Source organism: Thermomonas sp. LB-4 (genome assembly GCF_036409385.1).
Classification (GTDB): Bacteria; Pseudomonadota; Gammaproteobacteria; order Xanthomonadales; family Xanthomonadaceae; genus Thermomonas.
Genome location: NZ_JAXOFT010000016.1, coordinates 1 through 46,147, shown reverse-complemented (window position 1 = coordinate 46,147; position 46,147 = coordinate 1). Strand labels below are relative to the sequence as shown.

Here is a 46,147-nt window from a genome sequence, read left to right as displayed (position 1 = left end):
CAGCAAGTCTGCCCGGTCGGCCGTGCGCCTTTCCCCTCAGTTGGGAGAAGAACCTATTTTTCTCGACAACGAGCCGCGACAGGGAGGGTTGACGCCCCGTGCCGCGGCCGCGCATCAGAAGCGCCAGTTGAGGCTGAGCCAGAGATTCCGCGACTTGTCCTTGTTGTTGTAGTCGTCGAGGTAGCTGGGGCTGTAGCTGCTGTCGCCGGCCTGCGTCCACACGGTCTGGAACGAGGTGAAATCCTGGTCCAGCAGATTGTTGATGCGCGCGCCCAGCTCGAGGTTCTCGTTGATCCGGTACTGCGCGCCCAGGTGGAAGACGGTGTAGCCCTTGTAGTCCTGGCGGACGCCGTTGGTGATGCCGCGGTAGCGCTGCGAGCGCGCCTCGCCCACCAGTTGCAGGCTGAGGGCGTCGCTGGCCTGCCAGTGGAGGTTGGCATTGGCCATGTGCCTGGCGGTATTGGTCAGCGGCAGGCCCTTCTGCGCGCCGCTGAGCTGCTCGCTGTCGGTGAAGGTGTAGTTGGCGCGCAGCGACAGCGCGCGGGTGATGCCCCAGCGGCCGGCCACTTCCACGCCCTGCACCCGCACCTTGTCGATATTGATGTTCTGCGCGTAGCTGGTGTAGCCGAGCTGCGCGTAGTCGCCAAGGTTGGCGCAGGGACGCACGCCGCCGGTCTGCGCGCAGCTCAGGCTGGTTTCGCCGCGCGCGATCTTGTCGTCGAAGTCGTTGTGGAACGCGGTGATGTTGAAGTTGTGCAGGGCATCGGCCGAGGTCCAGTACAGCGCCAGTTCGCTGTTGACGCTGGTTTCCGGGGTGAGGTCCGGATTGCCGACGAAGGGGATGGTGCCCTGGCCGCCGAAGCCGGTGATGCCGTCGTACAGGTCGGTGGTCTTGGGCGTCTTGAAGCCGGTGCTGACGCCGCCCTTCAGCGTCCACTGCGGGGCCAGTTCCCAGACCGCGTAGGCGCGCGGGCTGAGCTGGCTGCCAAACATGTTGTGCTGGTCGCGGCGCAGGCCGACGGTGAGGGTCAGCCCGTCCACCGGCGTCCAGTTGTCCTCGGCGAACAGCGACCACATGCGGTGCTCCTGCACGGCACCGCCGCTGCCGCCGCTTTCCATGCCGAACACGCCGTCCTCCAGCTCGCCGTCGATCAGCTGGCCGCCGGCCACGACGTGGTGCTTCTCGCCCGCGACGAAATCCAGCTTCGCGTCCAGCGTGTACTGGCGGCTTTCCATGCTGCGCTTGGGGCGCGGCAGGAAAGTATCGAGCATCAGCTGCTGCCGCTGCGCCCGGCTCATGCCGGCATAGGCGCCGCTGGTGCAGGTGGCGGCGTTGTTGCAGTAGATGGCACGGTGGAGCAGGCGCTCGTCCACGTTGAACGGCAGCGTGCGGCCGTGGTTGGCGGTGCCGATGTGCGAAAGCGACACCAGGCTGTCGCCGAATGCCCATTGGCCCTGGTGGGCCAGCGACCACTGGTCGCGGGTGAATTCCTGGTTGGCGGCGTAGCCCACCTGCGGCGCGGCGCGCCAGATGCCGGTAAGGCCATCCGCCGTGCCCAGCGGGTAGGTTTCCGTGCCGAGGTTGTTGCGGTAGGGCGTGTTGTCGTAGACCTGCTTCGACGTGTCGTAGTCGAAGCTCAGGCTCTGGCTGTCGGTGGGCGTCCAGCCGAGGGTGATGCCGGCGCTCTTGTTGGTGTTGTCCACGGTCTTGCCGCCGCCGCCGAAGCCCAGCGAGCGCTCGAAGCTGGTGCCGTCCGGTGCGGTGATGGTTTCGTATTCGGGCGTGGAGGCGTTGCGCCGGTACCACGAACCGCGCAGCCCCAGCCCCAGCCGGTCGGCGACCAGCGGGCCGCTCAACGCGAAGTCGACGGTGCTGTCGCTGCCGAAATCATCGTTTTCCTGCAGGTTGTGGGTGGCGGTGACCGAGCCGCTCCAGTGCAGGCCGACCTTGCGGGTGATGATGTTGATCACGCCGCCCAGCGCGTCGGCGCCGTACAGGGTGGAGGCCGGGCCGCGGATCACTTCGATGCGGTCGATCATGTCCAGCGGCGGGATGTGGTTGAACTGGTTGCCGCCGAAGCTGTTCGGGTAGATGTCGCCGTGGTTGTTCTGGCGTTTGCCGTCGATCAGCACCAGCGTGTAGTCCGGGCCCATGCCGCGCATGGAGATGGTCTTCTGCCCGGTCTTGTCCGAGGTCTCGCCGACGTCCACGCCCTCAAGGTCGCGCACCGCGTCGATCAGGGTGAGATAGGGGCGGGTGGCCAGTTCCTCGCGGGTGATCACGCTGATGCTGGCGGGGGCCTCCGTGATCTTCTGTTCGAAGCCCGTGGCGGTCACCACCACTGCATCCAGGGTTACCGCGCTCTTGTCCTTGTCCGCCGGCGTCGCGGCCAGTGCAGGAGCGCAGATCGCCATGCAGATGGCGAGGGCGAGCGGGGCGTGGGCGAGGCTGCGATGCGGGTTTCGCGATTGCGGAAGCATGGGGGCTCATGGCGGATTGGCGGCGTCCTGTGCCGCGGTGCGCGCATGTTAATGAGAACCGTTCTCTGTATCAATGAAAATCATTCTCATTAATTTGATCGAAATCAAGACGCGCCATCGCGTCGCTCGGCTGGCCCGGCGTCAGGTCTCCGCCCAGCGCCGCAGCAGGTTGTGATAGAGGCCGGTGAGCTGCAGCACGGCTTCGGCATCCGCGCCGCTGGCGCGCAGGCGCTCGATCGACGCGTCCAGTTCGAACAGCATCCGCCGGCTGGCGTCGTCGCGCACCATGCTCTGCACCCAGAAGAACGAGGCGACGCGCGCGCCGCGTGTCACCGGCGTGACCCGGTGCAGGCTGCTGGACGGATAGACGATGGCGTCGCCGGCCGGCAGCTTCACTTCGTGCTCGCCGTAGGTATCGCTGACGATCAGCTCGCCGCCGTCGTATTCGTCCGGCTCGGCCAGGAACAGCGTGCAGGACACATCGGAACGCAGCTGCTGCCCGCCGTCCGCGCGCATCACCGCGCCATCGACGTGGAAGCCGTATTCGCCGCCGCCGGCGTAGCGGTTGAAGCGCGGCGTCAGCGTCTTCAGCGGCAGCGTCGCCGCGAAATACAGCGGGTTGCGGCCCAGCGCCGCCAGCACGATGCGCGCCAGTTCCACGCGCACCGGCGACGCATCCGGCAGCTGCTGGTTGCGCTTGACCTGCGCGCCCAGCGTGCCGACGGTCTCGCGGCCGTCGGTCCAGTCCGCGGCGTCCAGCGCGGTGCGGAGGTGCACGAGTTCGTCGCGGGTCAGGACATTCGGGATATGCAGCAGCATGACGGCATCCGTGGCGTGCGCGGCGGAGGCTGGCTCCGCCGCGCGATGGAACATCAGAAGCGGAAGTCCGCGCTCAGCAGGAACGTCCGCGGCGCGCCGGGGGTATAGCGGTAGCCGCTCTTGTTGATCGACGCGACGTAGACCTTATCGAACAGGTTGTAGCCGTTCAGGCGCAGGGTGAGGTTGTCGTTGACGGCGTACGAGACCACGGCGTCGTACACGGTATACGACTTGGTGCGCGCGGGCGTGCCCACCGCGCCATCGGTACCGCGATGCAGGCCGCCGGTATAGCGCACGCCGCCGCCCACGGTCAGGCCGAACGGGAGCGTGTAGGTGGTCCAGCTGGTGAAGGCGTCGGACGGCGTGTAGGTCAGGTTCGGCGTGCCGTCGGCGGTGACGTTCGGGCCGTTCTCGACCTCCGCGTCCTGTTGCAGGTAGCCCAGCGAGATGTTCCAGCGGTCGGTGATGTTGCCGACCGCGCTGGCTTCCACGCCCTTGACCCGCTTCTCGCCGGTTTGCGAATAGCCGCCGGGTGCGCTGGCATCGGCGATGATCTCGTTGGTCACGCGGGTCTGGAACAGCGCCAGGTTCAGGGTCAACGCGCCGTTTGCCGCCCACTTCGCGCCGATCTCGTGGGTCTTGGCCTTCTGCGGGTCGTTGTTGAGGTTGTCGGCGCTGCTGGCGGTGGTGTTGAGGGCGAAGTTGCCGCCGCCCGGGGGCTGCTGCGACAGCGCGGCGTTGGCGTACAGGCTGAGCGCTTCCACCGGCTTGTAGACGAAGCCGAGCTTGTAGTTCAGCAGGGTATCGGAGTCGCGCAGGTCGGCGGTGGTGACCAGCGAGCCAATCGGCGCGCTGCCGCAGTACACGATGCCGCGGCCGCTGCCGCCGCTGGTGCCGGGCGTGTTGCAGACCGCAGTGGCGTCGTAGTTGGTGGTGTAGCGATCGGCGCGCAGGCCGGCGGTGAGCAGGAAGTGCTCGCCGAACTTCAGCGTGTCGAACAGGTACAGCGCGCGGGTGTCGGTCTGGCCGCGGGAGATGGCACCGCTGCGGCTCCAGGCCAGGGTGCCGGCATCGTTCCAGTCCGGGGCGTACAGGTTGGCGGGCGGGCGACTGCCGGTCGTGGCGATGCCGTGGCCCGTCTGCTCCTCGCGGGTCAGCTCCGCGCCGGCGCTGAGGAAGTGTTCCACCGCGCCGGTGCCGAAGTCCGCGCGCAGGTTGAACTGGTTGGTGATGATGCTGTTTTCCTGATCCTTGAAGGTCGGGAGGCTGCGCGCCAGCATGTAGGTGGACAGGTCGTCCTTGTCCGTCCACTGGATGTTGCCGCTGTTGGCGGCGGTGCCCGTGCCCATGAACGCGGTCAGCAGGTAGTCCTGCTCGGTCTTGCCCCAGCGCAGGGTGTTGCTGATCTTCAGGTGGTCATTGAGGTCATGCTCGAGGCGCAGCGTGGCCATCCGCGCGGTGACGTCGTCGTGGTCGTCGCGGCTGCCATAGAAGTTCTCCGGATCGACCGGGTGGCCGGCCAGCTGCTCCAGCCCCGGTTGCGGCGTCCAGTACGGCAGGCCGATGGTCGGCACGTAGCCATCCGGCACGTTGTCGTGCTTCACGTACAGCAGGTCCAGCCAGAGCCGGGTGGCGCCGTCCAGGCCGAAGCCCAGCGACGGTGCAAGCCCGACGCGGCTGTTGTTGACTCGGTCGCGGCCGGGCACGTCGCTGTCCTGCCACAGGGCGTTCACGCGCAGCGCGGAGGACTCGCCGAGCTTGGTGTTCCAGTCGGCGGTGGCGCGTTTCTGGCCGTCCACGCCGGCGGAGGCGCTGCCGGACACCACATCGCGCAGCTGTGCCTGCTTGCTGACCATGTTGATCGCGCCGGTGGGCGCGCTGCGGCCGGTATCGGTGCCGGCCGGGCCCTTCACCACTTCCACCTGTTCGATGTTGAACAGGTCGCGGGAGACGCTGCCGAGGTCGCGCGCGCCATCCACGAAGATGCTGGACGAGGTGTCGAAGCCGCGCATGTACAGGGTGTCGCCAGTGGTGGTGTTGCCGTTCTCGCCTGCGTAGAAGGTGCCAACGCCCGGGCTGTTGCGCAGTGCTTCGGTCAGGGTGGTGGCGCCTTGCTGCTGCAGCAGCTCCTTGCCGATCACCTCGATGGTCTGCGGCGTGTCCTGCAGGGTCTGGGTGAACTTCGGCGAGACCACGAAGCTGCGCAGGCCGCGCACTTCCACTTTGTCCAGCGTTTTTGCCTGCGGTTCGCCGCTGTTGTCCGCGTCGGCATTGCCATCGGCGGCGTGGGCCATCATCGGCAGGGCCAGCGCCAGGCTGGCGCCCAGGGCGGTGGTGGCGAGGTGGGCGTGCGCGCGGCGCACCGGATGCTTGCGGGATTTGATGTGGGTCATGGGGAAAATGGGGGCGCTCGATGGCGGGAAGGCGGGCAGCCAGGGCCAGTCCGTTCCTGGGGGAAGGGTGAAAGGTGGGATGCCGGGCACGGCACGGGCCTGTGGGGGCTCACGTCGGCTGGATGTTGGAATGATAATGAGAACAATTACCGTTCACAACAGGAAGTCTACCGGGCAGAGGGGGCGATGCCTGCCGGCAGCCGCCAAGCAGCAGGGTTCCAGGGTGGTGGCGTGCCCCGTGGGAGGGCCGCCACGCGCGGCGGGACTGGATCAGCGGTCGTCGCGCACCAGCACCTGGCCGTCTTCCACCTTCACCGGGAACTTCGCCACCGGCTCGTAGGCGGGTGCGCACAGGGCGCGGCCGTCGCGCACGTCGAAGCGGGCGCCGTGCAGCACGCATTCCACTTCACCGGTTGCCGGGTCGAAGTGCCCGGCAGACAGCTCGAAGTCCTCGTGCGTGCACTGGTCTTCCAGCGCGTACAGGTCGCCATCGATGTTGAACACCGCGATCGGCGTGCCGGTGACCTCATCGAAGGCGACCTTCATTTCCCCGGGCAGCAGCTCGGCGGTGGTGCAGACATAGGTCCAGTTCCCGCTCATGCCGCCGCCTCTGTGCGCAGGGGTTTTTCCAGCACTTCGAAACGCAGGTCGTCGCGCTTGGGCTGGCCGAAGCGGGCGTCGCCGTAGGGGAACGGCTTGAACTGGCCGGTGCGGCGGTAGCCGCGGCGCTGGTAGAAGGCGATGAGTTCGTCGCGGACGTCGATGACGGTCATGCGCATCACCGGCAGCCCCCACTCGTCGCCGACGATGCGCTCGCACTCGGCCAGCAGGCGCTTGCCCAGGCCGCCGCCCTGCAGCCCGGGACGCACTGCGAACATGCCGAAGTAGCCTGCGCCGTCCTCGTCGGCCACGTGCGCGCAGGCGTGCAGGCCGTCATCGGCTTCGACCAGCAGCACGCGGCTGCGCGGCCGCGCCAGGTCGGCACGCAGCACTTCCGGATCGATGCGGTTGCCGTCCAGCAGGTCGGCTTCGGTGGTCCAGCCCGCGCGGCTGGCATCGCCGCGGTAGGCGGAGGTGACCAGCGCGACGATGGCGTCGATGTCGGCGAGGGTGGCGCTGCGGAAGGCGGAGGTCTGCATCCGCACATGCTAGCGTGCGGGCGTGTCCTGTTCATCCGGGAAGTCCCGGTCGGGCAGGGCCAGGAAGGCCCAGAACGGGGTATTCCGAGCCTGCCAGTCCACCGCGGCCTCGTCCAGGATGTCCAGCAGGGTTTCGAAGCTGGCTTCATCGGCATCGCGGAGCGCCGCAGCATGCGGCAGCAGCAGCGCGTAGCCGGAGGCGCCCAGCCACGAGAGGTCGCGCAGCTGGTCGCTTAGCGCGTCCCAGTTGCTGCCCTGGCCGGTAGGCGTGGCCAGCCCTTCGGCCAGCCGTAGCAGCAGGCGCTGCTTGTCCTCGCAGCCCTGCAGGTCGATGCGCAGCGTGTGCAGGCCGGCCCCGCCGCAGGCGATGTCGAGCAGGGCGATGTCCTCGTCGAGGACGAAGTACACCCCGGCCTGGCGAGGGTCTTCGAGCATCTGCGCGAGGCTGGTCATGGCCCCGCCCCCACGTCGAAACGGCGGAAGCTGCGGTAGTGGTCGCTGCTGTAGTACCACTCGCGCGGGGGGTTGCCGCCGGTGACGATCCGGCGTGCGCCGCGATGGTGCAGACCCGGCGTGTCGACGGTGTACTCGCGATACCAGCCGCGCGGCTGGCGCGGCAGCAGACTTTCGCGGTTGCCGAAGACCTGGCCGTCCTGGCGGTAGGGATAGGGGCCGCCGCGCTGGATCAGGGCGACGGTGGCCTGTGCCTCCTGCGGCAGGAAGGCCGGCAGGCCAGGGGCGCCTCGAGCTGGCTCTGCGACCGGGGTGGTGCCGACCCGGGGCGCCCGTGACTGGGACCCCGCGGCCCCGGATTCGTGCGCTGCCGGGGGCGCTGCCGGTGCTTGCGCCCGCGGTTGCAACTGCTGCCAGCCGGCCGCCAGCGCAACGGCGAGCACGAGCCAGAGGATCGGATTGCGTAGCCGCATGTGCGCACGTCGCTGACGGGGGTGTGGGTGCAGAATGGCGCGGACTTCCCAGGCAGGCAAGCAGATGGCCCGCGACCCCCGCATCGACGCCTACATCGAGCGCGCCGCGCCGTTCGCGCAGCCGATCCTGCGCCATGCGCGCGCGCTGGTGCACGAAGCCTGTCCCGAGGTCGAGGAATCGATCAAATGGGGCATGCCCAGCTTCAGCCATGCCGGCGGCATCCTGTGCGGGATGGCGGCGTTCAAGCAGCACGTCTCGTTCGGGTTCTGGAGGCACGCGGATGTGGTGGGCGAGGGCGAGCCGCGCGATGGCATGGGCAGCTACGGCAAGATGACCTCGCTGGACGACCTGCCGCCGCGAACGACCCTGCTTGCACATCTGCGCAAGGCGATGCAGCTCAACGAGGCCGGGCTGAAGTCGCCCAAGCGCAAGCCGGCGCCGCGGCCCGCCCCGGATACGCCCGAGGATCTTGCCGCCGCACTGGCGCACAACAAGGCGGCAAACGCGACTTTCGACGCCTTCCCGCCGGGATGCCGGCGCGAATACATCGAGTGGATCGTCGAGGCCAAGCGCGCGGAAACCCGCACGAAGCGGCTGGCGCAGGCCATCGAGTGGATGGCCGCGGGCAAGCGCCGCAACTGGAAGTACGAAAAATGCTGAGTGTTGTCGGGGTGCTGGACAACCCGGGTGGCGGGACGGCTACCGATCGGCAGGCAGACTGTCGAGCAGCTCGCGCACGGCCTTGGCCGAAAAGCTGATGGCACGCCGGGTGCGCGGCTGGGGTGCCGGCGCATTGGCGGCGCGCAGCCTTTCGGTCAACCCGCTCTGGACCCCGTAGATGGGGGCGCTCACGAACACGGGTTCCGCAGCGGGCAGCGTTCCCAGGATCTGCCGGTATAGCAACACTGCCTGCAGCAGCGTCAGGTCCCTGCCGGGATGCACGCCATCGGTGTCGAACCAGGCGGCCCCCGGGCGTAGGGCGACCAAGCGGCCCAGTGTTTGCGATACCTCCACGTAAGCGAGACCGGCCTGCGCTGCGGCGGCGGCCTCCCGCTCGACCGTGGCGGTGGAGGCGGCCGGCAGCGACTGGTAGGTCCCCAACAGCACGATGGTGGCGACGCCATTCTGCTTCGCCAGGCCTGCGATGGCGTCGAGTGCTGCCCGGGAGTCCGCGCACGATTCCGCACCGAAGGCGCAGATCAACTCGCCGCCGCGCTCCTGCAATACCAGGACCGAGTACTTGCGGCTGTCCAGCGCCTTGGCGATGGTGCCGTCGTCCAGCCGCTGCGCCAGGGTCGCACCGCCGCGCACGATCATGTCGCTGTCAACGGGATAGCCGTTGGCCCTGGTCATCGCGGAAAACACCGCGGGCAGATTGCCGACATAGGTCAGGCTGTTGCCGACGAACAGTACCCGCGCGGTGGTGGTTTTGGCGCGTGCGGCGGCGTCGCCCCCGGGCATCCACAGCAGCACCGCCAGCAGCGGGATGAGCGTCCGCACTTCAGTACACCCTGGTGGTACGCAGCACCGGGTAGCGGTTGTAGCCGGCGTCCCAGGCCGGGTGGCGACGGTAGAAGAAGTCCAGGCGTGCGCGCGGGTTCTTCGCGAACGCGGCATCGTCCTTCAGCTTCTTCTCGAACTCGGCCTTCAGCGCCGGGTCGCGCGCCAGCATCAGCCGGGCCTGTTCCTCGGCGACGTAGGCTTCCATGTACTCCTTCTGCTCGAAGGCGTTGTTGAACGCGCCCCAGGCGGCCATCGAGTCCGGCGCCTGCGGCTCCAGGATCGCCATCACCAGGCGGGCCTTCGGCTGGGCGATGGGGACGAACAGCGTGCCGGCGGCAAGGTCGGCGGTGGCGGGCTCCCAGGTGCCGGCGAGGGTTGCGCGCTGGTGGCCTTCCATCGGCGTTGGCGAGAACTTCACGCTGTCGGCGTCGAAGGCCTGCACCGCCGCCTGCGCGGTGGCGGTTTCCAGCACGCGATAGTCGATGCCGTGGATGCGCAGCTGGGCGCCGACCTGCGCAGCGTGTTCCGGCGGCACCAGGTAACCGGCCTTCGGCGCTTCCACCGTGCGGCCGGGCACCACGGTATCGCGCAGCGGCAGCATCCACAGCTGCGGGGTGCGCTCGTCGTAGCGGGTCATGCTGGCGCCGGAGATCTCCGACGGCGTGCGGGTGTAGGCGTAACCCAGAAATTCGATGAAGCGCTTCGCATCGGTGGTGGCGTAGTCCAGCGGTACCGGCTGGCCGCCCAGCGCGGCGGCGCGGGCATCGGCCTCCAGCTCCAGCTGGCGCCACTGCGGGCCATGCTCGGCGGCCAGTTCCAGCGCGGCCAGCACGGTGTTGTAGGTGGCGCGCACGCGGTTGGGGTAGGGCTGCCAGGAATGCGTCTCGACCAGGATGCCGACGCGGTTGCGCAGCGGGAAATAGCCGTGCGAGAAGCGCGGCGTGCTGACGCCGTCGGCAAAGCCCGAGGCCGGGTCGTCCTCCTCCTCGAAGCTGGGGTAGAACGCCACCGGCAGCGAGCCGCGCTGTTTCAGCTTTTCGATGATGCCGTCGCGGAAGCCGCGTCCGGCCGCGCGCAGCGCTTCGTCGCCGGAATTGACCGGCTCGCCGGTGATAGAGATGTCGTGGCGGAACTTGGCGCCGTCGGTGACGTGCAGGTCCAGCGCCACCAGCGGATCCCAGGCATTGACCAGCGCCAGCATCGCGCGCATCTCCGGCGCGTCGGCCTTCACGTAGTCGCGGTTGAGGTTGTAGCGCTGGGCGGTGGTGCGGAAGCCCATTTCCTCCGGGCCGCGCTGGTTGGGGCGGTTCCAGGCCTTGAAGTTTTCGTGGCCATCGACGTTGAACACCGGCACGAACAGCAGGACGGTCTTGTCCAGCAGGCCCTTGCCGGCCTTGCCGCGCAGCAGGTCGCGCAGCAGGCCGAAGCCGGCGTCCTTGCCGTCGATCTCGCCGGCGTGGATACCGCCCTGCGCCAGCACCACCGGCAGGTCCTGCGCGCGCGCCTCCTCGGGCGTCAGCGCGCCGCGGGTGGACACCGCCATCGCCTTTATCGGCCGGCCCTGCGGGCTGGTGCCGAAATCGAAGCAGCGCACCGCCTGCGGCCAGGCCTGCTGGTAGGCATCGCACAGCGCGATCACCTCGTCGTAGCGGCCGGTCTGCCGGTAGCCACTGCGCTCGGCCACGGTGGTCAGGTCGGGCTTGGCCGCGTGCGCGGCGGACGGGGCGGACGTGGCGATGGACAGCAGGGCAAGGGCGAGCAAGTGGCGGCGCATCATGGGTCTCCGGGTCAACCGCCCGATGGTAGCCCAGTGCCATCCGCCTGTTGCCTGTCGTAAGTCTTGGCGGACGGCGTGCGAAGATGGAAGCTGCATTCCACCGGATTTCCGCCATGGCCGCGACGCTCTACTACGCCCCCGGTTCTGCCAGCTTCCTCGTCCACTGGCTGCTGCTGGAGCTGAAATTTCCGCACGAACTGCGTCTGGTGGACTTCGCCAGCCGCGCGCAGAAGTCGCCGGAATACCTGGCGCTGAATCCCAGCGGGGTGGTGCCGACCCTGGTGATCGACGGCAAGCCGCAGCACGAGGCCGCGGCGCTGGCGCTGTGGCTGGCGGAAACCCACCCGCAGGCGGGGCTGATGCCCGCTGTTGGCGATCCGCAGCGGCTGGACTTCCTGCAATGGATGTTCAACCTGGCCAACGAAGTGCAGCCGCTGCTGCGGCAGTGGTGGTACCCGGGCGAGGTGGCCGGCGAAGCCAATGCCGAGGCGGTGCATGCGCACTGCGCGCGCCGGCTGGCCGCGCACTGGCAGAGGATCGATACGCACCTGCAGGCCCATGGGCCGTACCTGCTGGGCGATGCACCCTGCGTCGCGGATTTCTACCTGGTGATGCTGATGCGCTGGTCGCGCAATTCGCCGTCGCCGGCCACCGACGCCCCGCGCCTGGCCGAGCTGGCGAAGCGGATGAAGGCGCGGCCGACCTTCAAGGCCCTGTACGAACGCGAAGGGCTGACCGAATGGGCGTAAGCCCCGCATCGGTTAGGCTTCCCGCAACCCCAGCAAAGAGCCACGCATGAGCCAGACGACGGCCGCACCGACCGCCCGCCTGCCCCGGCAGATTCCCTACATCATCGGCAACGAGGCGTGCGAGCGCTTCAGCTTCTACGGGATGCGCAACATCCTGGTGCAGTTCCTGGTCAGCAGCGTGATCCTGGCCTATGTGCCGGAGGCGGAGCGGCAGGGCGTCGCCAAGGACGTGTTCCACAGCTTCGTCATCGGGGTGTACTTCTTCCCGCTGCTGGGCGGCTGGCTGTCCGACCGCTACTTCGGCAAGTACAACACCGTGCTGTGGTTCTCGCTGATCTACTGCGCCGGCCATGCCTGCCTGGCGCTGTTCGAGGACAGCCGCAACGGCTTCTACACCGGCCTGTTCCTCATCGCGCTGGGCAGTGGCGGGATCAAGCCGCTGGTGGTGAGTTTCTGCGGCGACCAGTTCACCACCGCCAACAAGCACCTGGCCAAGCTGGTCTTCGACGGCTTCTACTGGACGATCAACTTCGGCAGCTTCTTCGCCTCGCTGCTGATGCCGCTGTTCCTGCGCGACCTCGGCCCGGCGGTGGCGTTCGGCATCCCCGGCGTGCTGATGTTCATCGCCACCTTCATCTTCTGGCTGGGCCGCAAGCAATACGTGCGGGTGCCGCCCACCCGTGGCGAAGACCCGCATTCCTTCCTCAACGTGGCGCGCAGCGCGCTGCTGGCGCAGGCGCCGGGGCAGGGCAGGCCGGGGTTGCTGGTGGCTGGATTTGGCGCGCTGCTGGCGGTGGCGATGCTGGGATGCTGGCTGCTGCAGGCGGCATTCGGCGTCGCGGTGCCGTATTGGCCGGCCGACTTCCACTTCATCATCACCGCCTGCCTGGCGCTGGGTGCGCTGATCGCGTTCGGCGGCATCGGCGTGTCGATGCAGCTGGAGCGCGCGCGCGGCCGGCACCCGGACGCGGCGGTGGACGGCGTGCGCGCGGTGCTGCGGATCCTGATCGTGTTCGCCCTGACCACGCCGTTCTGGTCGCTGTTCGACCAGAAGGCCAGCACCTGGGTGATCCAGGGCAAGGCGATGACGGTGCCGCACGAGGCCTGGTGGTGGCCGAGCTGGCTGGTCAGTGAAGCAGGGCAGATGCAGGCGCTGAACCCGCTGCTGATCATGCTGCTGATCCCGTTCAACAACGTGCTGCTGTACCCGGCGCTGCGCCGGATCGGCTTCGAACCCACCCCGCTGCGGCGGATGGGCTGGGGCATCGCGTTCTCGGGCATCGCCTGGGTCATCGCCGGCCTCATCCAGCTGCAGATCGACAGCGGCGCGCAGACCTCGCTGGCGCTGCAGACCTGGCCCTACCTGCTGCTGACCTTCGGCGAGGTGCTGGTCTCCGCCACCGCGCTGGAGTTCGCCTACAGCCAGGCCACGGTGGCGATGAAGGGCGTGATCATGGCGTTCTGGTACCTCACCAGCACCTTCGGCAGCCTGTGGGTGCTGCTGACCAACGCCGCGGTGCGCAATGACGCGGTTACTGCGCGGATCGCCGCCACCGGCTACAGCGAGAACGCGGTGCTGATGTTCTTCTTCGCGGCGTTCGCGTTCGTGGCCGCGCTGGCGTTCGCCGCCTACGCGCGCACCTACCCGATGCAGGACAACTACCGGGCGGCCTGACCGATGTTCACCCTCGCCATCATCGCCGCCACCGTGCTGGTCAGCTGGCGCGCCTTCAACGACCAGCGCCTGCTGGGCCGGCTGATCCTGTGGCCGCCCGCGGTCACCCGCAACCGCCAGTACGACCGCCTGCTGGGCTACGGCTTCATCCACGCCGACTGGACCCATCTGCTGTTCAACATGATCACCCTGTGGTCGTTCGGCATGCAGGTGGAGCGGGTGTTCTCCGAATGGATCTCGCCGGTCGGCTACCTGCTGTTCTACCTGTCGGCGATCGTTGTCTCGATACTGCCGACCTACATGAAGCATCAGCGCGACCCGAACTACCGAAGTCTGGGCGCGTCCGGCGGGGTGGCGGCGGTGCTGTTCGCGGCGATCCTGTTCGACCCGTGGTCGAAGCTGATCATCTTCCCGATCCCGCTGCCGATCCCGGCCTTCCTGTTCGCCATCCTCTACGTCGGCTACAGCATCTGGATGGACCGGCGCGGCGGTGGCAACGTCAACCACAGTGCGCATCTGTGGGGCGCGGCCTACGGCGTGCTGTTCACCCTGCTGCTGCGGCCTGGCGTTGCCGGCCACTTCACGCGCAGCCTGCTGGGATAGGGCCGCAACGACGGAGAACAGCCATGACCGAGATCCTGCACGAAGTCCCCGAACAGCGGTTTGTCACCCAGGCCGAAGGCCACGCCGCGCGCCTCGACTACATCGAGGACGAGGGGCGCCTGACCATCACCCATATCATCGTGCCGCCCGAGATCGGCGGCCGCGGGATCGCCGGCGAGCTGGTGCGGGCGGCGCTGGCCTATGCCCGAGATGCCGGGCTCAAGGTCGATCCGCAGTGCTCCTACGCCGACGCGTGGATGCGCCGGCACCCGGAATTCGAGGCGCTGCGCGCCTGAGCCGGCCGGGGCGGGTAGAATGCCCGCCCCATGCGCCTCAACCGACACATCGCCGATACCGGCCACTGCTCCCGCCGCGAGGCCGACCGCCTGATCGCCGAGGGCCGCGTCACCGTGAACGGCATCCGCGCCCGCATCGGTGCCGAGGTCGGGGAGGGCGACGAAGTCCGCATCGACGGCAATCCGCTGGCGGCCCGCGTTGCCGCCAAGGGCAAGCGCCGGCACGTCTACATCGCCCTGAACAAGCCGGTGGGCATCACCTGCACCACCGACGAGGCGGTCAAGGGCAACATCGTCGAATTCGTCGGCCACGAGCAGCGGATCTTCCCGATCGGCCGGCTGGACAAGGATTCCGAGGGGTTGATCCTGCTGACCAGCAACGGCGACATCGTCAACCGCATCCTGCGCGCCGAGAACAAGCTGGAAAAGGAATACCTGGTAGCGGTGAACAACGCGGTCACCGACGAGTTCCTGCGCGCCATGGCCCGCGGCGGGGTGCCGGTGCACGGGGAGGCCACGTTGCCGTGCAAGACCGGCCGGCTGGGCCGGTTCGGCTTCCGCATCGTCCTGACCCAGGGCCTGAACCGGCAGATCCGGCTGATGGCGGCCCACTTCGGCTACCGGGTGAAGCAGCTGCACCGGGCGCGGATTGGCAACGTCAAGCTGGGCCACCTCAAGCCCGGCCAGTGGCGCAACCTGACCGACGCGGAACTGCGCGGTTTGCTGCCCGATCACGCCGACTGGTAGGCAAAAACGACCGGCCAAAAAAAATCTTTGCCGGAATGCGCCATTGCCGTCAAAAACAGGTTAAGGTTCGCCCACTGTTTCAAGCGGGATCACGGTACATCGTGACCCGATGTGGTAGATCCGTCGTGATCCGCTCATCGTGTGCGTTACCCCTTGCTCGACAGTCGCGGCCGGTATCGCCAGCCGTGTTTACATGACCAACTGTTCAATGGAGTAACAACATGTCTGATCGTCAGACCGGCACCGTCAAGTGGTTCAACGACGCCAAGGGCTTCGGCTTCATCACCCCGGAAAGCGGCCCGGACGTTTTCGTCCACTTCCGCTCGATCCAGGGCACCGGCTTCAAGTCCCTGCAGGAAGGCCAGAAGGTCTCCTTCAAGGTCGTGCAGGGCCAGAAGGGCCTGCAGGCCGACGAAGTGCAGGCGATGTAATCCGCCTGCGCCTTGGCGCACGCAAAGCCCGGCTCCGGCCGGGCTTTGTCGTTTCCGGGCCATGGCGAATTCGCATGGGTGGACGCGGAGCGGGTGAGGGGCGCCCGTGGCGTGCATGCCAAACTATGCGCGCGGCAATCGGCCGATTCTCCCCCAATCCCCTGTTGCGCCATGAGCGATTTTCCCCGTCTGATTCCACGCGTCGCCGCCCTGGCCCTGTTGCCGGTCCTGCTGGCGGGCTGCAAGCGCGATGACGCCCCACCGGCCGCCGCCGCGCCCGCGCCGGGGGAAACCGTCGCGCCCGCCGGGGCCGCGGCCCCGGTCGTGCTGAAGGACGTGATCGAAACGACCCCGGGTTACATCGTCGGCATCAGCTACCCGGCGCAGGCGGCTGCCTACCCGCCCCTCGCGCAGGCGCTGCATGCCTACGCCGAGGCGGCGCGCACCGACCTGATGCAGGCGGTCTCCGGGTTGAAGGGGGCGAAGCCGCGCGCGCCCTACGATCTCAGCCTGCAGTTCAGCATGGTGGTGGAGACGCCGCGGGTGGTGGCGGTGGCGGCCGACGGCAGCACCTACACCGGAGGCGCGCACGGCGCCCCGCTGGTCGAGCGCTTCGTCTGGCTGCCGCAGCGGCAGCAGATGCTCGCCGCGGAGCAGCTGATCCCGGATGCGGACGGTTGGGTTCCGGTGTCGGCCTACGTGCGCGAGCAGCTGATGACCGCCCTGTCGGCGTCGCTGGACGAGGAGGCGCTGGAAGGGGAAGCGCGTGCCGGGCAGATGGCGCTGCGCAGCCGGATGATCGATGACGGTACTGCGCCATCGGCCGCCAGTTTCGCCCGCTTCGAGCCGGTGATGAACGCCGACGGCAGCATCCGCGCGCTGCGCTTCGTGTTCCCGCCCTACCAGGTCGCTCCCTACGTGGTGGGCACGGTCGCCGTGGACGTGCCGGCGCGGGTGCTGCTGCCGCTGGTGGCCGCCGAGTACCGGCCCCTGTTCCGTCCGGGCTGACGGCACCCGGCTGCGCTAAGCTGCGGGTCGGAGGCGAACATGCCTGCGATCCACCCGCTCCGCGACCGCGTCGCCGGGCTGCTGGCCACTGCCGGCGTCCATCTGGACGGCGGCAGTGAGTGCGACCCGGTAATCCACGACCAGCGCTTCCATGCCCGGGTGCTGGCGCAGGGCTCGCTCGGACTTGGTGAGTCGTGGATGGACGGCTGGTGGGACGTGCCGTCGCTGGACGGGTTGCTGGCGCGGCTGCTGCAGGCGCGCCTGGACGAACGCGTGCATGGGGTTGCCGACATGGCCGACGGGCTGCGCGCGCGGCTGCTCAACCTGCAGGTCGAGCGCCGCAGCGGCGAGGTCGGCCGGCGCCATTACGACCTGGGCAACGAGTTCTATGCCGCCATGCTGGGCCGGCGACTGGTCTACAGCTGCGGCTACTGGCGCGATGCGCACGATCTCGACGCCGCCCAGGAAGCCAAGCTCGACCTGGTCTGCCGCAAGCTGCGCCTGCGCCCGGGCATGCGGGTGCTGGACGTCGGCTGCGGCTGGGGCGAGGCGCTGCAATTCGCCGCCGAACGCTACGGCGTGCGCGGTGTGGGCGTGACCATTTCCGCCGAGCAGGCCGCCCATGCGCGGGAGCTGTGCGCGGGCCTGCCCATCGAGATCCGCCTGCAGGACTACCGCCACATCGAACCGCACGCCTTCGACCGGGTGCTGTCCATCGGCATGTTCGAACACGTGGGGGTGCGCAACTACGGCACGTTCTTCGAGGTGGTCCGGCGCAGCCTCGACCCGGCCGCGGAGCACGGCGGCCTGGCCCTGCTGCACAGCATCGGCAGCAATACTTCGACCCGCCACACCGACCCGTGGATCGCGCGCTACATCTTCCCCAATTCGATGATCCCCTCCGCCGCGCAGATCGCCACGGCGCTGGAAGGGCGCTTCGTGGTCGAGGACTGGCACGGCTTCGGTCCCGACTACGACCGCACCCTGCAGGCCTGGCGGGCCAATATCGAGGCCGCCTGGGAGCGCCTGCCGCCGCGCTACGACGCGCGTTTCCGGCGCATGTGGCAGTTCTACCTGGCGGCATCGATGGCCAGCTTCCGGGTCCGCCGCAACCAGCTCTGGCAGCTGCTGCTGTCGCCGCGGGGCGTGCCCGGCGGCTTGCCGGAGGTGCGCTGAGTCGCAACCGGTGAGACCGGCTACCCGCAGCCTGCGCGGGTGACCGCGCAGATCCGCTTCGCCTTCCGCCATGCCATTCATCCGGCCCTTCCGCGGGCGGCGGATAATGCCGGCATGCCTGAGCAAGCGCCCCTGCACGCGGCCCTCGGCGACTTCCACCCCGCGGTCGCCAGCTGGTTCGCGCGCGCGTTTCCGGCGCCCACGCCGGCGCAGATCGCGGCCTGGCCGGCCATCGCCGCCGGCCGCGACACTTTGGTCGCCGCGCCCACCGGTTCGGGCAAGACCCTGACCGCCTTCCTCACCGCCATCGACGCGCTGGTGCGGGAGGGTCTGTCGCAGGGGCTGCCGGCCACCACCCTGGTGCTGTACGTCTCGCCGCTGAAGGCGCTCTCCAACGACATCCACGTCAACCTGGACGCGCCGCTGGCGGGTATCCGTGCCGAGCTCGCGGGGTTGGGCCTGCCCGACGTGGACATCCGCACCGCCGTGCGCACCGGCGACACCCCGCAGTCCGAGCGCGCCCTGCATCGCAAGCGGCCGCCGCATATCCTCGCCACCACCCCGGAGTCGCTGTACGTGCTGCTGGGCTCCGAGTCCGGGCGGGCGATGCTGGCCGGCGTGCGCACGGTGATCGTCGACGAGATCCACGCGCTGGTGCAGAACAAGCGCGGCAGCCACCTGGCGCTGTCGCTGGAGCGGCTGGACGCGCTGACCGGACGGCGGGCCACGCGTATCGGGCTGTCGGCGACACAGAAACCGATCGAGGAGGTGGCGAAGTTCCTGACCGGAAAAATGGTGTCAGGGACAATTTCCAGCCAGGAAATTGTCCCTGACACAGGAGAAAGGGGGTCAGGTTCACTTTCCACCGAAGTGGACCTGCCGGCCGCGGCGGCATCTTCGGAAAGTGAACCTGACCCCCTTTCTTGCCTTTCTTGCGCCATCGTCGATATCGGCCACGCGCGCCAGCGCGATCTTGCGCTGGAACTGCCGCCGGTACCGCTGGAAGCGGTGATGTCGAACGCGCAGTGGGAGCTGGTGTACTCGCGCATCGCCGAACTGGTGGAGCAGCACGCGACCACCCTGGTCTTCGTCAATACCCGCCGGATGGCGGAGCGCGCTGCCCGCCACCTCGGCGAGCTGCTGGGCAGGGAGCACGTGGCCGCACACCACGGTTCGCTGGCCAAGGAGCTGCGGCTGGATGCGGAGCAGCGGCTCAAGCGCGGGGAATTGAAGGTGCTGGTCGCCACCGCCTCGCTGGAGCTGGGCATCGACATCGGCGATGTCGACCTGGTCTGCCAGATCGGCTCGCCGCGCAGCATCGCCGCCTTCCTGCAGCGGGTGGGGCGCGCCGGCCACCAGGTCGGCGGCGTGCCCAAGGGGCGGCTGTTCGCCAGCACCCGCGACGAGCTGATGGAATGCGCGGCGCTGCTGGATGCGGTGCGCCGCGGCGAGCTGGACGCGCTGGTCATGCCGCCGGCGCCGCGCGACGTGCTGGCGCAGCAGATCGTGGCCGAGGTTGCGGCGCGCGAGTGGGACGAGGACGACCTGTTCGCGCTGGTGCGGCGGGCGTGGCCGTATGCGTCGCTGCCGCGCGCGGAGTTCGATGGCTTGCTGAAGATGCTGGCGGAGGGCTTCTCCACCCGCTTCGGCCAACGCGCCAGCTACCTGCATCGCGATGCCGTGCACCGCAAGCTGCGCGGGCGCAAGGGCGCGCGGCTGACCGCGACCCAGTCCGGCGGCACCATCCCCGACGTCGGCGACTACACCGTCGTGCTGGAGCCGCAGGCCATCACCATCGGCACGGTCAACGAAGACTTCGCCATCGAGAGCATCGCCGGCGACGTGTTCCAGCTCGGCAATGCCAGCTACCGCATCCTGCGCGTTGAAAGCGGGCGGGTGCGTGTGGAGGATGCGCAGGGCCAGCCGCCCAGTATTCCGTTCTGGCTGGGCGAGGCGCCGGGCCGCAGCATTGAATTGTCAGCCAGTGTGTCGCGCTTCCGCGCGCTGCTGCAGGAGCGACTGGAGCGCGAAGGCGAGGCCGCGGCGTTGCATTGGCTGCGCGATGAGCTGGCGCTGGGCGAGTCCGCCGCGTCGCAGATCGTGGCCTATGCCTCGGCGCAGCTGGCGGGCTTCGGCATACTGCCCACCCAGGCGCACATCGCGCTGGAGCGGTTCTTCGACGAATCCGGCGGCACCCAGCTGGTGATCCATTCGCCCTACGGCAGCCGCATCAACAAGGCCTGGGGGTTGGCGCTGCGCAAGCGCTTCTGCCGCAAGTTCAACTTCGAATTGCAGGCCGCCGCGACCGAGGACGCGATCATCCTGTCGCTGTCCACCAGCCACAGCTTCCCGCTGATCGAGGTGATCGGTTACCTGCATTCGGCCAGCGCCAAGGATGTGCTGGTGCAGGCGCTGCTGGACGCGCCGCTGTTCCCGGCGCGGTTCCGCTGGAATGCCACCACCGCGCTTGCGCTGCCGCGCTTCAGCGGCGGCAAGAAAGTGCCGCCGCAGCTGCAGCGGATGAAGTCGGAAGACCTGATGGCCACGGTCTTCCCGGACCAGGTGGCCTGCCTGGAAAACATCGTCGGCGAGCGCGAGGTGCCCGACCATCCGCTGGTGGCGCAGACCCTGCAGGACTGCCTGCATGAAGCCATGGACGTCGACGGCTGGCTGGCGCTGCTGCGCGGGCTGGAGTCGGGCGCAGTGCAGGTCACCGCGCGCGACCTGACCGGGCCGTCGCCGTTCACCGCCGAGGTGCTGAGCGCGCGCCCCTACGCTTTCCTCGACGACGCGCCGCTGGAGGAGCGCCGTACCCAGGCGGTGGTCGCGCGCGGCCGCGGCGGCGCGCAGCAGGTTGGCGACCTTGGCCGGCTCGATCCGGGTGCGATCGACGCGGTGGCCGAGGATGCCTGGCCGCTGGCGGGGACCCCGGACGAGATGCACGACGCGCTGATGGCACTGGGCGTGGTTACGGCGGGCGAGGCGGAGGCGTCAGGCTGGCTGCCGCTGCTGGCGCGGCTGGCGGCCGACGCGCGCGCGACCCTGCTGCAGCTCGGCAATGCGGGCCTGTGGAGTGCCGCCGAACGCTTCCCGCAGCTGCGTGCGGTGCATGCGGATGCAGCCGCAGTCCCCGAAGTTGCGGTGCCGGCGAGCTATAGCGCCGACTGGACGCGCGAGGACGCGCTGCGCGAGCTGGTGCGCAGCCGCCTGTCTGCCTCGGGCGTGACGACCGCAGCGGCGCTGGCGGCGGTGCTTGCGGCGCCACCCGACGAGGTCGAGTTCGCGCTGCTGGCGCTGGAGCAGGAGGGCTACGCCATGCGTGGCCGCTTCCGTCCGCACGCTCCTTGTGACGAATGGTGCGAGCGCCTGCTGCTGGCGCGCATCCACCGCAATACGGTGGCGCGGCTGCGGCGTGAGATCGAGCCGGTGGACGTGCGCGACTACGTGCGCTTCCTGTGCGACTGGCAGCGGCTGTCGCCGGCCGCGCGCGTGCAGGGGCCGGACGCGCTGGCCGGCGTGCTGGCGCAGCTGGAAGGCTTCGAGGCGGCTGCTGGTGCGTGGGAAAGCGAACTGCTGCCGGCGCGCGTCCGGGACTATTCCATCGCCTGGCTGGACGATCTGTGCGGCGCCGGCCGCATTGCCTGGACGCGCCTGCGCACGGGCGGCGAGGGCGGGGCAACGTTGGTGCGGGCCGCCCCCATCGTGCTGCTGCCGCGCCGGGAGCTGGGCCGGTGGACCGGGTTGGCGGCGGGCCAGCAGTCCGGCGAGGAGGTGCCGTTGTCCTCGCGCGCGCAGAAGGTGGAGGACTGCCTGCGCCAGCGCGGCGCGCTGTTCTTCGACGAACTGCTGGATGCCGCCCGCCTGCTGGAAACCGAACTGGAAGACGCGCTGGCCGAGCTGGTCGCGCGCGGCCGCGCCAGCTGCGACAGCTTCTCCGGCCTGCGCGCGCTGCTGCTGCCGGCGGCGAAGAAGCCGTCGGGTTATGCCCGCCACGGCCGTCGTGCGTCGCTGACCGGGATCGCGGATGCCGGGCGCTGGAGCCTGGTGTGGCGGCCTGCGGTGGAAACCGCCACGGACCCGGCCTCGATCGAGCACGTCGCCCGCGTCCTGCTGCGCCGCTATGGGGTGGTCTGCTGGCGCCTGCTGGAGCGCGAGGCCGCATGGTTGCCGCCGTGGCGCGAGCTGCTGCGCGAGTACCAGCGGCTGGAAGCGCGCGGCGAAATCCGCGGTGGGCGCTTCCTCGCCGGCGTGGTGGGCCAGCAGTTCGCGCTGCCGGAAGCGGTGGCCGCGCTGCGTGCGATCCGCAAGCGCCCGCACGACGGCGCGATGATCGCGGTGTCGGCCAACGATCCGCTCAATCTGGCCGGGACGCTGCTGGCGGGCGACAAGGTGCCGCGCCAGCCGGGCGCGCGGCTGTTGTTGCGCGACGGCGTGCCGGTGGCGTCGCTGGTGGGCGGCGAGTTCCGCGCCTTGCCCGGGTTGGCGCCTGCGGACGAACATGCCGCGAAGGTGGCGCTGCTGCGCGAGCCGGGCGCGCATGGCAGGGCATCGCAATCGCCGGGATCGCGGCCGATGGCGGATCCGTTGGGGCTGCATGCCGGCGCACCCGCGAAGGCATCGCGGCTCATATAGGACGGGTTTCAGTCCCGCCCAATTCGAGGCGATTGCGTCGCCACGGGTAGACGCGGAACATCCCAATGCCGCGCCCTTGCGCCCAGCTTACGGCTGTCCGGAATCGCTCCCGGCGAATCCGGTCGAGCGCTGCGGGTTCGGATCTGCAGAGGGGGAACAACAAAAAACCCCGTGTCATCGACACGGGGTCTTTTTGTTGTATGGCGCTCCCTACGGGATTCGAACCCGTGTTTTAGCCTTGAGAGGGCCACGTCCTGGGCCTCTAGACGAAGGGAGCATTGTTGCAGCCGGTTGGACGACCGGCCCGACATTGCCGGAGGGCGTGTCGAGCTTGCTAGTATAAAAGGCTGCGTCTGCCTCTGGCAACGCCCCGTTTCCGCCAATCGCAGCGCATGACCCAACTCGAACGCTCCAACTTCCCCGTCGTCCCGGAACTGCGCGTGATTCCGCGCGACGTCCACGGTGTGTCCCGCAAGCAGATGAGTCCCAACGCACTGCGGGTGCTGTATCGCCTGCGCGAAGCCGGCTTCGGCGCCTACTTGGTGGGCGGCGCGGTGCGCGACCTGCTGATCGGCGGCGAACCCAAGGACTTCGACGTCGCCACCGACGCCACGCCGGAGCAGATCAAGGCGCTGTTCCGCAACTGCCGCCTGATCGGCCGCCGGTTCCGGCTGGCGCACGTGGTCTATGGGCGCGAGATCATCGAGGTCGCCACCTTCCGCGCCAACGGCGGCGACGACGAAGGGGATCGCCAGACCGACGACGGCGGCCGCCTGCTGCGCGACAACATCTACGGCAGCATCGAGGACGACGCGGTGCGCCGCGACTTCACCGCCAATGCGCTGTACTACGCGATCGAGGACTTCTCGGTGCGCGACTACGTCGGTGGCTATGCCGACGTGGAGGCACGGCTGCTGCGCCTGATCGGCGAGCCGGAAGCGCGCTACCGCGAAGACCCGGTGCGCATGCTGCGGGCGGCGCGGCTGGCGGCGAAGCTGGGCTTCACCATCGAGGCCGCCACCGCCCAACCGCTGCCGCGGCTGGCGCCGCTGCTGGCCGATGCCTCGCCGGCGCGGCTGTTCGAGGAGACCCTCAAGCTGTTCCTGACCGGCCATGCGGTGGCCAGCTTCGAGCACCTGGAAGCGCATGGTCTGCTGCCCGCGCTGCTGCCGGAAACCGCAAAGGCGCTGTCCTCCAACAGTTCCGGCGCGCTGCGGCGCATGCTGGTGCAGGGGCTGCGCAATACCGACGCGCGTGTGGCCAACGACGAGCCGGTCTCGCCGGCGTTCCTGTACGCGGTGCTGCTGTGGCCTGCGTACTGCCGCGCACTGGCGCAACTGCAGGCACAGGGCGTGCACGCGACGGAGGCACAGCGCCGCGCCGCCGACCGCGTCACCATGCACCAGGTGGCGCGCACCGCGCTGCCGCGCCGTTTCTCGCTGCCGATGCAGGAGATCTGGCTGCTGCAGCCGCGGTTCTCGCTGCGCCAGCGCAAGCGCGTGTTCCGGCTGCTGGCGCATCCGCGCTTCCGTGCTGCCATCGATTTCCTCGAACTGCGCCTGGCCGCCTCGGATTCGCATGCCGACGACGTGGCCTTCTGGCGCGAAGTGCAACTGCAGCCGGCGGTTGCGGTGGCCGCCAACGAGGCGGGCGAGGCGGGCGAGATGCAGGACGAAAATGCCGACGCCGACGCCGACGCCGACCCGGACGCCGCTGCTGCGCCTCGTCGTCGCCGTCGTCGCCGCAGGTCGTGAGCCAAGAGCAAGTCGGCCCGATGCCGGCCCGGGCCTGCATCGGCCTGGGTGGCAACCTCGGCGATCCTGTGCGGGCGCTGCGCGCTGCCTTCCGCGCGCTGGCCGCGCTGCCCGGCAGTCGCCTGCTGGCGACGTCGCGGCTGTACCGCACGCTGGCCTGGGGGCGCACCGACCAGCCGGATTACGTCAACGCGGCGGCACTGCTGGAAACCTCGCTCGCCCCGCAGGCGCTGCTGGCGCAGCTGCTGGCCATCGAGCGCGCCGCCGGTCGCCTGCGCGACGACGAGGCGGCCGCAACGCGCTGGGGCCCGCGCGTGCTCGATCTGGACCTGCTGTTGTACGCCGATGCCGCCATCGACCAGCCGGGCCTGCGGGTGCCGCATCCGCACCTGCACGAACGCGCGTTCGCGCTGGTGCCGTTGGCCGAGATCGCCGCCGGCGAACCTTTCCCAGGCCACGGCAGCGTGGGCGAGGCGCTTCGGCATGTCGATGCCGCCGGCGTGGAACCAATCGAAGGTGCTTGATCCGGGGCAGGCGGTCCGCCCCGGGTTCTGCGCGATAATGCGGACCCTGACCAGCCGGAAACCGCGATGAGCGTACATGCCGAACAGAAGTCCTGGAGCGTGCCGCAGCTCGCCCAGGCGCGGGAGGCGGGCCGCAGGCTGACCATGCTGACCTGCTACGACGCCAGCTTCGCGCGCGTCCTGGACGATGCCGGGATCGACCTGATCCTGATCGGCGATTCGCTGGGCATGGTGGTGCAGGGACACGACTCCACCCTGCCGGTGCGGGTGGAGGACATCGTCTACCACACCGCCGCGGTTGCCCGCGGTGCCAGGCACGCGCTGAAGATCGCCGATTTCCCGTTCGGCAGCGACGCCACGCCGGAACAGGCGCACGCGGCGGCGGTGCGCTTCATCCAGGCCGGGGCCGCGATGGTCAAGCTGGAGGGCGCCGGCCACAAGCTGGCGACGATCCGCTTCCTGGTCGAGCGCGAGATCCCGGTCTGCGCCCACCTCGGCCTGACCCCGCAGTCGGTGCTGAAGATGGGCGGGTTCAAGGTGCAGGGGCGAGAGCAGTCCGCCGCCGAGCGCCTGCGCGCGGAAGCCTTGGCCGTGGCCGAAGCGGGCGCAGCCCTGCTGGTGCTGGAGGGTGTGCCCGCCGAGCTGGCCACCGAGATCACCGCAGCCAGCCCGATCCCGACCATCGGGATCGGCGCCGGTTCCGGCTGCGATGGCCAGGTGCTGGTGCTGCATGACCTGCTGGGGCTCGATACCGGCCACCGCAAGCCCAAGTTCGTCAAGGATTTCCTCGCCGAAGGCGGGTCCGTTGCCGGTGCCGTGCGGGCCTATGCCGAGGCGGTGCGCAGCGGCGCCTTCCCCGACAAGGCGCATTCGTACACCTAGCCGCGCAGCCCCGCTGCGGCCGTGCAGCGCCGTCCTTCCCGGATGGGAAGGGGCTTCGTCCAACCAGAGCGCCCCCTGTGATCCAGACCATCACCCGACTCGAACAACTGCGCGCCACCATCGCCGGCTGGCGGCGCGAGGGCCTGCGCGTCGGCTTCGTGCCGACCATGGGCAACCTGCATGCCGGCCACTATTCGCTGGTGACGCTGGCGCGCCGCCATGCCGACCGGGTGGTTTCCAGCGTGTTCGTGAATCCCACCCAGTTCGGCCCGAGCGAGGATTTCACCCGCTATCCGCGCACCCCCGACGCCGACACCAGCGGCCTGCAAGCCGCCGGCTGCGACGCGCTGTGGCTGCCGGAAGTGGAGGCGATGTACCCGTTCGGGGTGGAGCTGGCGGCGAAGGTGCAGGTGCCGGGCGTCAGCGCGGTGCTGGAGGGCGCCTGCCGCCCCGGCCATTTCGACGGCGTGTGCACCGTGGTGACGCGCCTGTTCAACCAGGTGCAGCCGGACGTCGCCGCGTTCGGCCGCAAGGATTTCCAGCAGCTGGCGGTGATCCGGCAGATGGTGGCCGACCTGCAGATGCCTGTGCAGATCCTGGCCGGCGAAATCGTCCGCGAGCCCGACGGGCTGGCGATGAGTTCGCGCAACCAGTACCTGTCGGCGGAGGAGCGCGCCATCGCGCCGGCGATCCACCGCACTTTGCGGGCGATGCGCGATGCCGCATTGTCCGGCCTGCCGCGCGCGCAGGTCGAAGCCGACGCCGACGCCGCCCTGCGCGCCGCCGGCTTCGTGCCCGACTACGCGGTGCTGCGGCGCCCGGACTTCAGTGAGCCGGCGGACGGCCAGCCTGGCCCGCAGGTGGCGCTGGTGGCTGCGCGGCTGGGGCGAACCCGGCTCATCGACAACCTCGAGTTCGAGCTCGCCGCGCACGCCTGATCCGCGGACCGCGCCGGGGCCGTGAAGACCCCGTTTGTTGCAGCGCGGAAAGCCGCCCTATACTTTTCCCGCGGGCCGGACATCCGGCCGGTTCCACCGGAGTCGAAAACCATGCAACTGACCCTGCTCAAGGGCAAGATCCACCGGGCCACCGTCACCCACGCCGAGCTGCACTACGAAGGCTCCTGCGCGATCGACGGCCGCCTGCTCGATATCGCCGGCATCCGCGAATACGAGCGCATCGACATCTACGACGTCACCAGCGGCGAGCGCTACTCCACCTACGCGATCCGCGGCGAGGAAGGCAGCGGGGTGATCTCGGTGAACGGCGCGGCGGCGCACAAGTCCCGCGTCGGCGACCTGGTCATCATCTGCGCCTACGTGCAGTGCGATGCCGAGGAGGCCGCGGCGCACAAGCCGACCTGCGTGTACGTGGACCGCGACAACCGGCTGACCCACACCAACCACTCCATGCCCAAGCAGGCGGCCTGACCGGGATGGCTGGCCTGCTGGAGGGTCTGGAGGCGCAGGCCGACCGGCTTTCCGGCACCACGCTGGCGGCCCTGCTGGCCGCCGATCCCGCCCGCGCCGGCGATTTCGCCCTGCGCTGCGGGCCGCTCTACGCCAACTTCGCAAGGCAGCGCTACGACCGCGCGGCGCTGGACGCCCTGTTCGCGATCGCCGAGCGCGCCGACCTGGCCGCGGCGATGCGGCAGCTGCTGGCCGGCGAAGAGGTCAACGCGACCGAGGGGCGGGCGGCCCTGCACGGCGCCCTGCGCGGTACCGCCGCCGGCTCCGCCTTCGCTCTGGCGGCACGGGCGCAGGCGCTGTCCGCGCAGCTGCGCATGCGCGAGCTGGCCGAGGGGCTTGCCGCCAGCGACGTCACCGACATCGTCAGCATCGGCATCGGCGGTTCCGACCTCGGGCCGCGCCTGGTGGTGGATGCGTTGGCGCAGCCCGACGCGCGCTTCCGGGTGCACTTCCTCTCCAACGTGGACGGCAACGCGGCGCAGCGCGTGCTGGCCGGGCTGGATCCGCGGCGTACCGCCGCGATCATGATTTCCAAGACCTTCGGGACGCAGGAGACGCTGCTCAATGGCGGCATCGTCCGCGCCTGGCTGGGCGACGACGCGCGCCTCTACGCGGTCAGCACCAACGCCGGGCGCGTGGCCGACTTCGGCATCCCGCCCGAGCGCACCTTGCCGATGTGGGACTGGGTGGGCGGGCGCTATTCGCTGTGGTCGGCGGTCGGTTTCCCGATCGCGCTGGCGCTGGGAATGGATCGCTTCGAGGCGCTGCTGGAAGGTGCGGCGGCGCTTGATGCGCACGCGCTGGCGGCGCCACTGCGCGAAAACATCCCCGTGTGGCATGCGCTGACCGCGATCTGGAACCGCAACGCCCTGCACGCCGCCACCCAGGCCGTGCTGCCCTACGACGAGCGCCTGCGGCTGCTGCCCAGCTACCTGCAGCAGCTGGTGATGGAAAGCCTGGGCAAGCAGGTGGCGCTGGATGGCAGCGAGATCGGGTGGCACACCGTGCCGGTCTGGTGGGGTGGGGCCGGCACCGATACCCAGCACAGCTTTTTCCAGGCGCTGCACCAGGGCACCCAGGTGGTGCCGGCGGATTTCATCGGCGTGGTTCGTGCCGACCACCCGTTTGCTGCCAACCACGCCGCGCTGCTGGCCAACCTGCTGGCGCAGACCGAAGCGCTGGCCAATGGCCGCGACAGCGAAGATCCGCACCGCCGCTATCCCGGCAACCGCCCGAGCACGCTGCTGCTGCTGGATGCGCTGACGCCGCAGTCACTTGGCATGCTGATCGCGCTGTACGAGCACAGCGTCTACCTGCAGTCGGTGCTGTGGGGCATCAACGCGTTCGACCAGTTCGGCGTGGAGCTGGGCAAGCAGGTCGCCAACGCGCTGCTGCCGGCGCTGCGCGGCGAGCGCGAGGCCGACGATCCGGTCACCCGCGCGCTGCTGGCGGAACTGCGCGGCAGCGCTTCGTAGGCGTGCGCTGAAGAGGCGGCAGGCGCTTCGCGCGATGTCGCGAACGCATGTGCGCTCCTGCGGTGCTCCTGCGAAAGACGTGTCGAGCCCTTCGCGCTGCGGCGGTACGTTCCGGAGAGAGCAAATGGACGCGGCGCGGGGCCGATGCCGCCGCGGTGCGGCCCAGTCCCGCGGTTTGCGCGCATCCCCGGAAAGCGCAACCGAAAGGGCGCGATGTCCCTTGGGTGATGCCGCGTATGCGTCTCGCGCCCCTGCCTTAGCCTTCGCGCGCGGTCGATGCGCTTCTGCGAAGGTGATTGCGCATCTGTAGGGCGCTTACGCAGCGGGTTGCAGCGCGTCGATCGCGGCGGTGAACGCCTGCAGCGCGACGGGATCCAGCGGAGCGGCCTGCAGCGCGTGCACCGCGTCGCCCAGCCGCGCGGCCCCGACGAAGCCGCAGCTGGCGACCAGCCGGTGCAACTCGCCGCGCACCGTCGCCAGGTCGCCGCTGGTGATCCCTTCCGCGATGCGCAGGCGCTGGCCCGGCAGCTCGGCCAGGAACATCGCGCGCAGGGCCTGCACGTGCGCGGGCTGGCCGCCCAGCGCGGCCAGCGCCGCGGCATCGTCCCAGCAGGGTCGCGCCCCGGCGTGCGCGGGCAGGGCGCGCCGCAGCGCCGCATGCAGCGCCGCCACCGGCAGCGGTTTGTGCAGCACCTCGGCGAAGCCCGCGGCGCGCAGCCGCGCGTGCTGGTCGGGGGTCAGGTCGGCCGTGTGCGCCAGCGCCACGGTGGCGATGCCGGCCCCGCGCAGCGCGCGCAGCAGGTCCTCGCCGCGACCGTCCGGCAGGTTGGCGTCGAACAGGAACAGGTCGAACGCGCCGGCGCGGCACGCCGCCTCGGCTTCGGCGAGGCAAGCGGCCTGCACCACGTCCGCGGGCAGCGCCGCGGCGGCGCCGGCCAGGAAGGCGGCGTTCACCGGATCGTCCTCGACCAGCAGCAGGCGCGGCGGGCCAGCCGGCGGTGCAGGGGAAGGATTCATCGCGGGACCTCCCGGCCTTTGTATGCTGCGTGGATGTCGCGCCCGATCCTACTGCTTTGCCTGTGCCTCGGCGCGCTGCTGGCGCCCGCTTGGGCCTCGGCGCGGGTGGCGCAGCTGCGGGCGGAGCGGGTCACCACGGCGGTCGGCACCCTGGCGCAGGTGCGCTTGCGGCTGGACTGGCCGGAGGGCGCGGCGGCCGGCGAGCTGCAGCTCTGGGCCGGCCGGGTGGACGCGCCGGACCTCGGCTACCGCTTCCGCGATCTGCACTGGCGCTGCCCGCTGCGGCGCACCGCGCGCGGCGGCTGGCAGTGCGAAGGCGAATTGCGCGAAGGCGGCGCCGCGCCGCTGCGGCTGGCGCTGGCGTTCGACGCCGCTACCTCGCATGCATCGCTGGCCCGCGGCGATGCCCGGCTGGCGCTGGATCGCAACGCCGCTGCGCCCGATCTCACCCGCTTCGACCTGCGCGCGGTGCCGCTGGCCTGGGCGCAGGCGCTGCTGGCGCAGGCTTGGCCGCAGGGCCGGTTGAAGGCCGGCACGCTGGACGGACAGCTGCAGCTGGCAACACCGGCGCGCGCGCCGCTGCGGGTGGAGGGCAACCTGCGGCTGCGCGGTGCGGGATTCGAGAATGCCGATTCCAGCATCGTCGGCGAGGGGCTGGGCGGTGAGCTGCTGCTGGACTACCGCAACAGTGCGGGGCTGGCGCAGGTGGCGGTTGCGGGCGAACTACGCGGGGGCGAATTCCTCGCCGGCAATACCTATGTCGCCCTGCCGGCCACGCCGGTAGGGCTGCGGGTGGAGGCCGCGCGGCGCGGCGACGCCGGCTGGCAGCTGCCGCGCATCGAATGGCGCGATGGCGACGCGCTCGCGGCCAGCGCCAGCGCCACCCTGGGGCCGGACGGCAGTCTGGACACGCTGGACGTGAAGGCGCGCAGCGCGGACATGGCCCCGCTGCGGCCTCGCTATCTTTCCGGCTGGATGGGCCTGGTGGGGTTGGGCGACGTCGCCCTGCACGGTGCGATCGACATCGACGCACGGATGGCCGGCGGCCAGCTGGCCGGCATCGACGCGCGCCTGCACGGCGTGGACCTGCGCGATCCCGCCGGGCGCTTCGTGTTCGATGGTCTGCGCGGCGACCTGCGCTATTCCGCCGGCGCGCCGGTGGGCAGCGCCCTGCAGTGGGATGGCGGTCAGCTGTACGGCCTGGCCTTCGGCCCGGCCCGGCTGCCGTTCGCCAGCGCCGACGGCGCGCTGCGCGTGGACGGCGCGGTGGACATGCCGATGCTGGGCGGCCAGCTCGGCCTGCGCGACGTCATCATCCGCCCGCCGCAGGATGCGGCCGGCGCCGACATCCGCTTCGGCATGCGGCTGGCGGGCATCGACTTCGGCAAGGTCTCGCAGGCGCTGGGCCTGCCGCCGTTCCAGGGCCGGCTGGACGGCGACCTGCCGCACGTGCACTACGCCAACGACCGCATCGACTTCGACGGCGGGCTGTCGCTGGGCCTGTTCGACGGGCGGGTGGCGTTTTCGTCGCTGGCGCTGGAGCGCCCGTTCGGCACCGCGCCCAGCCTCAGCGCCGACGTCGCGATGGACGACCTGGACCTGCTGCGCCTCACCGAGGTGCTGGGCTTCGGCAGCATCACCGGGCGGCTGGATGGGCGCATCGACGGCCTGCGGCTGGTGGACTGGACGCCGGTGGCGTTCAACGCGCGGTTCGTCACCGACGCCAAGCCCGGCGTGCGCCAGCGCATCAGCCAGCGCGCGGTGCAGGACATCAGCAGCGTCGGCGACGCATCCTTCATCACCAGCCTGCAGGGCCAATTGATTGGACTGTTCTCCGACTTCGGCTACCGCCGCATCGGCATCGGCTGCCGGCTGGAGAACCAGATCTGCACGATGTCCGGCCTGCGTTCAGCGGGAAACGCCTTTACTATCGTCGAAGGCAAGGGCATCCCGCGCCTGGACGTGGTGGGCTTCAACCGCGCGGTCGATTGGCCGACGCTGGTGGAACGCCTGGTCGCGGCCGGCAAGGGCGACGTGGCGCCGGTCGTGGACTGACGGCAAACCCGGATTGGACAACCAAGGAGCAAGGCGATGAAACACTTGATGGGCATGCCGGTCGCGGCGGCGCTGCTGCTCAGCGCATGCGTCACGATCAACGTGTACTTCCCGGCGGCCGAGGCCAAGGAAGCGGCCAAGGAGTTCGTCGAGAAGGTCATCAACGACGCCGACAAGGTCGAGATCAAGCAGACCCCGGCGGCGGGCGGCGGCATGGCGATGCTGGAGCGCCGGATCGAGCTGGACCTGTCCGGCTTCGACCCGTGGGCGCTGGTGGGCATCGGCAGCGCGCGCGCGCAGTCCGCGCCCGACATCACCATCAAGACCCCCGCCATCCAGGCCATCCAGTCGCGCATGGAGGCCCGTTTCAACGCGACCCTGCGCGCTGGCTTCGACAGCGGTGCGCTGGGCTTCACCAGCGACGGCCTGATCACCGTGCGCGACGCCTCGAAGGTCGAGCTGAAGGACCGCGTGGCGCTGAACTCCGCGGTGGCCGACGACAACCGCGACCGCAAGGCGGTCTACCGCGAAGTGGCGGTGGCCAACGGCCATCCGGAATGGGAAGAGCAGATCCGCGGCGTGTTCGCCAGGCAGTGGATCGCCAGCGCCAGGGCCGGCTGGTGGTACGAATCCGGCGGCGGCTGGAAGCAGAAATAACGATGGAAACGCCCGGTCAGAACCGGGCGTTTTTGTTTCATCTCGAAACCCGTAGGAGCAAGCGCACCGCAGGGGCGCGAACGCTTTCGCAGCATCCTGCAAGGTGGATCGCGCCCCTGCGGTGCGCCCACAGCCCGGCGACGCTTGGCGTGGATCAGTTGTCCAGGAACTGCAGCTTCGCCAGCTCCGCGTACAGACCGCCCTGCGCCAGCAGCTGCGCGTGGGTGCCCTCGGCGACGATGCGCCCGTGGTCCATCACCACGATGCGGTCTGCCTTGAGCACGGTGGCCAGGCGGTGCGCCACCACCAGCGTGGTGCGGCCTTCCATCAGGTGCTCCAGCGCGGTCTGCACGGCGCGCTCGCTTTGCGCGTCCAGCGCCGAGGTGGCCTCGTCCAGCAGCAGCACCGGCGCGTCCTTGAGCAGCGCCCGGGCGATGGCGATGCGCTGCTGCTGGCCGCCGGACAGGCGCGCACCGCGCTCACCCAACTCGCTGGCGAAGCCGTCCGGCAGGGCGTCGAGGAAGTCGTCGGCCTCGGCCGATTGCGCAGCCTTGCGGACGTCGGCATCGCTGGCCTCCAGCCGGCCGTAGCGGATGTTGTCGGCGGCGCTGGCGGCGAAGATCACCGGCGCCTGCGGCACCAGCGCCAGCGCTTCGCGCAGGCGGATGGGGTCGAGTGTGCGGATGTCGATCCCGTCCAGCGTGATGCGGCCGGATTGCGGGTCGTGGAAGCGCAGCAGCATCCCGAACACGGTGCTCTTGCCCGCGCCGGACGGCCCCACCAGCGCCACTGTCTCGCCCGGGCGCACGCGCAGGCTGAAGCCTTCCAACGCGGCGGCGTCCGGCCGCTGCGGATAGTGGAAGGTCACGTCCTCGAAGACGAGTTCGCCGCGCACCGGCACCGGAAGGGCCTGCGGCTGCGCCGGCGCGGCGATGGCCGGCGCTTCCTGAAGCAATTCGTGGATGCGGCCCATGCCGCCCGCGGCCTTCTGCAGCTCGTTCCAGACTTCGGCCAATGCGCCCACCGAGCCGCCGCCGATCAGCGCGTACATCACGAACTGGCCCAGCGCGCCGGCGCTGAGGCGCCCTGCGATGACGTCGTGCGCGCCCGACCACAGCACCACGATCACCGCGCCGAAGATCAAGCTGATGGCGACCGCGGTCACCAGCGCCTGCGCGCCGATGCGCTTGCGCGCGGTGGCCACGGCGGTCGCCATCGCCTGCGCGTAGCGGCCGCGCTCGTACCCTTCGCGCGAATGCGCCTGCACCGTGCGCACCGCGCCCAGCGCCTCGGTGGCCAGCGCGTTGGCGTCGGCGATGCGGTCCTGGCTGGCGCGCGAAACCTTCTGGATGCGGCGCGCGCCGATCACGATCGGCGCCACCGCCAGCGGGATGCCCAGCAGCGCCCACGCCGCCAGCTTCGGACTGGTGACGAACAGCATCACCATCGAGCCGATCACGGTGACGCTGCTGCGCAGGGCCACCGACATGCTGGAAGCGATCACGCTGCGCAGCAGTTCCGCATCCGCGGTCAGGCGCGACACCAGCTCGCCGGTGCGGCTGCGGTCGTAGAAGCCGGCGTCGAGGTCCAGCAGATGCGCGTACAGCCGGCTGCGCAGGTCGGCGATCACGCGTTCGCCCAGCAGGGTGACGAAGAAGTAGCGGGCGGCGGTGGCCAGCGCCAGCGCCACGATCACCACCAGCACGAAGGCGAAGGTGCGGTCGATGTTGGTACCGCTGGAAAAGCCGTGGTCGATCATCTGCCGGAACGCCACCGGCAGGCTCAGGGTGGCGGCGGAGGAGCAGGCCAGCGCGACCAGCCAGGCCGCGAACAGGCCGGAATGGCGGCGGATGAAGGGCCACAGCGTGCGCAGCGAACCGATGGGCGCCTTTGCCGGCGCCGGGGCGGGGGAGTTCATGTGCGCAGTTTACCGGCGGCGCCCCCGTGCTGCTGGGGCAGGGCCGGCTGCACGGCCTTCCGGTCAGCGCGATTCCGGCTCCGGCGCGGGGGCTTCCAGTGCGCGCAGCGACGGCGGCACGGGCGCAGCGGGGAAGCGGCGACGGAACTCCGCCAGGCTGGCGCGCGCTTCCGCGGTCCTGCCCTCGCGCTGCAGCTCGCCGATCCGGCGCAGCCAGGCGTCACGCACTTCCGGCGCGTCCGCGGTGGCCGGCGGGATGTCCGCTTCCGGGGCATCCGCGGCGAGCTGCTGCGCAGGCACGGCCGAGTCGGCCGTGCGGGCCTTCGCGGCCGCGGTGGGCTGGGCCGGGGGGGCGGCGCGCGCGGCGGCAGGCGCAGCCAGCGCTTCCGTCGCCGCGCCTGCCGGAGCGGGCGGGGGTGGCGGCGCCGGTGGTGCCGGTGGCGCGGGAGGCGTCGCCAACGGCGCTGCGGGGGCCGGGGCTGGCGGGTGCGGCGCAGGGAGCGGCCGGCTGGGAGGCGGCGGCACCGCCTCCCGTTTGGGCGCGGTAGCCGCGAACGGACGCTGGCGCACGGCGGGCGCCTGATGCGGGGCGGCGGGCGCCGCATCAGGCGCAGGCCGCGACCGCGGGGCGGCGACCGCGTCTTCTCGCGGAGACGTGCCGGCAGCGGGGGGGCGTGCGGACTGCTGCACCTCCATGCTCGCTGGCGCCGGCGAGCGCGCAGGCGGCATGAACTGGACGCGCCAGGCCAGGCCCGCCGCCAGGCACAGCGACGCTGCCAGTCCGGCCGGCACCAGCCATCGTCGCCGCGGGGCGGCGCTTCCCGATGGCTGAATCGTGGCCGCGTGCGCAGCGGCCAGGATGGCCGCGTCGATGCCTGCGCCGGGCTCGTCGCGGCCATGCGGACGCGGCAGGCGCGCCGCCAGCACGCGCTCTTCGTCGTCCAGGGGTTCGCGGGGGAAGCGGGTCATGACGGGAGTCTCGCGCGCAGCTTGTCCATGGCGTAACGAAGGCGGGATTTCACGGTTTCCCGGCCCACCCCGGTCACCGCGCCGATTTCCTCCAGGGTCAGTTCCTGCTCCAGGCGCAGCAGCAACACCTCGCGCTGTTCCCCGGGCAGGTCGTCCAGCGCGAGCTGCAGTTGCCGGCGGCGTTCGAACTGCGACAGTACGCGTTCGGGCGTGTCCGCATCGGCAAGCCGCGCCAGCCGCTCGTCCGCGTCCGCCGGCGAGGCGGGGCGATGCTTCAGGCTGCGCCAGTGGTCGCCCAGGCGATGGTGGGCGATGGTGTAGAGCCAGGTGGCGAAGCCGGATTCCGCCGACGGCAGCGACCAGCCTGCGCGGGCGGCGATCACCCGCTGCCAGACATCCTGGAACAACTCGTCCGCCAGCGCGTTGTCGCGGAGCTGGCGCAACAGATAGCGGTACAGCTTCAGGCGGTGGCGTGCATAGAGTTGTTCGAACGCGGCGGCGTCACCGGCCACCCAGGCCAGCATCAGGAATTCGTCGCTGCTCTCGGGCGCGTTCACGGGTCCTAGCCTACGGGCAGGCGTGGCCGGCGGGAAGGGGCATTCGGGCAAGGGTTGGCCGTGCATGCAGGTTGTCAACGTGCATGCGCGTCGCGCGGGGTTTTTCCGGCATGGCGCGGGTTTCACGTTGCAGGCAATATGTCCCGCAAATGAACGGTTCCTTGGCCTCGATTCCGCCCACCCCCATCAAGGCCGCCCAGCGGCGGCGTGACGGCGCCTTGGGCGGCATCGTGGCTGCGCTGGCGCAGATGCTGCCCGACGGCGCCTGCGTGCGGGTGGAGTGGCGGCAGTCGGCGCTGGGCGCGGGCAGCGACGCGGCCGGCGGCGAGGTGCAGGGCGCCGGCATGCTCCGGCAGGAATGGCGGGGTCCGGACGGCGCGGATCTGCTGATCGCCGCCAGCCACCCGCTGCCGTGGCCTGCGGGGGTGCGGGACTACTGGCTGGCTGGCGCCCGCCAGCTGCTGGACCAGGCCGTGCGGCAGGCCCTTGCGGAGCAGAGGATCGCCTCCCTGCAGCGCTCCGAGCAACTGCGCCAGGCGCTCTACGAGATCGCCGATCTCGCCGGCAGCAACCTCGACCTGCCGGTGATGCTGCGGCGGGTGCATGCCATCGTCGGCGAACTGATGTACGCCGAGAACTTCTACATCGTGCTCTACGACGACAGCCGCAAGGCGATGCGGTTCCTCTATTTCGTCGACCAGCTTGATCCCTGGGTCAACGATCCGGATCAGGAAATCCCGGTCACCGACGAGGAGAACACGCTCACCATGTGCTTGCTGCGCAGCGGCGAAACCCTGCGTGGTCCGTCGACGGAGCTGCGCGCCCAGTTCGGCATTCCGCGTCGCGACGACAGCGGCCCGGACAGCGCCGACTGGCTGGGCGTGCCGATGAGCCGCGACGAGCGCGTCGCCGGCGCGCTGGTGGTGCAGAACTACCGCCAGGCCGATGTCTACAGCGACGACGACCGGGTGCTGCTGGCCTACGTGGCCCAGCACGTGCTGACCGCGCTGGAGCGGCGCGAGGCGCGCAAACGGCTGGAGGCGCGGGTGGCGGAGCGCACCACCGAACTGCGCCGCGCCAACGAGGAGCTGCAGGCGGAAGTGTTCGAACGCAAGCGCATGCAGGAGATCCAGCGCGCCCTTTTCCGCATCGCCGAAGTGTCGATGACCAGCGACAGCCTCGACAGCTTCTACGCCGCGGTCCACGACATCGTCAGCGAGCTGTTGTACGCGCAGAATTTCTACATCGCGATGCTGTCCGACGACGGCAGCATGCTCGAGTTCCCCTACTCGGTGGACGAGCGCGACGTCGACCGGGTGCCGCGCAAGCTGGCCGCCGGGCTGACCGAATACGTCCTGGGCAACGGCAAGCCGCTGCTAGCCGACCGCGCCCGCATCGAGGCGTTGCAGGCGGAAGGCAGGGTGCGCAGCCACGGCAGCCTGGCCCATTGCTGGCTGGGCGTGCCGCTGATGCACGAGGACAAGGTGGTTGGGGTGATCGCGTTGCAGAGCTACTCCGCAGACATCCATTTCAGCGTCCGCGACCAGGACCTGCTGACCTTCGTGGCCTTCCACATCGGCAGCAGCCTGGCGCGCAAGCAGGCGCAGGACCGGCTAGTGCAGGCCCATGCCAACCTCGAGCGACGCGTCAGCGAACGCACCCGCGAACTGGCCGAGACCAATGCGGAGTTGGTGGAACAGATCGGCGAGCGCATGCGCGCCGAGCGCAGGCTCATCCACCAGACCCGGCACGATGCGTTGACCGGGCTGCCCAACCGGCTTCAGTTGCTGGAGCGGCTGGAGCGCGCGATTGCCGCTGCCGCCGCCGACCCGCAGGCATGCTTCGCGGTGCTGTTCATGGACCTGGATCGATTCAAGCTGGTCAACGACAGCGTCGGCCATGCGGTGGGCGACGAACTGCTGGTGGAAGCCGGCCGGCGCATTGTCGGCACCGTGCGTGGCGACGACGTGGTTGCGCGCCTCGGCGGCGATGAGTTCGCGATCCTGGCCGAAGGGCTTGATGGTCCAGGCATGGCCGAGGAACTCGGGCGCCGCGTGCTTTCGGCGTTGAACGCGCCGCTGTGGGTGGCGGGGCGCGAACTGTTTCCCAGCGCCAGCATCGGCATCGCGCTGTGGGATCCGCGCTATCGCAGCGGCGAGGAGATGCTGCGCGACGCCGACGCCGCGATGTACCGCGCCAAGAGCGACGGGCGCGACCGCTGCGCGATGTTCGACGAACAGATGCACCGCGAGGCGACCCGCAGCCTGGACATGGAAACCGACCTGCGCCGGGCGATCCAGGCCGAACGCTTCGTGCCGTATTACCAGCCGATCGTGCGGATGGATTCCGGCGAGCCGGTGGGTCAGGAGGCGCTGCTGCGCTGGCGGCACGAACAGCAGGGCGTGCTGGTGCCGGGCGAGTTCCTGGACGTGGGCGCGGACAGCGGGCTGATCGAGCAGATCGACTGGCTGCTGTACGCGCGCGTGGTCGAGGACCTGGCCCGCCATCCGCTGCCCGGCTACGCGGCGATCAACGTCTCTCCGCGGCACTTCCGCGCGCCCGATTTCGCCCACCGCCTGCTGTCGCTGCTGGCGTCCGCGGGGGTGGCGCCCACGCGACTGCGGATCGAGATCACCGAAGTCGCGCTGCTCGACGACGCCCCGCGCACGCTGGAAAGCCTGGCGCTGCTGCGCAGCCACGGCGTGCTGGCCCAGCTGGACGATTTCGGCACCGGCTTCTCCGCGCTGTCCTACCTGCACCGCTTCCCGATCGCCAGCCTGAAGATCGACCGTAGCTTCGTGGCCGGGCTGGAGAGCGATGGTTACGCCGAGAGCGTGGCGGTGATCCGCGCGATCGTGGCGCTGGCCACCAGCCTGGGCATCGAACTGATCGCCGAGGGCGTGGAAACCCGCCACCAGCGCGACCGCCTGCTGGAGCTGGGCTGCCTCCACGCGCAGGGTTTCCTGTTCAGTCCGCCGGTGCCGCTGCCGGCGGGCTGAGCCGCTGCGGGGGCGCCGGCGGCGCCCGACGAGCGTTCGGCCGGGCCTACGGGGAAGGATTCGCGGCTTCGACCCGCACCGCCAGCGTCCCGTCCTGCACGCGCGCTTGCAGCGGCTCGCCGGTGGCGACGTCCGCGATGTGGCGCACCACGTGTCCGTCCTCCCGCTGCAGGATGCTGTAGCCGCGGGCGACAGTGGCCAATGGGCTGATGGCATGCAGCGAGCGCGCCAGTCCACGCAGATGCACGGCCTCGTGCTGCAGGCGCTGTGCCAGCAGCGCGCGCGGGCGGTGTTGGAGCGCCAACAGCTGCATGCGCAGCCCCTGCAGCTGGCGGAGGAGCAGCGCGCGCGGGCGCGGGCGCAGTTCCGCCAGCCGCTGCCGCAGCCGCTCCAGCCGGCGCTGCGGATGCTGCGCACGCAGGGTCGCGTCGGCATGGCGCAATACCGCCTGTTGGCGTTCCAGTCGCCGCTGCATGGCGTTGGCCAGGCGCAGCCGCGCCTGCATGGCGCGGCGCGCGAACGCCTCCAGCCGGGCCTGGGGGCGCTGGGCCTGCAGGCGCAGCATTGCCCGATCCAGGCGCTGCATGCGTTGGCGCAGGGCGTTGGCTTGTTGCGCCTGCAGCTGCCGCTGCAGGGCGGACAACCGTGCAGCCAAGCCGGCGGCGTCGGGCACCAGCAGTTCCGCGGCGGCCGAGGGCGTGGGCGCGCGCAGGTCGGCGGCGAAATCCGACAGCGAGAAATCGGTCTCGTGGCCGATCGCCGATACCACGGGCGTCGTGCAATCGGCGATCGCGCGCGCCAGCGCCTCGTCGTTGAAGGCCCACAGGTCTTCCAGTGAACCGCCGCCGCGCGCCAGCACGATGGCATCGAACCGGCCGCTGGCGTCGGCCCGCAGCAGCATGGCGCGGATGCGCGCGGCGGCGCCTTCGCCCTGCACCGGCACCGGCAGCAGTTCGACATCGAGCAGCGGAAAGCGCCGGCGCAGCACGCTGGCAATGTCGCGGATCACCGCGCCGGAGGGCGAGGTCAGCACCGCGATGCGGCGCGGGAAAGCGGGCAGGGCGCGCTTGCGGGCCGGATCGAACAGCCCCTCCGCCTGCAGGCGTGCCTTCAGTTCCTCCAAGGCGCGCCGCAGCGCGCCTTCGCCGGCGTCCTCCATCCCGTCCAACACCAGCTGGTAGTCGCCGCGTGCCTCGTACAGGGTCAGGCGCCCGCGCGCCAGCACCTTCAGGCCCTCGCGCGGGATGAAGTTCAGCCACTGGCTCTTGGGCTTGAACAGCGCGCAGCGCACCTGCGCGCGGGCGTCCTTGAGGGTGAAGTACAGGTGGCCGGACGACGGCCGCGCCAAGTTGCCGATCTCGCCCTCAACCACGACGCTGGGAAAACTGCCTTCCAGCAGGTCGCGCGCCAGCGTGTTCAGCTGGCTGGGGGTGAGGATGCTGGCGTCGCGTTGCATGCGGGCATCGTAGCGAAATGCGCGGTTTCGCGGCACGCGATGCGCTGCTTGTGGCTGCCTGGCTTGGCTGCGCGGCGGGCCTGGCTCGCCGCCTGGGCTTTGCATCCGGCTGCGATGCGCTGCCGCGCGCGCCTCGCGGCCCGACCCGACCCGTCAGGGCGCGTGAAGGGCGTTCGCACGCTTGCGCCGCATCCGGCGCAAGCCATGCGGGCTCACCCCTGCTGCACTCGAAGCAGGCCCGCCCCGCAGCCAAACCACGCCTGTCAGTGCATCGCCCCGCTAAAATGGGCGCATGACCACCCCCGCCCCCGACCACTTCGGCCCGCTGGTCCGCCGCATCACCCGCTCCGTCGAGATCGGCGGCGTGCAGGTGGGCGGCGGCGCGCCGGTCGTGGTGCAGTCGATGACCAATACCGACACCGCCGACGTGGCCTCCACCAGCAGGCAGATCGCCGAACTCTGGCGCGCCGGTTCCGAGCTGGTGCGGGTGACGGTGAACACCGCCGAGGCCGCCGCCGCGATTCCGCGGATCGTCGAGCGGCTGGCGATGATGGGCATCAACGTGCCGATCATCGGTGACTTCCACTACAACGGCCACACGCTGCTGGCGAACGAGCCGGCCTGCGCCGAGGCGTTGGCGAAGTACCGCATCAATCCCGGCAACGTCGGTTTCGGCAAGAAGAAGGACACCCAGTTCGCGCAGCTGATCGAGTTCGCCATCCAATACGGCAAACCGGTTCGGATCGGCGCCAACTGGGGCTCGCTGGACCAGACGCTGGCGGCGCGGCTGATGGACGAGAACGCGCAGCGCGCAGAGCCGTGGGACGCCGGCCGGGTGATGCGCGAGGCGCTGATCCTGTCCGCGCTGGAATCGGCGCAGCGCGCGGTGGAGCTGGGCTTGCCGGCCGGGAAGATCATCCTCAGCGCCAAGGTGTCCGGCGTGCAGGAGCTGATCGCTGTGTACCGCGACCTGGCGCGGCGCAGTGACTTCGCCCTGCACCTTGGCCTGACCGAGGCCGGCATCGGCAGCAAGGGCATCGTGGCCTCCAGCGCGGCGCTGGGCGTGCTGCTGCAGGAAGGGATCGGCGACACCATCCGCATTTCGCTGACCCCGGAGCCGGGCGCCTCGCGCACGCAGGAAGTGATCGTGGCGCAGGAGCTGCTGCAGACCATGGGCCTGCGCGCGTTCACCCCGATGGTCACCGCCTGCCCGGGCTGCGGCCGGACGACTTCCGAGTTCTTCCAGGAACTGGCCAAGGTGGTGCAGGAGCATGTCCGCGCGAAGATGCCGGAGTGGAAGATCAGCCATCCCGGCGCGGAGAACATGACGCTGGCGGTGATGGGCTGCGTGGTCAACGGGCCCGGCGAATCGCGCCACGCCAATATCGGCATCTCGCTGCCCGGCACCGGCGAGGCGCCATCCGCGCCGGTGTTCGTCGATGGCGAAAAGACCGTGACCCTGCGCGGCGACAACATCGCCCACGAGTTCGTCGCCCTGATCGACGACTACGTTGATCGCAAGTACGCGGGCCGGGCGCATCCGTAACCCCGGCGACATCGTCCGCGAGGACGCGCGGTTCGGCCTGGCATTCCTGCGCCAGCGCTGGCGGCGCCTGCTGCTGGCGTTCATCGCCATCCTGCTGCCGTTATGGGCGTTCGGCGAACTGGCCGACGAGGTGCGCGAGGCCGAGGCGATCCCGTTCGACGCGCCCATCCTGCTGCTCGCGCGGGCCATGTCCGACGCCGGCTTCGACAGGTTGTTCCTGCTGGCTTCCAAGCTGGGCTACGCGTGGGGCGTGGTGCCGTTCGACATCGCCCTGGTGCTGCTGCTGGCGGCGCGGCGCAAGCTGCGCGAGGGCCTGTTCGCCGGCATCGCGCTGGGCGGCTCGGCGCTGCTCAACCTCGGCGCCAAGCAGCTGTTCGCGCGCGAGCGGCCATCGCTGTGGGAGTCGATCGCCCCGGAAAGCAGCTACAGCTTTCCCAGTGGCCACGCGATGGGTTCGATGACGCTGGCGATGGTGCTCATCCTGCTGGTCTGGCACACGCGCTGGCGCTGGTGGATCGCCGTGCCGATGGCCGGCTTCGTGGTGCTGGTGGGCTTGTCGCGCGTCTATCTCGGCGTGCATTACCCGTCCGACATCATGGCCGGCTGGGCGGCGGCCTGCGCGTGGACAGCGCTGGTCTGGCTGCTGGTGTTCCCGCACGGCAAGCGGCCGTGGCAAGGCTGACGCGCGCATCCGCGCAGGCGTCGGCGTTTCAGTCTTCGACGCAGACGCGGTTGCGGCCTTCGCTCTTGGCGCGGTAGAGCGCAGCGTCGGCGGCTGCCATCAGCGCGGGGCGGCTGTCGCGGTCTGCGGACAGCGTGGCGATGCCGATGCTGATGGTGATGCGCTGCGGCTCGCCGCCGGGCGCGAAACTGGCGACGGCAACCGCCTCGCGCAGCCGCTCCGCCAGGCGCACCGCGGACTCGCGTTCGCATTCCGACAACAGCAACGCGAACTCCTCGCCGCCGATGCGCGCGGCCAGGTCGTCGTTGCGGGCGTGGCTGCGCACCAGTGCGCCGATCTGGCGCAGCACCTCGTCGCCGCTGATGTGGCCGTAGCGGTCGTTGACCGGTTTGAACAGGTCGACGTCGATGATGCACAGCGCCAGCGGACGGCCATGGCGCAGGGCGCGGCCGATTTCCTTGTCCGCCATCTCGCAGAAGTGCCTGCGGTTGTGCAGTTCGGTCAGCGGGTCGTGCACCGCCAGCTGGTAGATCTCCTCGTGGTAGCGCGCTTCCACGCTGTCCTGGGCGATGAACTTGAGCAGGCTTTCGCCCACGGTGATGCGGTCGCCGTCGGCAAGCAGCACGTCGGCGCCCGCCTGCAGCCGCGCTTCGTTGAGGCGGGTGGCATTGGTCGCGCCCAGGTCGCGGATGCGGTATTGCCCGCCGGCGTCGCGCCAGATCCGGCAATGCTGGCGGGATACGCTCTTGTGCGGGATCGACAGGCCGGCCTCGTGGGCGCGCCCGACCAGCAGCACGGCATCGCCGATGTCGGCGCGGCCGCCCAGGCCCTGGCCTTGAATCACCACCACGCAGGCCGAGCGTGGCGTCGGCCGCACCGGCCCTTCGCTGAGCAGCGTGCGCTGGGTGGTGTCCTGTGGCGTGGAATCGGCAGTCATGGCGGGGCGGCTGACGCAGGACCATGGAATGTAACGCCGCGGGTAGGCGGCGCGCCGCCCCGGCTAGAATGCGCGCAGGGGGAGCACCGATGGCGCAGCACACACAGGACGATCCGGACCGTACCGAGCTGCTGGCGACGCGCGCACCCGCGGCCGCGGCCGCGGCGGGCGAAACGCTGGCGCCGGGTGCGCAACTGGGCCACTACCGCATCGAGGCGCTGCTCGGCCGCGGCGGCATGGGCGACGTCTATCGCGCGCAGCAGCTCGAACCTGTGCGGCGCACGGTCGCGCTCAAGTTGCTGCGCGGGCAGCAGCTGGACGCGCGCCGGGTGGCCTATTTCGAGGTCGAGCGCCAGCTGCTGGCGCGCATGCGGCACCCGGCCATCGCCCAGATCTACGACGCCGGCGCCACTGCCGATGGCCATCCGTACTTCGCGATGGAGTTCATCGCCGGCAGCCCCATCACCACTTACTGCGACCAGCACGCGCTGTCGCTGCGCGAGCGCATCGCGCTGTTCGTGCGCGTGTGCGAGGGCGTGCAGCACGCGCACCAGAAGGGCGTGATCCATCGCGACCTCAAGCCCGGCAACCTGCTGGTGGACGAGGTGGACGGCCGGCCGCTGCCGAAGATCATCGACTTCGGCATCGCCACCGCCACCTCGCCGGGACCGGGCGGCGAGGTCGCGGGTACGCCCGACTACATGAGCCCGGAGCAGGCCGGCGGCGACCAGGCGCTGGTGGATACCCGCAGCGACGTCTACGCGCTGGGGGTGGTGCTGTGCGAGCTGCTCACCGGGCAGCGGCCGAATGCCCACGGCGAAACCGCGGCCAGCGGCGCGCACACGCTGCGGCTGCCGTCGGCGCAGCTGTCCACGCTGTCCCCGGCGGACGCCGGGCGCATCGCGCAGGCGCGGCGGGAGCCGCTGCCGCGGATGCGCCGGGTGCTGCGCAACGAGCTGGATTGGGTGGTGGCCAAGGCGATGCGCTTCGAGCGCGGCGAACGCTACCCGTCCGCCGCCGCGCTGGCCGAGGACCTGCAGCGCTTCCTCGATGGTCAGCCGCTGCAGGCGGCGCCGCACGGCCGCGGATATGTCTGGCGCAAGTTCGCGCAGCGCCACCGCACCGGCATCCTGGCCGCATCGCTGGTCGCGCTGGCGCTGGTCGGTGGGCTGGCGCTGTCGGTCTACGGCCTGCTGCAGGCGCGCGCCCAGCGCGCCATCGCGGAGCAGCGCAATGCGCAGCTGGAGCGGGTGGCGGCGTTCCAGCAGTCGATGCTGGAAGGCATCGACATCGAGGCGATGGGCATCGACATCGGCCGCGACCTGCGTAGCCAGGTCGCGCGGCAGGCGGGTGGCGACACGTCCGCGTTCGAACGCGGCCTTGCGCAGGCCAGCACGCCCGATCTTGCGCGCTCGGTGATCGACGGCAGCATCCTGGCCAATGCCGAGCGCGCCATCGGCCGCGATTTCGCCAAGGATCCGGCGCTGGCCGCCGACCTGCGCGAGTCGGTGGCGCGGGTGCGCATGGCATTGGGGTTGCCGGCGGAAGCCGCGGCGGGGTTCGCGCAGGTGGCCGACTACCGCGCCCGCGCGCTGGGCGCCTCCGCGCCACAGACCCTCAAGGCGCGCCAGGCGCAGGTCCGGGCGCTGCTGGAGGCTGCCCGCACGAAGGAGGGGCTGGCGCTGGCGGAGACCGCATTGCGCGATGCCGCGTCGTTGCCAACCGATGATCCGCTGCGGATCAAGCTGCGGCTGGACCAGGCCGACGCCATTGCCGCGCTGGGCGATCGCCCGCGCGCGCGCGCGCTGCTGGAGGCGTTGCGCGCCGATGCGATCGGCCTGCGCGGCGAACGGGATGCGGCTGCCACCGAAGTCACCAACAGCCTGGCGACGTTGCTGGGGCGGATGGGCGAGCCGGAAGCAGGGCGCAAGCTGCTGGAAACGGTGGTGGCGATCCGCGCCGCCACCTTGGGCAAGGACCATGCCGATACGCTCAGTGCCCAGCACAACCTGGCGATCATGCGCATCATGACCGGCGACAAGGCCGGCGCGGTGGCGATGCAGCGCGAACTGGCGGCGATCCAGACCCGGCGCCTCGGCGCCGCGCATCCGTCCACGCTGGGCGAACTGGGCAATCTGGCGAACATGCTCAGCGACAGCGGCGACAACGCGCAGGCGTTGCCGATCGCGCAGGCGGTGGTCGAGGCCCGCACGCGGGTGATGGGCGCCGACCATCCGCAGACGCTGCGCGGCCTGCTCAACCTGTCCACCGTCTACGCCCGTTCCGGCGACTTCGCGCGCGCCATCCCGCTGCAGGAGCAGGTGGCCGATGCGCGGATGCGCATGCTGGGGCCGTCGCATCCGGACACCATGGTCATCCAGCTCAACCGCGCCGCCACCCTGTACCAGGCCGGGCGCGCGCAGGATGCGCTGGCCCAGCTGGCGCGCTACCTGGCGAACGCGCGGCAGGTGCTGGGCGAGCGCCACCGCGAACTGCTGATGGGCTACATCATCCGCGCCCAGGCCGCGGACGAACTGGGCCAGTCCGAACTCGCCATCGCCAGCTACCGCGAGTTCCTGGCCCTGGCCGACGTCGCGCTGGGGCACGAGGATGCGCGCACCGTCGATGCGGCCTGGCAGCTGGAAGGCCTGCTGCGCACGCGCGGCCAGGCCGGCGCGGCGGATGAACTGCGGGCGCGCTACATCGAGCCGCTGCTGCGGGCGGATCCGAAGACGCTGGACGAGGCGCGGCTGGCCACGCGCCAGAACATCATCGATACCGAGCGCGAGAAGGCCCGCCAGGCGTTGCGCTGAGCGACGCCTAGCTGTGTAAACCCACTACGTTGTTCAGTTGGATGCGGGTGATGGGTGGTCTGTAGCCGAGGCTGGCATGTG

General features: G+C 70.3%; 37 protein-coding genes and 1 tRNA gene. 22 read left to right on the top strand and 16 right to left on the bottom strand.

Annotated features, from left to right (window positions below):
* Nucleotides 1–114 precede the first annotated feature (114 nt).
* From SPK54_RS10440 to SPK54_RS10410, 7 genes are all read right to left on the bottom strand, one after another.
* On the bottom strand, nucleotides 115–2,481 hold the full coding sequence (locus tag SPK54_RS10440) for a TonB-dependent receptor (protein ID WP_330947837.1): 2,367 nt from the start codon (nucleotides 2,479–2,481) through the stop codon (nucleotides 115–117).
* Between the two features lie 141 nt (nucleotides 2,482–2,622).
* Complete coding sequence (locus SPK54_RS10435; protein ID WP_330947836.1) at nucleotides 2,623–3,300, bottom strand: Fe2+-dependent dioxygenase; 678 nt, start codon at nucleotides 3,298–3,300, stop codon at nucleotides 2,623–2,625.
* Nucleotides 3,301–3,353: 53 nt separating this feature from the next.
* Nucleotides 3,354–5,693 (bottom strand): catecholate siderophore receptor Fiu, encoded by a 2,340-nt coding sequence (locus tag SPK54_RS10430; RefSeq protein ID WP_330947835.1) that lies wholly within the window; start codon nucleotides 5,691–5,693, stop codon nucleotides 3,354–3,356.
* Between the two features lie 270 nt (nucleotides 5,694–5,963).
* Nucleotides 5,964–6,293 (bottom strand): non-heme iron oxygenase ferredoxin subunit, encoded by a 330-nt coding sequence (locus SPK54_RS10425; RefSeq protein WP_330947834.1) that lies wholly within the window; start codon nucleotides 6,291–6,293, stop codon nucleotides 5,964–5,966.
* On the bottom strand, nucleotides 6,290–6,832 hold the full coding sequence (locus SPK54_RS10420; RefSeq protein ID WP_330947833.1) for a GNAT family N-acetyltransferase: 543 nt from the start codon (nucleotides 6,830–6,832) through the stop codon (nucleotides 6,290–6,292). The genes SPK54_RS10425 and SPK54_RS10420 overlap by 4 nt, the downstream gene beginning before the upstream one ends.
* A 9-nt stretch (nucleotides 6,833–6,841) precedes the next feature.
* A complete protein-coding gene (locus tag SPK54_RS10415) occupies nucleotides 6,842–7,285 on the bottom strand; it encodes a barstar family protein (RefSeq protein ID WP_330947832.1) in 444 nt (147 codons plus the stop codon).
* Nucleotides 7,282–7,758: a ribonuclease domain-containing protein gene (locus SPK54_RS10410; RefSeq protein ID WP_330947831.1), complete on the bottom strand. Its 477-nt coding sequence runs from the start codon at nucleotides 7,756–7,758 to the stop codon at nucleotides 7,282–7,284. Before SPK54_RS10410 ends, SPK54_RS10415 begins: the two co-directional genes overlap by 4 nt.
* Nucleotides 7,759–7,822: 64 nt before the next feature.
* Here SPK54_RS10410 and SPK54_RS10405 point away from each other — a divergent pair, with 64 nt between their 5' ends.
* On the top strand, nucleotides 7,823–8,419 hold the full coding sequence (locus SPK54_RS10405; protein WP_330947830.1) for a YdeI/OmpD-associated family protein: 597 nt from the start codon (nucleotides 7,823–7,825) through the stop codon (nucleotides 8,417–8,419).
* 39 nt (nucleotides 8,420–8,458) lie between these two features.
* Here the strand turns inward: SPK54_RS10405 and SPK54_RS10400 are convergent, their stop codons facing one another.
* Nucleotides 8,459–9,259, bottom strand: coding sequence for a hypothetical protein (locus SPK54_RS10400; RefSeq protein ID WP_330947829.1), 801 nt, complete (start codon nucleotides 9,257–9,259; stop codon nucleotides 8,459–8,461).
* 1 nt (nucleotide 9,260) lies between these two features.
* Nucleotides 9,261–11,039 (bottom strand): M14 family metallopeptidase, encoded by a 1,779-nt coding sequence (locus tag SPK54_RS10395; RefSeq protein ID WP_330947828.1) that lies wholly within the window; start codon nucleotides 11,037–11,039, stop codon nucleotides 9,261–9,263.
* 113 nt (nucleotides 11,040–11,152) lie between these two features.
* On the opposite strand from SPK54_RS10395, the gene SPK54_RS10390 reads away from it, so the two are divergent.
* The 9 genes from SPK54_RS10390 (at nucleotide 11,153) to SPK54_RS10350 (ending at nucleotide 22,356) form a co-directional block, all read left to right on the top strand.
* Nucleotides 11,153–11,788, top strand: a complete 636-nt coding sequence (locus SPK54_RS10390; protein WP_330947827.1) for a glutathione S-transferase family protein — start codon at nucleotides 11,153–11,155, stop codon at nucleotides 11,786–11,788.
* 46 nt (nucleotides 11,789–11,834) lie between these two features.
* Entirely contained in the window at nucleotides 11,835–13,463 is a 1,629-nt protein-coding gene (locus SPK54_RS10385) for an MFS transporter (protein ID WP_330947826.1), read from the top strand.
* A gap of 3 nt (nucleotides 13,464–13,466) precedes the next feature.
* Nucleotides 13,467–14,066, top strand: a complete 600-nt coding sequence (locus SPK54_RS10380; RefSeq protein ID WP_330947825.1) for a rhomboid family intramembrane serine protease — start codon at nucleotides 13,467–13,469, stop codon at nucleotides 14,064–14,066.
* Between the two features lie 23 nt (nucleotides 14,067–14,089).
* Entirely contained in the window at nucleotides 14,090–14,362 is a 273-nt protein-coding gene (locus SPK54_RS10375) for a GNAT family N-acetyltransferase (RefSeq protein ID WP_330947824.1), read from the top strand.
* A 30-nt stretch (nucleotides 14,363–14,392) separates the two neighbouring features.
* Complete coding sequence (locus SPK54_RS10370) at nucleotides 14,393–15,109, top strand: pseudouridine synthase (protein WP_190281463.1); 717 nt, start codon at nucleotides 14,393–14,395, stop codon at nucleotides 15,107–15,109.
* A gap of 221 nt (nucleotides 15,110–15,330) precedes the next feature.
* On the top strand, nucleotides 15,331–15,540 hold the full coding sequence (locus tag SPK54_RS10365) for a cold-shock protein (RefSeq protein WP_139717747.1): 210 nt from the start codon (nucleotides 15,331–15,333) through the stop codon (nucleotides 15,538–15,540).
* 171 nt (nucleotides 15,541–15,711) lie between these two features.
* Complete coding sequence (locus SPK54_RS10360; protein ID WP_330947823.1) at nucleotides 15,712–16,548, top strand: DUF3298 and DUF4163 domain-containing protein; 837 nt, start codon at nucleotides 15,712–15,714, stop codon at nucleotides 16,546–16,548.
* A 39-nt stretch (nucleotides 16,549–16,587) separates the two neighbouring features.
* Nucleotides 16,588–17,724, top strand: coding sequence for a cyclopropane fatty acyl phospholipid synthase (cfa, locus tag SPK54_RS10355; RefSeq protein WP_330947822.1), 1,137 nt, complete (start codon nucleotides 16,588–16,590; stop codon nucleotides 17,722–17,724).
* 114 nt (nucleotides 17,725–17,838) lie between these two features.
* Nucleotides 17,839–22,356 (top strand): DEAD/DEAH box helicase, encoded by a 4,518-nt coding sequence (locus SPK54_RS10350; protein ID WP_330947821.1) that lies wholly within the window; start codon nucleotides 17,839–17,841, stop codon nucleotides 22,354–22,356.
* A 201-nt stretch (nucleotides 22,357–22,557) separates the two neighbouring features.
* Here SPK54_RS10350 and SPK54_RS10345 read toward each other — a convergent pair.
* A tRNA-Glu gene (locus SPK54_RS10345) sits at nucleotides 22,558–22,633 on the bottom strand.
* A gap of 115 nt (nucleotides 22,634–22,748) precedes the next feature.
* On the opposite strand from SPK54_RS10345, the gene pcnB reads away from it, so the two are divergent.
* The 6 genes from pcnB to pgi all read left to right on the top strand — a co-directional run bounded on the left by pcnB (nucleotide 22,749) and on the right by pgi (nucleotide 28,460).
* Nucleotides 22,749–24,110, top strand: a complete 1,362-nt coding sequence (gene pcnB / locus SPK54_RS10340; protein WP_330947820.1) for a polynucleotide adenylyltransferase PcnB — start codon at nucleotides 22,749–22,751, stop codon at nucleotides 24,108–24,110.
* 20 nt (nucleotides 24,111–24,130) lie between these two features.
* Nucleotides 24,131–24,634 carry a 2-amino-4-hydroxy-6-hydroxymethyldihydropteridine diphosphokinase gene (gene folK, locus SPK54_RS10335; protein WP_330947838.1) on the top strand — a complete coding sequence of 168 codons (504 nt, stop codon included), beginning with the start codon at nucleotides 24,131–24,133 and terminating at the stop codon, nucleotides 24,632–24,634.
* A 66-nt stretch (nucleotides 24,635–24,700) separates the two neighbouring features.
* Complete coding sequence (gene panB, locus SPK54_RS10330) at nucleotides 24,701–25,516, top strand: 3-methyl-2-oxobutanoate hydroxymethyltransferase (protein WP_330947819.1); 816 nt, start codon at nucleotides 24,701–24,703, stop codon at nucleotides 25,514–25,516.
* A gap of 77 nt (nucleotides 25,517–25,593) precedes the next feature.
* The gene (panC, locus tag SPK54_RS10325) at nucleotides 25,594–26,454 is read left to right on the top strand and encodes a pantoate--beta-alanine ligase (protein WP_330947818.1); all 861 of its coding nucleotides are present in this window, start codon (nucleotides 25,594–25,596) and stop codon (nucleotides 26,452–26,454) included.
* 111 nt (nucleotides 26,455–26,565) lie between these two features.
* On the top strand, nucleotides 26,566–26,946 hold the full coding sequence (gene panD, locus SPK54_RS10320) for an aspartate 1-decarboxylase (protein WP_038053446.1): 381 nt from the start codon (nucleotides 26,566–26,568) through the stop codon (nucleotides 26,944–26,946).
* Between the two features lie 5 nt (nucleotides 26,947–26,951).
* Nucleotides 26,952–28,460, top strand: coding sequence for a glucose-6-phosphate isomerase (gene pgi, locus SPK54_RS10315; RefSeq protein ID WP_330947817.1), 1,509 nt, complete (start codon nucleotides 26,952–26,954; stop codon nucleotides 28,458–28,460).
* Nucleotides 28,461–28,775: 315 nt separating this feature from the next.
* Here the strand turns inward: pgi and SPK54_RS10310 are convergent, their stop codons facing one another.
* Nucleotides 28,776–29,477, bottom strand: coding sequence for a response regulator (locus tag SPK54_RS10310; protein ID WP_330947816.1), 702 nt, complete (start codon nucleotides 29,475–29,477; stop codon nucleotides 28,776–28,778).
* A gap of 33 nt (nucleotides 29,478–29,510) precedes the next feature.
* Here SPK54_RS10310 and SPK54_RS10305 point away from each other — a divergent pair, with 33 nt between their 5' ends.
* Together SPK54_RS10305 and SPK54_RS10300 are read left to right on the top strand one after the other, a co-directional pair.
* Nucleotides 29,511–31,532, top strand: a complete 2,022-nt coding sequence (locus SPK54_RS10305) for a hypothetical protein (protein WP_330947815.1) — start codon at nucleotides 29,511–29,513, stop codon at nucleotides 31,530–31,532.
* Between the two features lie 36 nt (nucleotides 31,533–31,568).
* The gene (locus tag SPK54_RS10300; protein ID WP_330947814.1) at nucleotides 31,569–32,189 is read left to right on the top strand and encodes a YdbL family protein; all 621 of its coding nucleotides are present in this window, start codon (nucleotides 31,569–31,571) and stop codon (nucleotides 32,187–32,189) included.
* 154 nt (nucleotides 32,190–32,343) lie between these two features.
* On the opposite strand, the gene SPK54_RS10295 is transcribed toward SPK54_RS10300, so the two are convergent.
* The 3 genes from SPK54_RS10295 to SPK54_RS10285 form a co-directional block, all read right to left on the bottom strand.
* Complete coding sequence (locus tag SPK54_RS10295; RefSeq protein WP_330947813.1) at nucleotides 32,344–34,107, bottom strand: ABC transporter transmembrane domain-containing protein; 1,764 nt, start codon at nucleotides 34,105–34,107, stop codon at nucleotides 32,344–32,346.
* A 63-nt stretch (nucleotides 34,108–34,170) separates the two neighbouring features.
* Nucleotides 34,171–34,407 carry a hypothetical protein gene (locus tag SPK54_RS10290; protein ID WP_330947812.1) on the bottom strand — a complete coding sequence of 79 codons (237 nt, stop codon included), beginning with the start codon at nucleotides 34,405–34,407 and terminating at the stop codon, nucleotides 34,171–34,173.
* Nucleotides 34,408–35,072: 665 nt separating this feature from the next.
* On the bottom strand, nucleotides 35,073–35,633 hold the full coding sequence (locus SPK54_RS10285) for an RNA polymerase sigma factor (protein WP_330947811.1): 561 nt from the start codon (nucleotides 35,631–35,633) through the stop codon (nucleotides 35,073–35,075).
* Between the two features lie 149 nt (nucleotides 35,634–35,782).
* On the opposite strand from SPK54_RS10285, the gene SPK54_RS10280 reads away from it, so the two are divergent.
* Nucleotides 35,783–38,632: an EAL domain-containing protein gene (locus tag SPK54_RS10280; protein WP_330947810.1), complete on the top strand. Its 2,850-nt coding sequence runs from the start codon at nucleotides 35,783–35,785 to the stop codon at nucleotides 38,630–38,632.
* Nucleotides 38,633–38,678: 46 nt separating this feature from the next.
* Here SPK54_RS10280 and xseA read toward each other — a convergent pair whose 3' ends face one another.
* Nucleotides 38,679–40,088 (bottom strand): exodeoxyribonuclease VII large subunit, encoded by a 1,410-nt coding sequence (gene xseA / locus SPK54_RS10275; RefSeq protein WP_330947809.1) that lies wholly within the window; start codon nucleotides 40,086–40,088, stop codon nucleotides 38,679–38,681.
* 292 nt (nucleotides 40,089–40,380) lie between these two features.
* Between xseA and ispG the strand changes: the two genes are divergently transcribed.
* Together ispG and SPK54_RS10265 are read left to right on the top strand one after the other, a co-directional pair.
* Complete coding sequence (ispG, locus tag SPK54_RS10270; protein WP_330947808.1) at nucleotides 40,381–41,634, top strand: flavodoxin-dependent (E)-4-hydroxy-3-methylbut-2-enyl-diphosphate synthase; 1,254 nt, start codon at nucleotides 40,381–40,383, stop codon at nucleotides 41,632–41,634.
* Nucleotides 41,600–42,316: a phosphatase PAP2 family protein gene (locus SPK54_RS10265; protein WP_330947807.1), complete on the top strand. Its 717-nt coding sequence runs from the start codon at nucleotides 41,600–41,602 to the stop codon at nucleotides 42,314–42,316. Before ispG ends, SPK54_RS10265 begins: the two co-directional genes overlap by 35 nt.
* A 28-nt stretch (nucleotides 42,317–42,344) precedes the next feature.
* On the opposite strand, the gene SPK54_RS10260 is transcribed toward SPK54_RS10265, so the two are convergent.
* Nucleotides 42,345–43,253 (bottom strand): GGDEF domain-containing protein, encoded by a 909-nt coding sequence (locus SPK54_RS10260; protein WP_330947806.1) that lies wholly within the window; start codon nucleotides 43,251–43,253, stop codon nucleotides 42,345–42,347.
* 89 nt (nucleotides 43,254–43,342) lie between these two features.
* Between SPK54_RS10260 and SPK54_RS10255 the strand changes: the two genes are divergently transcribed.
* A complete protein-coding gene (locus SPK54_RS10255) occupies nucleotides 43,343–46,066 on the top strand; it encodes a serine/threonine-protein kinase (protein ID WP_330947805.1) in 2,724 nt (907 codons plus the stop codon).
* Nucleotides 46,067–46,147 lie beyond the last annotated feature (81 nt).

Coding starts and splice junctions, on each gene's coding strand:
- SPK54_RS10440 (WP_330947837.1), bottom strand. CDS start 2,481: ATGCTTCCGCAATCGCGAAACCCGCATCGCAGCCTCGCCCACGCCCCG.
- SPK54_RS10435 (WP_330947836.1), bottom strand. CDS start 3,300: ATGCTGCTGCATATCCCGAATGTCCTGACCCGCGACGAACTCGTGCAC.
- SPK54_RS10430 (WP_330947835.1), bottom strand. CDS start 5,693: ATGACCCACATCAAATCCCGCAAGCATCCGGTGCGCCGCGCGCACGCC.
- SPK54_RS10425 (WP_330947834.1), bottom strand. CDS start 6,293: ATGAGCGGGAACTGGACCTATGTCTGCACCACCGCCGAGCTGCTGCCC.
- SPK54_RS10420 (WP_330947833.1), bottom strand. CDS start 6,832: ATGCAGACCTCCGCCTTCCGCAGCGCCACCCTCGCCGACATCGACGCC.
- SPK54_RS10415 (WP_330947832.1), bottom strand. CDS start 7,285: ATGACCAGCCTCGCGCAGATGCTCGAAGACCCTCGCCAGGCCGGGGTG.
- SPK54_RS10410 (WP_330947831.1), bottom strand. CDS start 7,758: ATGCGGCTACGCAATCCGATCCTCTGGCTCGTGCTCGCCGTTGCGCTG.
- SPK54_RS10405 (WP_330947830.1), top strand. CDS start 7,823: ATGGCCCGCGACCCCCGCATCGACGCCTACATCGAGCGCGCCGCGCCG.
- SPK54_RS10395 (WP_330947828.1), bottom strand. CDS start 11,039: ATGATGCGCCGCCACTTGCTCGCCCTTGCCCTGCTGTCCATCGCCACG.
- SPK54_RS10390 (WP_330947827.1), top strand. CDS start 11,153: ATGGCCGCGACGCTCTACTACGCCCCCGGTTCTGCCAGCTTCCTCGTC.
- SPK54_RS10385 (WP_330947826.1), top strand. CDS start 11,835: ATGAGCCAGACGACGGCCGCACCGACCGCCCGCCTGCCCCGGCAGATT.
- SPK54_RS10380 (WP_330947825.1), top strand. CDS start 13,467: ATGTTCACCCTCGCCATCATCGCCGCCACCGTGCTGGTCAGCTGGCGC.
- SPK54_RS10375 (WP_330947824.1), top strand. CDS start 14,090: ATGACCGAGATCCTGCACGAAGTCCCCGAACAGCGGTTTGTCACCCAG.
- SPK54_RS10370 (WP_190281463.1), top strand. CDS start 14,393: ATGCGCCTCAACCGACACATCGCCGATACCGGCCACTGCTCCCGCCGC.
- SPK54_RS10365 (WP_139717747.1), top strand. CDS start 15,331: ATGTCTGATCGTCAGACCGGCACCGTCAAGTGGTTCAACGACGCCAAG.
- SPK54_RS10360 (WP_330947823.1), top strand. CDS start 15,712: ATGAGCGATTTTCCCCGTCTGATTCCACGCGTCGCCGCCCTGGCCCTG.
- cfa (WP_330947822.1), top strand. CDS start 16,588: ATGCCTGCGATCCACCCGCTCCGCGACCGCGTCGCCGGGCTGCTGGCC.
- SPK54_RS10350 (WP_330947821.1), top strand. CDS start 17,839: ATGCCTGAGCAAGCGCCCCTGCACGCGGCCCTCGGCGACTTCCACCCC.
- pcnB (WP_330947820.1), top strand. CDS start 22,749: ATGACCCAACTCGAACGCTCCAACTTCCCCGTCGTCCCGGAACTGCGC.
- folK (WP_330947838.1), top strand. CDS start 24,131: ATGCCGGCCCGGGCCTGCATCGGCCTGGGTGGCAACCTCGGCGATCCT.
- panB (WP_330947819.1), top strand. CDS start 24,701: ATGAGCGTACATGCCGAACAGAAGTCCTGGAGCGTGCCGCAGCTCGCC.
- panD (WP_038053446.1), top strand. CDS start 26,566: ATGCAACTGACCCTGCTCAAGGGCAAGATCCACCGGGCCACCGTCACC.
- pgi (WP_330947817.1), top strand. CDS start 26,952: ATGGCTGGCCTGCTGGAGGGTCTGGAGGCGCAGGCCGACCGGCTTTCC.
- SPK54_RS10310 (WP_330947816.1), bottom strand. CDS start 29,477: ATGAATCCTTCCCCTGCACCGCCGGCTGGCCCGCCGCGCCTGCTGCTG.
- SPK54_RS10305 (WP_330947815.1), top strand. CDS start 29,511: ATGTCGCGCCCGATCCTACTGCTTTGCCTGTGCCTCGGCGCGCTGCTG.
- SPK54_RS10300 (WP_330947814.1), top strand. CDS start 31,569: ATGAAACACTTGATGGGCATGCCGGTCGCGGCGGCGCTGCTGCTCAGC.
- SPK54_RS10295 (WP_330947813.1), bottom strand. CDS start 34,107: ATGAACTCCCCCGCCCCGGCGCCGGCAAAGGCGCCCATCGGTTCGCTG.
- SPK54_RS10280 (WP_330947810.1), top strand. CDS start 35,783: ATGAACGGTTCCTTGGCCTCGATTCCGCCCACCCCCATCAAGGCCGCC.
- xseA (WP_330947809.1), bottom strand. CDS start 40,088: ATGCAACGCGACGCCAGCATCCTCACCCCCAGCCAGCTGAACACGCTG.
- ispG (WP_330947808.1), top strand. CDS start 40,381: ATGACCACCCCCGCCCCCGACCACTTCGGCCCGCTGGTCCGCCGCATC.
- SPK54_RS10260 (WP_330947806.1), bottom strand. CDS start 43,253: ATGACTGCCGATTCCACGCCACAGGACACCACCCAGCGCACGCTGCTC.
- SPK54_RS10255 (WP_330947805.1), top strand. CDS start 43,343: ATGGCGCAGCACACACAGGACGATCCGGACCGTACCGAGCTGCTGGCG.